We start from the raw sequence: 54,980 nt of genomic DNA, 5'->3' as shown, positions 1-54,980 counted from the left end.
CACCCTGGAGAGCTTCATGGCCTCCAAGCCCGGCGCCGAGGCCCAGAACCTGAACCTCGTGCTCAAGGCCGACGTGCAGGGCTCCCTGGAAGCCATCGTGGACGCCCTCAAGAAGCTGTCCACCGATGCCGTGAAGGTCAACGTCATCCACGGCGGGGCCGGGGCGATCACCGAGTCGGACATCCTGCTGGCGGCGGCCTCCGAGGCCATCGTCATCGGCTTCAACGTCCGGCCCACGGCCAAGATCAAGGAGGTCGCCGACCACGAGAATGTGGACGTGCGCTTCTACGACATCATCTACAAGCTGGTCAGCGACGTGAAGGACGCCATGACCGGCATGCTGGCCCCGGTGATCTCCGAGAAGTACCTGGGCCAGGCCGAGGTCCGCGAAACCTTCAGCATCCCCAAGGTCGGCACCATCGCGGGCTGCTACGTGGTGGACGGCGAGCTGCGCCGCAACTCCAAGGTCCGCCTGCTGCGCGACGGCGTGGTGGTCTACACGGGTACGCTGTCCTCCCTCAAGCGCTTCAAGGACGACGCCAAGGAAGTGCGCCGCGGCTACGAATGCGGCGCGGCCCTGGACAAGTTCAACGACGTGAAGGTCGGCGACGTCATCGAGGCCTTCGAAGAGGTGGAAACCGCCGCGACTTTGGATTAACCTGGACCTGACGGCCCCGGGCACGACGTCCGGGGCCGCCCGGCGGCCCCATGATCATCGGCGTGCTCAGCCTGACCTTCCGCCTGCACGGCAACCGCACCCTCAAGGGCAAGCGGCAGGTGGCGGCCAGCCTGAAGCAGAAGCTGCGCAACACCTTCAACGTCGCCGTGAGCGAGGTCGCCCGCCAGGACGACCCCGGCACCCTGGTCCTGGCCGTGGCCACCGTCGCGCCCGACTCGCGCACGGCCCAAAGCCGCCTGGACAAGGCCCTCATGCACGCCCAGGCCGCCACCGCCGAGGAACTGGCCGACTCGGCCATCGAACTGTTCTCCGCCGACGGCGCCGACGCCCCGGGCGAGGACTGGAACTGAATTTTCAGGAGCCTTCATGCACCCTTCCGGCTCACGCCGCGCCCACAGAATGGCCGACCAGATCATGCGCGAGGTCTCCGAAATGCTCGCCCTGGAGGTAGCCGACCCCCGGCTGGCCATGATCACCGTGAGCGGAGCGCGCATGAACAAGGACCTGTCCATAGCCGAGGTGCTCTACTCCGCCCCCGCCGGGGCGGACCTGGACGCCGTGCGCGCTGCCCTGGACAAGGCCGCGTCCTACCTGCGCGGCGGCCTGGGCAAGCGCCTGAAGACCAAGTTCATCCCCCGGCTGGTCTTCGTGCATGACGACTACCTCGAGGAAATGGTGTATGGAAAAGGCCCTCAAGCAGGTTAGCGCCGCGCTCACGGGTGGCGAAACCTTCCTGGTGGCCGCCCACACCGGGCCCGACGGCGACGCCATCGGCTCGACCTTCGCCCTGGGGCACCTGCTGGTGCGCCTGGGCAAGCAGGTGGCGCTGTACAACGCCAGCGGCCTGCCCGAGCAGTTCCACTGGCTCACGCCCCCCGCGCCGCTCACGGACCAGCTGCCCCAGGGCCCCTTCGACTGGACCATCGCCCTGGATTGCGGCGACCGCACGCGCTTGGGCGACGAGCTGGCCGGGCGCTTCGGCACCCAGGGCACCATCAACATCGACCACCACCTGGGCAACCCCGGCTACGCGCAGATCAACTGGGTGGACACGGGATTTGCCTCGGTGGGCGAGATGATCGCCCGGCTGGCCGCCGAGCTGGACGTGCCCCTGTCCGGCGCCCTGGGCGAGGCCGTGTACCTGGCCATGATCACCGACACGGGCTATTTCAGCTACGGCAACACCCACCCCGAGACCCTGGAGCTGGCCGCCGAAATCCTGCGCCAGGGCCTGGACCCCGAAGACTTCAACGCCAAGCTCCAGAACCAGTGGACCCTGGGCCGCGTCCAGCTCTGGGCCCGCGTGCTGGACACCGCCGAGCTGCATTTTGGCGGCGCCGTGGGCGTCATCCGCATCACGGGCGCCATGTTCGAGGCCACGGGCACCCAGAGCGCCGACACCGAGGGCGTGGTCAACTACATCCGGCGCATCAAGGGCGTGCGCGCCGCCGTGTGCCTGCGCGAAGACAGCCCGGAGCTGACCAAGGTCAGCCTGCGCTCGTGGGGCAACGTCAACGTGCAGGCCGTGGCCGCCGAGCTTGGCGGCGGCGGCCACCGCAACGCCGCCGGATGCGTGGTGGCCGCGCCCATGGCCGAGGCCCAGGCCCTGGTGCTCGAAGCCGCCGGGCGCGTTCTGGGGCTGGCCTAGGGTGGGACGCAGCAGGAAACGCGGCGCGGCCCAGCAGGACGGCGTGCTGGTGCTCGACAAGCCCGGCGGGCCGACCTCGGCGGGCTGCCTGAACACCATCCGCCGGGCGCTGGACCAGGGCAAGATCGGCCACGCCGGGACCCTGGACCCCATGGCCACCGGCGTGCTGCTCGTGCTGCTGGGCCACGGCACCAAGCTGGCGCCCTTCCTGACCGAGGGGCCCAAGACCTACGTGGGCGAACTGCGCCTGGGCGTGAGCACCGACAGCTACGACGCCCAGGGCGAGGTGGTCGCGGAAAAGCCGTTTGACCACCTGTCCCCTGCCGATGTAGAGTCGGCTGTTCTCGACTGGGAGGCGCTCACCACGCAGGACGTGCCCCCAGTTTCCGCGGCCAAGCATGAAGGCAGGCCGTTGTATGCTTTGGCGCGCGCGGGCAAGGACGTGCCCGTGAAGACCAAGGCCATTGAAATTTACCGCGTGCAGGTGCTGGAAACGGCTCTGCCGCTGGTGCGCTTCCGGGTGACGGTGAGCGCTGGCACCTATGTACGGTCCCTGGTCCACAGCTTGGGGATTCGACTTGGGTGCGGCGCGATGCTCACCGCCCTGACCCGGGAGCGATGCCATCCGTTCGGCCTCGACCAGGCCCACGGCCTGGACGACGTGGTCGGCAAGCCCGAGGAGTTCCCCGGGCGGGTCATCCCCCTGCGGGATGCCCTGCCGCACTGGCCCCTGGCGACCCTGACCGGGGAGCAGGCCGGGGCCGTGCGCAACGGGACCTGGCTCCCGGTGGCCCAGGCTCCCGCTCCGGGAGCCACGGGCGCCCCGGGCGAGCGCGTGATGCTCGCCGACCCCGACGGCACGCCCCTGGCCCTGGCCGAGGCGAAAGAGCGCGATGGCAGCGTGTACTGGTCCATCCTGCGGGGCCTCTGGTAGCCCCACCGCCGCTGACGGCACAAGAAAACGGAGGATAACGCTGTGGTCATGACCGCCGACGACAAGGCAAAAGTGATTGAGGAGTACAAGCTCGGGGACAAGGACACCGGCTCCCCCGAGGTCCAGGTGGCGCTGCTCACGCACCGCATCCAGTACCTCACCGAGCACTTCAAGGTGCACGCCAAGGACTTCCACTCGCGCACCGGCCTGCTCAAGCTGGTCGGCCAGCGCCGGAAGCTTCTGAACTACCTGAAGAAGAAGGACGTCCAGCGCTACCGCGACATCATCGCGCGCCTGGGCATCCGCAAGTAGCTGACCGAGGGGGCTTCCCGCCGGGGAAGCCCCCACCCCTTTGAAGGCGACCGCTGTGAGGTTGCGACGATGCGGCGTCCCGCGCCCGGACGCCCCACCCTCCCAACTTTGCAGCCATGGTCCTTCAAAGGGGACGACGCGGCAACGCGCCGCACGAACATCTTACCCAATGAGGTTTCCATGACGCTCGAATTCAACCCCATCCGCACCACCGCGACCATCGCGGGCCGCGAGATCACCTTCGAGACCGGCAAGCTGGCCAAGCAGGCCCACGGGGCCGTGTGGGTCCAGTGCGGCGGCACCGTGGTGCTGGTCACCGCCGTGACCCAGCTGCTGCCCGAGGACAAGGGCTTCTTCCCCCTGACCGTGGAGTACAAGGAGCTGGCCTACGCCGCCGGGCGCATCCCGGGCAGCTTCTTCCGCCGCGAGATCGGCCGCCCCAGCGAGCGCGAGATCCTGGTCTGCCGGCTCATCGACCGCCCGCACCGCCCGCTGTTCCCCGAAGGCTTCCGCGACGAGGTGCAGATCATCGCCCAGGTCCACAGCGCCGACGACGAGATCGATCCCGACGTTCTGGCCATCTGCGGCACCTCGGCGGCCCTGCACATCTCCAAGATCCCCTTCATGGGCCCCATCGCCGGCGCCCGCGTGGGCTACGTCAACAAGCAGTTCGTGTTCAACCCGACCTACGCCGAGGTGGAGGCCAGCGAGCTGAACATCGTGGTCGCGGGCACCAGGGACGCCGTGGTCATGGTCGAGGGCATGGCCAGCTTCGCCCCCGAGGCGCTCATCGCCGACGCCATCGAGTGGGGCCACCAGCAGATGCAGCCCCTGCTCGACGCCCAGGAGGCGCTGCGCGCCCAGTGCGGCGTGACCAAGCTCGAAACCGCCGCGCCCAAGGTGGACACCGAGCTGCTGGCCGCCGTGGAAGAGCTGGCCACCCCGGCCCTCAAGCAGGCCCTGGCCATCCGCACCAAGCTGGAGCGCTACGCCGCCAAGGACGAGGTCAAGGACAGCGTGAAGCAGGCCCTGGCCGAGCGCTTCGCCGAGGACGCCCCCGCGCGCCTGAAGCCCCTGGGCGACATGCTCAAGGACATCACCAAGCGCGTGGTGCGCGAGCGCATCCGCACCGAGCGCACCCGCATCGACGGGCGCGGGCTGGACCAGGTGCGCCCCCTGGGCATCGAGGTCGGCGTGCTGCCGCGCACCCACGGCTCGGCCCTGTTCAGCCGTGGCGAAACCCAGGCCCTGGTCACCACCACCCTGGGCTCCACGCGCGACGAGCAGCGCACCGACTCGCTCATGGGCGACGACGTGAAACGCTTCATGCTGCACTACAACTTCCCGCCCTACTGCGTGGGCGAGGTCAAGATGATGCGCGGGCCGTCGCGGCGCGACATCGGCCACGGCACCCTGGCCCTGCGCGCCATCACGCCCATCCTGCCCGACCAGGAGAAGTTCCCCTTCACCCTGCGCGTGGTGTCCGAGATCCTGGAGTCCAACGGCTCCTCGTCCATGGCCACCGTGTGCGGCGCCTCCCTCTCGCTGATGGATGCGGGCGTTCCGGTGTCTAACGCCATCGCGGGAGTGGCCATGGGCCTCATCAAGGAAGGCGACGAGTACCTGGTGCTCACGGACATCCTCGGCGACGAGGACGCCCTGGGCGACATGGACTTCAAGGTCGCGGGCTCCAAGGACGGCGTCACCGCCATCCAGATGGACATCAAGATCGCGGGCATCCCCCCGGAGGTGCTGCGCAGCGCCCTGGCCCAGGCCCGACAGGGCCGCCTGCACATCCTGGACGGCATGAACGCGATCATCGCCGCGCCGCGCCCCGAGCTCTCGCCCCTGGCGCCGCAGCTCGAGATCGTGCACGTCAACCCCGAGAAGATCCGCTCGGTCATCGGCCCCGGCGGCAAGAACATCAAGGCCATCACCGCCGCCACCGCCGCCTCCATCGACATCGACGACAGCGGCAGCGTGATGATCTTCGCGCCCAACTCCGAGTCCATGGCCCTGGCCAAGGAAATGGTGCTCTACCACGACCAGACCCCCGACGTGGGCCGCAACTACGACGGCCGGGTCACCAAGGTCATCGACTGCGGCGCGGTGGTGGAGATCCTGCCCGGCGTGGACGGGCTGGTGCACATCTCCCAGCTGGCCGAGGATCGCGTGGAGAACGTCACCGACGTGGTCAAGCTCGGCGACAACGTGCGCGTCAAGGTGCTGGAAGTGGAGCCCTCGGGCCGCGTGCGCCTGTCGCGCAAGGCCGTGCAGATGGAAGAGCGCGGCGTGGAGGTCGATCTGGCCGAGTTCGCCAAGTCCCCGGGCCGTCGGCCCGGCGGGGACCGCGACCGCGGCGGGCGCCGTGACGACCGCGGCGACCGTGGCGACCGCGGTGGCCGTGACCGCGGCGGGCGCGACCGCGACCGCGGCGGCAGACGCTAACGCGCACAGACCATGACCCATCCAAGGCGGGGGCTTCGGCCCCCGCCTTTTTTTGCGCGAAGCCGGGCGCCGGGCCGCGCCGCCCGGTGTGGCACCCGACGCCGCGTGCTGCCCCGCCGCCCCGGCTTCACCGCCCGCACCCCGCCCGCACGCACCCAGATGCACCCGGATGCGCTCAGAACGCACCCCGGAAGACGATCCCCCGCCCGCCCTCCGGCACCGCAGCACACCAGCCCATCGCGCGCCGCACACCCTCGCGGCCCTGTGCCCCGGCCCACCGCCACCCTCCTCCCCTTCGCCCCGCTCCTGTCCGGCTCCGCCCCCTCTGTTTCCATCCGCGCCCGCCCCGCCAGCCTTTCTGTCCTCCGGCCCGGGCCCGGTCCGGCCCCTCGTCTTTCCACCCGGCCCCGCCCCAGCCTGCCCGCCCCGCCCCGCCGCACGGCGCAAAAAAACGCCGCCCTCCCGAAGGAAGGCGGCGCGTTCGGCCCGGGGGCCGCGCTGGCCGCGCGGGCTACTTGGCCGGGGCCTGGGTCTGGGCGGCGGCGATGCGCATGGAATACGGCAGCACCTGCCCGTCCACGCGCACGATGACCTTGAGGGTTTCGATGCCGCGCCCGGCGGGCAGGTAGACGTAGCCCACGCGGGTGAAGTCGGGCGGGATGGGCTCCTCGTTCCAGCCGTACTGGCGCAGCTCGTCGCGGATGGTGCGCTTGAGGTCGGCCTCGGAGCTGGACATGGTGCCCGCCGCGCCGCCAGCCAGGGCGCCGACACCCGCGCCGATGGCCGCGCCCTTCCAGATGTTGTCGCCGCCGCCGATGGTGCCCGCCAGGGCGCCCAGGCCCGCGCCGAGGAAGGCGCCCAGGGCGCCGGTGCGCGAGGCGTTGGCCATGGTGGTGGAAAAAGCCTCGGAAGCGAAGACCAGCTTGGTGGCCTCCTCAAGGGTGAAGGCCAGGTACTCGCCGTCGGCGCCCACGCCGCGCACTTCCTCCACCTGCACCACCGGGGTTTGCAGGCTCTTGTTCTTGAAGACGAGGAACACGGGGTCGAGCCCCGCCTCGCGGTAGTCCATGCCCTGGCCGAAGTGCTCGTAGTGCACGGCGCCCAGGTCCCAGCGCTGGCTCTGCACCGAGCCGTCCACCTGGGACGGGTCGATGACGCGGCGGGGCTGCGGCAGGGGCTTGGTGGCCTGGCAGGACCAGACGAAGAGCAACATGACGGCCAGCAGGCCGAGGGCGACGGGATTGCGCAGGGAGGTTTTGGTCATGATCTCCACCTTGGATTCGGGTTTGTGGCTGGACGCATGGAAGATAAGGGCTTGCCCGCGCCCTGGCAAGGCCGGGCCCGGCCTCAGCGCACCAGGACCCCCGCGTAGCCCACCACGCGCGAGGCGTCGCCGCTGGCGGCGGCGGAGGTGGCGTAGGCCGCCAGCCGGGCCGAGGTGGCCCCCAGGGCCCTGGCCGCCAGCAGCCCCAGGGTCATGGGCAGCACCCCGCACATGCTGATGCCCTGGCTGCGCACGGTGTCGTAGAGGCCGCGCGGGTCCAGGGCCAGGACGGGCTCCAGGGCCCGGGCGTCCACGCGCCGGGCCTGGGAGTCGGGCAGAAAATGGCTCATGTCCGAGCTGACCACCAGCGACGCCGGGCGGCCCAGGGCGCCCAACACCCCGGCCAGGCTTGCGGCCACAGCCTCCAGTTCGGCGTAGCGGTGCTCGGCCACGGCCACGGGCACGATGGTCGTGCGCGGGTCCTTGCGCTCCAGGAAGGGCACGAGCACTTCCAGGGAATGTTCGCGCTGGTGGGCGCTGGTGTCGGCGGCCAGGCGCGGTTCGGCGCGCAACAGGGCCGAGGCCAGTTCGGCGTCCACCTCCAGCCCGCCCCCGGGCACGGCCCAGCGCCCCGAGGGCCACACGGCCAGGGGCTGGCCCAGGCCCGTATGGTTGGGCCCCAGCAGCACCACCAGCGGCGCCAGCCGGGCCTCGCCCAGGGTCCGCCCGGCCACGGGGCCGGAGAACACGTAGCCCGCGTGGGGCACCATGGCCAGCAGCGTGGGCGCGCTCTCGGGCTCTTCGGCCAGGGCCAGATAGCTGGCCACCTCCAGGCCCAGGGCGCGCGGGTCGGCGGTGTAGAACTGTCCGGCGACGACGGGGGGTCTGTCCATGGGGGGCCTCCTTGCGGGCGGCGGGCAGGACGGCGGCGCGCCCGCGCAACGCGGTTCCCTTGGGGCGCATGATGTTCGGGAATCAAAGCCTGTCATTCTCAACAACCCTGGAGCGGCTTCAAGGCACGGCGGCCAGCTAGAACGCCCCGGGCGGCGAGTAGCCCCGCGCGGCCTGCTCGATCTTTTCCAGTTGCAGGTCCGAGGCGGCCATGCGCCCGTAGAGGGAATCGGGCTGGCGCGCGGCCAGGTCGGCCAGCATCTCGCGCCAGGTGGGCAGGTCCGCCGCGCGGCGGTACAGCCCGGCCATGCGGTAGCGCAGGGCCGCCCAGGAGGGGTCGCCCTCGGGCAGCAGGGCTTCCAGCTCGGTGGCCCACTTGAGGGCTTCGCGGTAGCGCGCCGAACTTTCGGTAACGTCCATGAGAATGTTCAAGGTCTCGCGCAGCTTGGGTTCCTCGCCGCCCATGGTCACCAGCATTTCGTAGGCGTCCTGGGCGTATTCGTAGGCCTCGCGCAGGCGCTTGCCCGCCAGGGCCTCCTGGGCCAGGAAGAAGATGGCGTAGGCCCGCTGGGCCGGGGCCAGGCGCGAGTCGTTGCCCAGCTCGACCCACAGGGGCCGGCTTTCCTCGAAGCGGCCCAGGTTCTCCAGGGCCAGGGCGCGGGCGTAGAGCAGCTCGCGCTGGAAATCGGGCCGCAGCTCCCATTCGCGCACGACCTCGGCCACGCCGAGCACGTCCTCCCAGCGGGCGTTGTCGGCGTAGATGGACAGGGCCAGGCTCATGGCCACCTCGGAGTGCTCGGGCACCTGCTCCTCGTTGAGGAAGGGCCGGACCACGCCCAGGGCCTCTTCGGGCAGGCCGCGCTTCCACAGGCTCAGGCCCAGGGCGATCTTGGCCTGGGGGTCGAGGTCGGCGGCCATCTCGCGCACGAAGTCGTACTCCTGCCACAGCGAGACGATCTTGGGGTAGTTGCCGTCCACCACGAGCTGGGTGGCCAGCCCGCCGAAGGCCTTGAGGCCCACGTCGCGGGCGCGGGGCATGAGGGCGCTTTCGGGGAATTTCTTCTCGAAGTCGAGCACCGCCGCCAGGGCATCGACGTTCTTGTTGTTCCACAGCTGCCACATGGCCAGCTTGAGCTGGGCCAGGGGCGCCAGGGCGCTGTCGGGGTGCTTGGCGACGATGTGCTCGTAGGTCTGGGCCGGGGCGAGGTTCAGCGGCCTGTCGAAAACCGTGAACATCTGCTCCACGCTGGGCTCGTCGTAGATGCCCTCCTCGGCCAGGCGCATCTTGGAGATCAGCCCGCCCTCGCGGTCGGGGAAGTCGGCCACGGCCTTGTCGTACATCTCGCGGGCCGCGCCGGGGCGCTTGGTGCGCACGTAGATGTCGCCCAGACGCGCCAGGATAATGTCGGCCTCGTCGCCCTTGGGGTCGATGTTGTAATAGGTCCAGTAGTCGTTCTTGGCCTTTTCATAGTCTTCGACGGTGTAGGCAGCATCGCCCAACAGGCGCAGGAACGGGGGGAACTCGACGTAGAAGCGCGGCCAGCGCTTCTCGATGTAGTCCACGATCTGGAAGGCCTGCTTGTCGTAGCCCAGGTGGCGCAGGGCGCGGGCCAGCCCCAGGGACGCCTCGCGCACGAATTTGCTGTCCGGGTAGACCTGCACAAGATACTGGAATTCGTCGGCGGCCTTCTGGTAGTCGCCCTTGTTGAAGTAGTAGTCGCCCCAGTAGTAGTAGGTCAGCGGCACGTTGGGGTCGCCCTGGTAGCGCTCGCGCAGCAGGCGGAAGAAGGCGGCGGCCTCGGGCACGTTGCCGACCTTGAGGTTGAGTACGCCCCGGCGCAGCAGCGCCGCAGGCACCCGCCAGGACTCCAGGTTGTGGTTCACGGCGGCCTCGTAGGCCCCGTTGATCTCGTCGAAATGCCCGGCCAGGTCATCCTTGTACTTCACCGAGAGCACGTCGGCCTTGGTATACATGGCATCCTCGGCCATGTCCGGCGGCAGGTCGGGCTGGGCCAGCAGGGTGGCCAGCTCCTTGAGGGCGGTGTCGTGGTCGTCGTTGCCCTGGGCGGCGCGGGCGGCGAACATGATCTCGTCGAGCTGCTCCTGGCGGGCCCGGGCCCGCTCCTCGGCGGTGGCGTTCTGCGCGTCCGCCCCGGCTTCGGCCACGGCCCCGGGTTCGGCGGGCGCTTCGGAAGCCTCGGGGGCTTTGGAGGTTCCGGGGGCGGCAGGGGCCTCGGGGGCCGGGGGCTCGGGGACCGGGGGCGCGGCGGCGACCTCGGCGTCCGGCTGGGGCAGCGGCCCGCTGGCCGAGGGCGCGGGCATGGGCGGCCCGTCGCCCGGGCTGAAAACGCGGCCCCGGAACTGCGACGCAGGCCCCTCGGGGCCAAGCAGATTTTCGGTGATGCGCTCGACCACGTCGCGTTGCAGGGGCTGGCTGCCCTCGGGCGGCGGCGTGGGCCGGGGCCGCGCGGGCCGGCCCCCCTCCACCGCCGTCTCGGCTCCGGGAGCCGCGCCCACAGGCGCGACAGGCCGGGCCCCCACGGCGAATGTCCCGGGCTTGCCGGGCACGGGCACGGCGTCCTGAGCCACGGGGGGCAGGGCCTCCGGGGCGGCGGCGCCCGGCGCAGCGCCGGGTGCGGGGCTGGGCGCGGGGCCCGGTGCCGCGTCAGGCGCGGGGGCGGGCCCCGGCACGCGCTCGGCCTGGGCGGGCGCGGACTGGCCCGGGGGCGTCACCCGGCCCCGGAACACGTAGGGCACCTCGAACGCGGTGCGCATCCGCCCGTCCTGGGCGGCGGTATCCGGAGCGGGAACGGAACCTTCTGACGATGCGGCGGCATCCGGGGCGGAGGCAGAAGGCGGCACGGCGGCATCCGGGGTGACGGCTGGCGCCGGGGCGGGCGCGGCGGCGGCAGGCTGCGACGCCTCGGGCCCGGCGGCGGGCCGGGCCGGGGCCGCCGGGGGGGCGGCGGCCTGGGAAACAGCGTCGCCCTGGGCGGGCCGGGCCGCCGCTGGCGGCGCGGCGCCCTGGGCCTGCGGGGCGGGCGCGCCAGCCGTAGGCGCCGGGCCCGCGGGCGGGGCCGTACGGGGCGGGCCCGTGGGCTTCCAGCGCGCGCCCAGGGGGTCGCTGAACACGTCCACCACCAGCCGGGGCGGGTTGTCCAGGGTGAAGGCCACGAACCCGGCCTCGGCGGTGGACAGCTCGATGTCCAGCCCACCCGCCACCGCCCGCAGGCCGGACACCAGCCGGGCCCCGGTCAGGTCGGGCAGCTCGCCCGCCGCGCCGTCTGCGCCGGGCAGGCGCAGGGCCAGGGCCTGGGCCGCCTCGCGGGCCAGGGTGTACTGCGGCAGTCCGTCGGGGAACTGGAGGACCAGGCGCTCCTTGTCCGGGTGGCGCCCGAAGGAATAGACCACCCCCTGGGCCGGGGCGGCCAGGACGAGCGTCACGAGGCCCGTCAGGACAAAGAGGCAGGCGATCCTGCTGGCGGAACGTACGTTCACGGCGCAAACTGTGCAAAAACCGTGCAAGTCCGGGCGCATCCCGTGGCGCCCGGGGCCCGCGCGGGGTCAGCCGATCTGCTTCTTCTTCAGCTTCTCGATGAGCGTGGTGCGCTTGATGCCCAGAATCTCGGCGGCGCGGTTCTTCACGCCGTCGGCCATGTCCAGGGCCTCGCGCAGCAGCCGGTCTTCCAGTTCGTCCAGGAAGGTCTTGAGATCCATGCCCTTGTCGTCCAGGTCGCGCACCCGGGGCCAGGCGAAGCCCGCCGGAGCGGCCTGGGGCACGGGCCGGGCCTTTTCCTGGCCCAGGCTGGTCCAGATCTTGGCGGGCAGGTCGTCCGGAACGACGGTCTCGTTGTCGCACAGGATGGACAGCCGCTCCATGATGTTTTCCAGCTCGCGGACGTTGCCGGGCCAGGAATAGCGCAGGAGCATGTCGCGCGTCTCGGGCGACAGGCGCAGGGTCTTGCGCTCCTTGTCGCGGCAGAACCCGCGCAGGAAGGCGTCGGCCAGGAGCATGGCGTCGTCGCCGCGCTCGCGCAGGGGCGGCAGGTGGATGGGAATGACGTTCAGGCGGTAGAACAGGTCTTCGCGGAAGACCCCGCGCGCCACCTCGGCCTCCAGGTCGCGGTTGGTGGCCGCCACCACGCGCACGTCCACCTTCTTGGTGCCCGTGCCGCCCACGCGCTCGAATTCCTTCTCCTGGAGCACGCGCAGGATCTTGACCTGCAGCGAAAGGTCCAGCTCGCCGATCTCGTCCAGGAAGATGGTCCCGCCGTCGGCCAGCTCGAAGCGGCCCTGGCGCGAGCGGATGGCGTGGGTGAAGGCGCCCTTCTCGTGGCCGAAAAGCTCGGATTCCAGCAGCTCGCGGGGGATGGCCCCGCAGTTGATGGGCACGAAGGGCTTGTCGGCGCGCTTGCTGTTGGTGTGCAGGGCGCGCACCAGCAGCTCCTTGCCCGTGCCCGACTCGCCGGTGACCAGCACGGTGCTGTCCGTTGGCGCGACCTTGGCCAGGACCTTGAAGACTTCCAGCAGCGCGGGGCTCTGGCCGATGATGCCGCAGGTGTTCAGATCCATCTCCTCTCCCTTGGAAAACCCGGAACCGGGCCCAACGCGACCATGGAAAGCGTCTCTGCCGTCAATCTTCTGACATAAAGTCGAGAAAAGCTCTAGAACTATTTTGCGCCAGGGCGCTTCGCCCCGGCGGGGGCCAGCCCCCTGCCCGCCCGCGCGGCCCGCGGCGCAACCCCGCGCCGCGCACAGCCCCGCCCTGCCCTGCGGCAAAAAAAACGGCCCCCGTCCCGTTTCCGGTGCGGGGGCCGAAACAGCGGCGCGAATTTCAGACCACCTCGTCCAGCAGCGTGCCGAGCATGTCGTCGGCGGTGCGCACCACCGCAGCCGAGGCCTCCACGGCCCGCTCGTTGGCCATGGTCAGGACCATCTCGCGGGCCAGATCCGTCCCCGAGCCCTCCGCATAGCCCACCCCGGGCACGGCGGAAGGCACCATGGGCCCCTGCACGTCCAGCTGGCGGATCTCCTGCACGGCCACACCGCCCTGGTCGGGCCGGTCCTCCAGGGTCACCCGCGAGGGGTCGAAGCCTTCGGTGTTCATGTTGGCGACGTTGTGGGCGGACACGGCCTGGGCCGTGGAAAAGGCCATCATGGCCGAAGCCGCCGCGTCCAGGGCGCGGATGGGCATGGTCAACCTCCCGGGCGACCCGGGCGCGCGCCCGGGGAACTCCGCCCCTTGGGCCATTTTCTCACACATCGCCCCCGCTTTCAATGCTGGCGTAGGCGCTGTGGTTGTGGATGGACTCCATGCTCTCCACCTCCACGCGGTACCACGTCACCTGCGGATGGTGGGCCAGGCGCTGGGCCGTGGCGCGCACCACGTCCTCCACGAAGGCCGGATGGGCGAAGGCGTGGTCGGTGACGTGGCGCTCGTCCTCGCGCTTGAGCAGGGCGAACACCGGCGAGGAGCCCGCCTCCTCGGCGATGGTGATGAGGTCCTCCAGCCAGAGGAAGCCCGTGAACCGCGCGCGGATGCGCACCATGGCCCGCTGGCTGTGGGCCCCTCCGGCGCTGATGGCCAGGGAGCAGGGGCACACGGTCATCACCGGCACGTCCACCCCGAGCATGAAGGCCAGCCGCCCGCCCTCCAGCTCGCCCTGGAGCAGGCAGGCGTAGTTCATGAGCCCCGGGCTGCCCGACTCCGGCGCGCGGCGCTGGAGGAAGTACGGGAAGCGGAACAGGATGTGCGCGCGGCGCGCCGCCAGCCGGGTGCGCACGCTTTCCAGCAGGTTCTTGAAGCTGGCGTAGCCCAGGTCCTCGCCCCAGTCCTGCAGGGCCTCGATGAAGCGGCTCATGTGCGTGCCCTTGAACTCGGCGGGCAGGTCCACCGAGAGGTCCACCTCGGCCACGGTGTGCTGCACGGCGCCCTGCTGGTCGCGCGAGCGCACGCGCACGGGCAGTTGGAGATTCTTGACCCCGACGCGGTCGATGGGCATGGCCACGTCCGCCGGGCCGCTTTGTACGTCCTTCATCTAGACCAGATTCTCCCCGGTGGTGGTCAGGCACAGCTTGCCGTGCTTCACGCCCTTGGTGGAAATGAGCTTCTGCCCGAGCATGCGCACCTCGTCGCCCTTGCCCTTGAGCACCAGCACTTCCAGGCAGTTGTCGTGGTCCAGGTGCACGTGCAGCGAGGACAGGATGATGTCGTGGGCCTCGTGCTGCAATTCGGTCAGCCGCTGGGAGAGGTTGGACTGGTGGTGGTCGTAGACCATGGTCAGCGACCCGGCGATTTCCTTGTCCGTGTCTTCCCACTCGCGGCGCACCAGGTGGTTGCGGATCAGGTCGCGGATGGCCTCGGAGCGGGTCTGGTAGCTTTGCTCCTCGCAGAGCTGGTCGAACTTGTCCAGCAGGTCGGAATCCAGGGACACGCCAAAGCGGATGGTCTTGCCCATACGTCCTCCGGGGTTGGATGCGGCGCGCCTAGGGGCGGGCGCTGCCGGGTTTCACCAGTTCAAGGATGTGCACCGTCACGGGGTGGCCCTGGTGCTCGAAGCGTTCGGTGAGCGCGCGCGAGCACGAAAAGCCGCGCGCGGCGGCGTGTTCCATGAACGGCTCGCGGATGGAGCGGCCCGGCTCGGCGATCCAGGCCGTGCCGCCGGGGGCCAGCACGTGGTCCAGCAGCGCCGTGACCGGCTCCACGAAGCGCAACTCGTACATCACGTCGCCGCCCCAGGCGAACTCCGCCCGCCCGGGGGCCAGGGCCGGGGCGCGCCAGTCCATCTGCACCCACAGCGGCTGGGGCACGCCGTTCAGGGCCGCGCTGCGCCGCGCAAACGGCAGCGGGGCGAACTCGTAGTCAAAGGCGACCACCCGCGCCCCGAGCCCGGCGCCGATCATGGCCGAAAGCCCCAGGCCGCAGCCGATGTCCACGCAGAGCCGCCCGGCCAGGGCCGCGCCGCGCCCGGACAGCCAAGCCCCCAGCGCCAGGCTGGCCGGCCACAGCTCCACCCAGTAGGGCATGCGCTCGTCGGGGCCGAAATCCGCCTCGCCGAGCTGCTGCCACATGGCCTCCAGGTCGCCCCGGCGCTCCACGATCCAGCGCCGCCCGGCGACCACGGGCGTGAGCCGCTCCTGTGGCGGCGCGGCCTGGGCGGGGCGGGAATCGGCGTACATGGCGGCTCCTGGCGCGGCGCATCCCGGCTCGCGGCAGCCCCGGATGCCGGGGTGCGTGCCGATAAGACGCGCGTTCTGGCAGGAAAATACACGCGCAGTAACACGCGGTCAAATGAATTGGCCGGAAAGGCTTGCGAACGGCAGGAAAACCGGGCCCTGGCGCCCGGCACAGGCCGGGACCGCCGGGCTAGGGCCCGGCGGGGGCGACGTCGAGGGTCAGCGTCGTATCGAGCACGGGCAGGGCGTCCACCCCGCCGCAGCTCGACTTGGTGACCAGATGCACGCGCACGGCGAACCTGTGGCGCCCCGACGCGCGGGGCACGACCACGGTCACGGGAAACCCCGGCAGGATGCCCGGCCCCGGGCCCGCAGGCACCTCCAGCGGCGTGACCAGGGCGGTCACGAAATACCCGGCGGGCGGCAGCGGCGGGGTCAGGGTCATGGCCAGCTCCACCTCCTGGCCCACGACGCCGGACAGGCGGCTGGAATCCAGGCTCGCGGCGTAGCCCGCAGCCTCGCCCAGGCCCTGGGCGCGGCCCGGGGCCGCCGGAAGCAGAAGCAGCAGGGCCGCCAGGGCGACGGCCCGCAGGCGCCACGACGATGCGCGCGCAAGCGGCATGGGCACTCCTTGCGAAATGCAATCCCGGCGGGGGCGGCGCGCCGCCCCCGCCGGGCAGGGGTCAGTACAGCCCGCCCATGTTCGCGGCGGTGTGCATGGTTTCGCCAAAGAACACCAGCCGCCCGGCCAGCTCGCCCAGCAGCAGCAGTACGGGCAGCCAGGTGGGCACCGCGCCCTTGCGCCAGACCACGGCCAGGGGCAGGGCCAGGCCGAAGACGATGCGCGCCCAGTACAGCGGCGAGGCGATCCATGCCTTGCCGGTCAACTCCGTCACCGTGCCGCCCGAAAGCCACACGCAGGGGATGACCAGAGAGACCACCAGGGCCACCAGCAGGGCCGAGGCCAGCACCCGCGCCAGCAGGCGCTCCTGCTCACGGGAAACCAGCAGGCCGCCGAAGGCCGCGCCGAGGATGGCCGCCGTGAGCGTGAAGAACACGAAGGGCAGCACGTTGTTCACGGCGGGCAGGGCCGGGGGCGAATAGGTCATGCCCATGGCCAGGAGCGCCCCGGCGCCCACCAGGGCCGCCAGCCAGCCCAGGCCGGGGTTCAGGGTGTCGCGCATGGTCAGGGCGCCCACGACGATGAGCCCCAGCAGCGCGCCCGTGGCCAGCACCTCGCGCGAGAGCCAGGCCGTGGAGAGATGTTTCACGGCCATGGGCGCGCCCAAGGGGTGGCCCAGGTGGGCCAGGGAGGCCAGCAGCCCAACGCCCAGCAGCACCGCCGCCAGGCGCCATTGCCTGCGCGCCACGCCATCCGGGCCCCCGCCCGCCCGGGCCAGGACCAGACTCATGACCACGATGCCCACGGAGGCCTGCGCCAGGACCGTGAACACCACCAGGGGGAGTTCCATGGGTGCGATCATCGCTCGTTCCTCCTCACCACATGGGGCTGCTTGGGCGTCCGGAAGCGGACGGAGGGATTCAGCTTGGGGAAGCGCGGGAATCCGGGCGGGAAGCGCACGGTGCCCGTCTCGTCGAACTCGGCCAGGTCGATCAGTTGCAGCGCCTCCACCGGACAGCTCTGCACGCAGGCGGGCTTGAGCCCGGCGTCCAGGCGCTGCCAGCAGAAGCTGCACTTCTCGGCGCGCTTCTCCACGGGGTTGTACCGGGGCGCGCCGAAGGGACAGGAACGGATGCAGTTGCCGCAGCCGATGCACTTGTCCTGATCGTGGATGACCACGCCGTCCTCGTCGCGCTTGGTGTAGGCCTGCACGGGGCAGACTTCCAGGCATGTGGGGTGTTCGCAATGGTTGCAGGCCAGGGAAAGGAAGGCCCGCTCCCGGTGCGGATAGATCTGCTCGTCCAGGGGGTAGACCTGGCGCCAGATCACGCCGGGCTCCTGATGATACTGGTTCTTGCACGCCATGGCGCAGGAGAAGCATCCGATGCAGCGCTCGGCGTCAACCAGGAAGGCATAGTGTTTCTTCATGGTCTTTCCTCCTAGGCCCTGGCCACGTCGGCGAACTGGTCATGAATGGCGACGCCGGGGGCCCCGGTCTTGTACGCGCCCATGTCCGAGGACTCGTCGTCCACGAGGTACTGGCAGTTGAAGTCGTTGTTGCGGAACCACGCCTCGTACATCAGGACGCACCCGGCGGGCACGTTGTCCGTCAGCTTGGCCTCCAGGCGCACCTCGCCGGTCTTGTTGAACACGCGCACCATGTCGCCGCTGGCGATGCCGCGCTGGGCCGCCGTGGCGGGGTGCAGGTAGACGAAGGGCTTGGGGTTGAAGTCCTCCATCCAGTCCAGGTTCACGAACTGGGAGTGGATGGAGAACTTGGTGTGCGGGGTGAGCACGCGCAGCTTGTCGTAGGCCGGGCGCGGCGCCTTGTAGGCCGGCAGGGCCTGGTGGCCGTGCTCGGCGCACAGCTCGGACTGGAACTCGTACTTGCCCGAGGGCGTGGCGAACTTCAGGTCGTGCCACGCGGCGGGATGCATGCGCGCCTTGCGCGGGCCCTGGCGCAGATCCTCCCAGTCCTTGATGCCCAGCATGTCGTAGATGCCGGAGTTGAACTCCCTGGCCATCCAGTCCCTGGTGTCGATCTCGGTGGGGAAGGTGCAGGAGCCGGGCCTGCGCTCGTTCATGGCCTTGGACAGCGCGGCGGCGATCTCGATGTTCGACTTGGTTTCGTACATCGGCTGGATGGCCTGCTCGTTGATGCCCACCCAGTAGTGCCAGTACGAGGCGTTGATGGTCCATTCCTCGAACAGCGTGGTCACGGGCAACACGATGTCGGACTGCTTGACCGTCTCGTTGAAGAACTGGTCCACGGTGACAACCAGCTCCAGGGAGTCGAAGGCGCGCTGGAGCTTGGCGCGGTCGAAGTCCTGGCTCATGGGGTTCTTGCACGACACCCACAAGACGCGTACCGGCGGCTCCTTGGCGTCGAGGATCTCCTGGGCGATCTTGTTGATGTTCATGGAGCGGTCGGTGTACTCCACGGCGCCTTCGTCCCCGGCGAAGTGGAAGTCGCCCTTGAGGGCGCCGCCGCCCACGAAGCCCTTGGCGCCCTCGGGGCGCGGCTGGAGCAGGGCGTGGTAGTTGAAGCCCCAGGTTTGCAGATGGCCGTAGCGCGCGCCGCCGCCGACCTTGCCCACGTTGCCCGTCATGGCCACCAGGGCGTCGATGCTGCGCACGCTGGCCCCGCCGTTGACGTGGCGCTGCATGCCGTAGCCGATCCAGATGGTGGCGGGCTTGGCCTGGGCGAACTCCTCGGCCACCTCGGCGATCTGCTGCGCGGGGATGCCCGACTGCTGGGCGGCCCACTCCAGGCTGACCTCGCTGCGCAGGTAGTCGGCAAAGGCGTCGAAGCCCACGGAATTGGCGCGCACCCAGGGCTCGTCCACCAGGCCCTTGTCCAGGATATGCCGGGCCATGCCCAGGGCCAGGGCGCCGTCGGAAGAGGTCTCCACCTGCCAGAACACGTCGGCCTTGGCTGCGGTCTGGGTCAGGATGGGGTCGATGACCACGACCTTGGCCCCGCGCCGCCGGGCCTCGTAGATGTACTTCATGCTGTGCACGGAACACCACGCCGGGTTGCCGCCCCACAGGATGATGTAACGCGAGTCCACCATGTCCTCGGGATCGTTGCACCACATGTTGCCCATGTCGTAGTTCTGGGCGTCGATGCCTGCGGGCCAGCAGGGCGTGCCCATGAAGCGCGTGGTGTAGCCCAGGGAGGTCAGCATGCCCTCCACGCCGTAGTTGGTGATGCCGAAGTTGCCGGAGTATTTGGTCAGCCCCAGGCCGAGCATGGTGCCGTCCTTGTCCTGGATCTCAAGGAGCTTGTCGGCGATGCGCCCCATGGCTTCTTCCCAGGAAACGCGCTTCCAGTTGCCGCTGCCCCGGCCCTGCTGCACCATGGGGTATTTGATGCGGTCGGGGCTGTAGGGGCGGCGGGTGTAGCTGTAGCCCTTCACGCACAGCCCGCCGTGGGTGAAGGTCGATTCCGGCGCGCCCTCGACGAACTGGATCACGCCGTCCTTGACGTAGGTCTTGATGCTGCATGTGTCGTAGCAGTTGCGCGGGCAGGCGTTGCGGAAAACGTCGTAGTTGCCCTCGTAGGCGATGGTTTTGGCCGCTGCCGGTGCGGGCGCCAGCAGGCCGCAGGGCAGCGCCGCCGCCACGCCCGAGGCCAGCAGCCCCTGCAGGAACCGCCTGCGGTCCAGGGTCGGGCCGCAGGCCCGGTCCCGCTGTTGGGGGGTCTTGTACCTCATGCCATCCTCCAAGGTGAGAGGTTCATCCGGCGGCCACGGTGCCCGCAGCCGCCCTTTCGTCTTCCATCCAGTCCTGCAGCCGGCGCACGGCGTGGAGCACGCCCGGGGCGGCCTCGCCGCTGCGCTCCACCGCGCGCACCAGCCCGGGAATCCACGCCGCCATGTGCTCGGCCACCAGGAAGGCCCGCAGCCGGGCCAGCCCCTCGTCCGGGGTCGCGTCCAGGCTGGCGGCCATGGCCTCGGCGGCGTCCAGCTCCAGGCTCAGGTGGTCGTCGGGCAACGCCCCGCCCCAGGGCGAGGCCAGGCCCGCCGCCGCGTAGATGCGCCGCACAAGAAGCGTTGTCGGGCCCATGACCTGGGGCTCGGCGTCGAGATACACCGAGGCGAAGGGCGGCGCCTGGAGCGCGCCGGGGCCCACGAAGAGGCGGTTGAAGGCGAATTCCTCGCGCTCCCAGTCGTCCACGCGCGGCGCCGGGGCGCCGGGCACCGCGCCCAGGCGCGCGTAGGCCTGGCGCAGCGCCTCCCCGCCCGAGGCGAAGAAGAAGTCGCGCAGCGCCGTGGTCAGGGCCGTCCTGTCCTGTCGTGATTCCATGGGGCCTCCCTGCGTTGCGTCCCCCCTGCCGGGAAAGGGAGGACCATCCATGTTCCATTGGATACGCCAGGCGCACCCAGGGCAACAAGGTGAGGGAGCGGTGATAAAATGGGTATTCCTATCTACCCAATAGGAGAAAAGGCGGCGTCGATGGTCTGCAGGAAGGTGTAGAGGCTGACGCCCTGGCCCTGGAGCCCGAGCTTCTTGCGGATGTTCTTGCGGTGGGTCTGGACGGTGCCCGGGGAGAGGTGCATGGCCTCGGCGATGTCCTTGGTGGAGCTTCCGGCCTGCAGGAAGCGGCAGACCCGCAGCTCCGCCGGGGTGAGCTTGAGCAGGCGGGCGTCCTGCCCGCCGTCCGTGCCCGGGGCCAGGCGCACCATCTGGTCTTCCAGCACGTCCGCGTAGCCCTTGCGCACGGCGGGGTCGTCCTGGGCGCGGATGCGGGCCAGGGCGGGCAGCATGACGGTCTTCACCGTATGGGCCACGGCGCGCCCAAATTCCTCGCGCTCCTTCTCGATGGAGCCCAGGACGTGGCGCAGGGTGATGTTCATCTCTTCGAGCTGGGATTTCTCGCGCAACAGATCCTCGGTACGCTGGGAGACGACGCGTTCGAGGATGGCGCGCTGGGTGACGTGGGGCGTGATGTCGCTGAGCACCACCAGGGATTCCGTGGACGCGAGGCTCACGGTGCTGAGCGGCACGAATTTCATTTCCAGGAACCGCCCGTCCGCCATGGGAATCTCGTGGGACGACTCCACGGGGTAGAAGCGGCGCAGGTCGGCCATGCTGTGGCCTTCCAGGCCCAGGGCGTCCCACAGGGCCTCGCCCACGGGGTCGCGCCCCAGGCTGACCACGGCGGCCTCGTTGGCCTCGGCAATGACGCCCTGCTCCCCGACCACCAGCACCATGTCGGAGATGGCGGCCAGCATGTTTTCGAACTTGTTCTTGCCCAGGGTCAGTTCGCGGTTGGTGGCGTCCAGGCGCCTGCGGGTCTCGTGGCCGGACTTGGCGTCCCAGCCGTCCATGACGATGGCGGCGTAGGCGTCGCCATAGCGCCGCACGAGGTGCAGGGCGGCGGCACGCTCGGCGGCGGGGGCGTCCTGGGCCTCGATGATCTCCTCGATGGAATGCACCAGGGTCTGCAGGCAGCCCAGGAACATGCCCGCCGTCACGCCGCGCGAATGGTGGCGCCGTGCGGTCTCCACCAGGGGGTCGGCCCAGCCGTCGGCGTTGCGGATGAGCGTTTCAAAGCCCGGGGCGCTGCCGCCCTGGCGCAGGCGCTCCAGCAGCGGCTCCAGGAACCACTGGAAGGACAGGGTGCAGTCCTCCCGCTTGGCGGTGGTGAAGGCCAGATACCCGGCCAGCCCCATGCGCCGGGTCCAGATTTCCAGAAAGCTCTCCAGGTGCTCGGGCAGCGCCAGAACCAGCGCCACCCCGGGGGCGGGTGCGGCCATGCGGACTCCTTGTCCCCAAGGCTAGCGCATTTTGGCGGGCATGAGAAGCCGTGCGGCCATGGACACCCCCCGCCCGGGCGGGAGGGCACGGCCCCGCGCCGTCAGGGCAGGCCGCAGGCCAGGCGGCAGCGGCTGGCGGCCTCGGCCATGCCCGCCCCGGCGTCCACGGCGGCGGCGATGCAGGCCTCGCAGGCCGTGGGCAGCGGCGAGAGCCGCCCGGGGTCGGCGCGCAGCAGGCGGTAGCGCAGGGCAAACAGGTCCTGGTCCGCCGCGCGGGGGGCGGGCCCGCGCCAGGAGGCGCTGCGGGCCAGGGACGCGAAATCTCCGGGGCCCGAGGCGGAAACGGCGGAAGCGGAAGGGGCCAGGGCATCGGGGGCGGCGGGGGCCAGGGCGCCCAGGGCAGCGGGCAGGACCAGGGCCAGCGCCAGACCCAGGGCCGGGACAAGGCGCCACAGACAGCGCAGGGGCGAAATGCGGCAGGACATGCTTCCTCCGGGCCCCCCGCAGGGGAGGGGCGCTGGCCGGGCCTGGACGAAAACCCCGGGATGGGGCACCATCCGCTGGCCGACGCAGCCACCCTACTCCGGGCCGCGCCCGGCGATCCAACGAGAGTCTTCGAACCCCGCGTTCGGCCCAGCCGAACGCCCAGCCCGCGAGCCGAACATGGAACTCTATCAGCTGCGCACCTTCGTGGCCGTGGCCGAGGAAGGCCACCTGACCCGCGCCGCCGGGCGCGTCCACGCCAGCCAGTCCACCGTCAGCGCGCAGATCAAGGCCCTGGAGGATGAGCTGGGGCTGGCGCTGTTCGAGCGCACGCCCCGGGGCATGCGCCTGACCCCGGGCGGCCAGGAGCTGCTCGGGCGGGCCCGCGAGGCCCTGGCCAGCGCCCAGGGCCTGCTGGAAACCGCGCGCGCCCTGCGCGGCCAGCTCACGGGCACGGCGCATGTGGGGCTGAACACCTGCCCGGACCTGCTGCGCGGGGCCCGGCTCATGGCCGTGCTGCGCCGCGAGCACCCGGGGGTGCAGGTGCGCTTCAGCAACACCATGTCCCACCGCGTGCTGGCCGACGTGGCCGCCGGGGATCTGGACGCAGGCTATGTGTTCGGGACATTTTCCGGGGAGTTCGACGCGCTGACGGTCATGCGGACGCCCATGCGCGTGGTGGGGCCCGTGGCCTGGGCCGGGCGGCTGGCGGCCACGGCCTGCGACGGGCTGGCGGCCCTGCCCTGGGTCTGGACGCCGCCGGAATGCCCGTTCACCCAGGTGGCCGAGGCGCTGTTCCCCGAGCGGGACCGCTGCCCCGAGAAGGCCGCCGTGGCCGATGATGAATCCGTGGTGCTGGCGCTGGTGGAGGCCGGGCACGGGCTGGCACTGATGCGCGAACCCGAGGCCCTGGCCGCAGCGGCGCGGGGCGCCGTGGCCCTGCACCCCCACAGCCCGGGCACCATGGCCCTGAGCTTCGTCACCAGCTCCCGCCGGGCTGGCGAAGGGCTCGTGCGCGCCCTGGCCGGGGCCGTGCGCGAGGTCTGGGGCCTGCCCGCCGAGGCCGGGGCGGCCTAGCTGCGGACACGACAGGCTGACTGCTGAAAAATCCTCCCCAGGCCGTTCAAAAAAGGCGCGGCAGCGCGGAAAAATCCGGGCCCTCGCATGTCGAGACAGACGCGGGGGCCTGGTTTTTGAACAACGCGGCAGACCAGTATTTCGGGCAGCCTGCCGGGGCGTTTCGGCTGGTCAATCGCGGGCGATGCAGGCTTGGCGGCAGGCCCGGGCGGTTGGAAACGCGCTCTGGGGTTTTCCCCCGGGCCTGAAACGCTCCGGGGCCGCCCTCGCTGGCGAAGGCGGCCCCGGCAAGGCAGGCTGCAAGCCGAAACGCCCTAGAACTTCCGGGCGGCCTCGTCGTCTTCGTCGTTTTCTGCGGAGGCGGCAGGCTGCGTGGCAGGGGCGGGCTGCGCGACGGCCACGGGCTGCGGGTCGGCCCCGGGTTCAGGCTGGGCGGGGGCCTCGGGCTGGCCCTGGCCTTCCTCCTGTTCCGGCGCGTCCGGCATCTCCAGGGCCAGGGCCGGGGCGGCCTCGGGCGCGGCGAACACCGGGGCGGGCTCTGCGGGCCGGGGGTCGGCCTGGGGCGCATCGCCCACCACCAGCACGCCGTTTTGCACCGCAGGCTCGCCGAAGGCCGACGCGGGCGGGCGCGTGAACACGTTCCAGAAGCGCAGCGAGGCCCGGCGCCTGCGCTCCTCCCAGATCGCCCGGCCCAGCACCAGCAGGCCCACGGCCAGGATCACGCCGTCGCGGATCATGTCCGCCCGCATGGAAGCCCCGGCCTGGGGCGCCACGGTGAAGCAGCCACACTGCACGTCCAGCCCGCGCATGACGCTCACGCCCAGCGCCGCCAGGAAAACCACCAGCAGCGTGCACAGCACCAGGGCCGCGCCCCGCGTCCAGACCCCGGCCACCAGAGCCGCGCCGCAGGCGATCTCCACCCAGGGCAGCAGCAGGGCCACGGGGTTCACCAGGGCTTCGGGCAAAAGCTGATAATTGGCCACGATGGCCGCAAACTCCACGGGGTAGGCCGCCTTGGATACGGCGGCGGCCAGGAAGGTCAGCCCGAACAGTACGCGCAGGGTCGTGAAGAACGCGCTCATTGGGCCACCTCCACCGGGCCGCCCGCAGCGGTCCACTCGGCCATGCCCCCGGGGTACACGCTCAGGGCCTCGTAGCCCATGGAGTCCAGGAACAGGGCCAGCTCATGGGCCATGGGACAGGTGGGCGAGCTGCAATACAGCACCAGGGGCCGCGCAGGGTCCGGCGCTTCCAGCAGGGCCGCGATCTGGTCCTCGAACAGCCCGGGCGCCACGTTCAGTGCGCCGGGGATATGGCCCAGGGCGAAGTCCGCAGCGAAGCGGGCGTCCACGAAACGGGCCTGCCCGGCGGCGTGCAGGGCCAGGGCCTGGGCGGTGTCCACCTCGGGCACGGCGGGGGCGGCGGGGGCCGGGGCGGCCTCGCCCGGAGCGCCCGGAGCGGTGGCGGCCTCGGGCGCCGCGCCCATGGCGGCGGACGCGGCCGGGGCCTCGGGCAGCCCGCTGCCCAGCCAGGGCAAGGGTACGGGGCGCGACAGGTTGACCACCGCGGCCATGGCGGCGGCAAGCGCCAGCAGGGCCAGCGCTTCCAGGAGCAGGGTTCGCGACGCGGACAGGGGCGGCATGGACATCCTCCGGGGCCGTTGTGTGGCTTTGGTTCCCAGGGCTATACCCGCTTCGGCGCCACGGGGCAAACATGTTTTTGCCTGGAACCCGCGCCCGGAAAGGGCTAGAAGGAATCAACCGCCCCCGCGCGGCCCCACACCACCCCGCTCCACCCCGCCCTACCCCGGAGGACGCCCCATGCCACAGCACCGGACCATGGATGCCGACCAGGCCAGAAGCTGGCTCGCCGCGCGCAAGCCGCAGGACCACACCCTGCTCGACGTGCGCCAGGACTGGGAATACGCCGAGGCGCACCTGCCCGGCGCCCGGCACATCCCCCTGGGCGAACTGGCCGAGCGCGCGGGCGAGCTGGACCCCGGGCGGCCCACGGTGGTCTACTGCCGCACCGGGGGCCGCAGCGCGGCGGCGGCGGCCCTGCTCGCGGGCCGGGGCTTCGCCCAGGTCTTCAACCTTGCGGGGGGCATCACGGCCTGGAGCGGCGCGGCGGCGGCGGGCCCGCCCGACGCCGGGCTGCGCGCCCTGCCCGAGAACGGCGACCCGGCGCAGATCGTGCTGCGCGCCTGGGGCATGGAGGCCGCCCTGGGCGACTTCTACACCGCCATGGCCGGGCAGACCCGGGGCGAGGTGGCCGCCACGCTGACGCGCCTGGCGGGCTTCGAGGAGCGGCACAAGGCCCGGCTGCTGGAGACCTACCGGCGCATGACCGGGCGCGAGCCGGAGCCCGGGGCCGGGGGTTCGCCCGGCGAGGCCGCGCCCCTGGAGGGCGGGCTCAGCGCTGCCGAGTTCATCGCCCTGCACGGCCCGGACTTCACCGACCCGCGCGCGGTGGTGGAGACGGGCATGATGTTCGAGGCCCAGGCCATGGACCTCTACGCGCGCTGCGCCGCCCGCGCCGCAACCCCCGAAGCCCGCGACCTGCTCGCCACCCTGGCCCGCGAGGAACAGGCCCACCTGAAGGCCCTGGGCTCCGTGCTGGACCGGCTGGACCGGGACTGAGACCGCCCCCTACGCCCCCGGCTTCTCCAGGTACACGATGTACTCCTGGTTGCCCTTGGGGCCGGTGATGCGCGAGGGCACTTCGCCCAGGAAGGCCAGCCCCAGCTCGGCGGTGCAAAACGCCAGCACGCCGTCCACGGCGGCGCGCCGGGCGGCCTCGTCGCGGACCACGCCCTTGACCGTGCCCCCGGGCCCAACCTCGAACTGCGGCTTGACCAGCGCCGCCACCCGCCCCCCGGGCCGCAAAAAGCGCAGGCACGGCCCGAGCACCTTGGTCAGCGAAATGAACGACACATCGGCCACCACCAGGTCCACCGGCTCGGGAATCAGGCCGTCGGGGGCGATGCGCAGGTTCACGCGCTCCAGGTTCACCACCCGGGGGTCCTGGCGCAGGCTCTGGTCGAGCTGGCCGTAGCCCACGTCCACGGCGTAGACCCGCGTGGCCCCGTGTTGCAGCAGGCAGTCGGTGAACCCGCCCGTGGAGGCCCCGGCGTCCAGGCATACCATCCCGGCGGGGTCGATGCCGAAGTGCTCGATGGCCGTAAGCAGCTTGAAGGCCCCGCGCGACACGAAACGCCGCCCGCCCAGCACTTCCAGCACCGCGTCCTCGCGCAACTGGTGCCCGGGCTTGGGCACGGGCACCATGCGCCCGCCCTGCTCCATGCGCACCTGGCCCGCCATGATCAGGCTCTTGGCCTTCTCGCGGCTCTCGGCAAGGCCCTGCTGGAACAGGAGCTGGTCGGCACGGATCTTCGGGGGCATGGGCTCTCCGGGGCTGTGGGGTCGGGTCGCGCCGTGGGCGCTGCCCCGGTTCATGCCCCAAGGCCCGGGCCTTGGCAAGGGGCGCCCTGGCCGCCCGGAACGCACCATCGTGCGGTCCGGAAGCTGCCGTTCCTGGCGCTGAAAATCCCCATCGCCCCTTGACGGTTACTTTTTTTCATATTATCGACGTTTCGTGCTACGCATTTCAATTTAATCACCGCAACGCGCCACGACGTGGCGCTCACAAGGAGGTCTGCCTATGGCAGGTTGCAGGGCCCAGAGCCCACCCGTGGCCCCTGTGGATCTTTCTTCCATTCAACCAGTCAAGGAGGGAACGATGAGGGAGATCGAAGGCGTTTTCTACCAGAGCAACGCGCCCAAGGGCGTGGACCCGGCGAACATCTTCTTCGTCCAGGTCGACGCCACCAAGTGCGAGGCCTGCGGCACGTGCGAAGAGGTGTGCCCCACCGGCATCATCCAGTCCATCAACGACGACGGCATCCGTCAGGTGGTCAACACCGCCGCGTGCGTGAACTGCGGCCAGTGCCTGGTCAACTGCCCGTTCGGCGCCATCTACGAGGGTGTGTCCTACGTGGACGAGATCTTCGAGAAACTGCGCGACCCGAACACCATCGTCGTCTCCATGCCCGCTCCCGCCGTGCGCTACGGCCTGGGCGAGTGCTTCGGCAACCCCACGGGCGCCTACGTGGGCGGCAAGATGCACGCGGCCCTCAAGGCCATGGGCTTCGACTACGTCTGGGACAACGAGTTCACCGCCGACGTGACCATCATGGAAGAAGGCACCGAGCTCATCCAGCGCGTGCAGGAGCAGGGCAAGAAGGGCGCGCGGCCCCTGCCGCAGTTCACGTCCTGCTGCCCGGGCTGGGTCAAGTTCGCCGAGAGCTTCTACCCGGACCTGTTGCCCAACATGTCCAGCTGCAAGTCGCCCATCGGGATGCTCGGCCCGCTGGCCAAGACCTACGGCGCCCACGAGATCCACGCCGAGGGCAAGAAGATCTATACCGTGTCCATCATGCCCTGCATCGCCAAGAAGTTCGAAGGTTTGCGCCCCGAGTTGGCCGACAGCGGCTTCCGCGACATCGACGCGACCATCGACACCCGCGAGCTGGCCTACATGATCAAGACCGCAGGCATCGACTTCAACAACCTGCCCGACATCCAGCCCGACCCGGTGCTGGGCATGTCCACCGGCGCGGCCACCATCTTCGGCAACTCCGGCGGCGTCATGGAAGCGGCCCTGCGCCTGGCCTACGAGGTGCTTTCGGGCAAGAAGCTGGGCGACCCGGACATCAAGATCGTGCGCACCCACGAGGGCATCAACACCGCCGACGTGGACGTGCCGGGTTTCGGTACGGTCAAGGTGGCCGTGGCCAGCGGCCTGCAGAACGCGGCCAAGCTGTGCGACGAAGTGCGCGCGGGCACCTCGCCCTACCACTTCATCGAGATCATGACCTGCCCCGGCGGGTGCGTGAACGGCGGCGGACAGCCCATCGACCCGTCCCTGCGCGCGTCCCTGTTCCAGAACGCCGTGGCCCGCATCACCAAGCGCTTCGAGCACCGCACCGCCTAACCTGCCAGGAGGACGAACAATGAGCGGCATTGCCACCATGTCCCGACGCGGCTTCCTCAAGGCCGCCGCCATCGTGACCGGATACACCATCGTCGGCCTGCGCTTCGCGGGCTCGGCCATCGCCAGCATGGGCGGCTACGTCGGCCTGCGCCAGCAGTCCGTGTACGACACCGACGCCAAGGTCTACAAGATCCGCAAGTCCCAGGACAACCCCATGGTCCAGAAGCTGTACGACCACAAGGACGGCTTCCTGCACGACGGCCCCTGCGGCCACATGTCCCACCACCTGCTGCACACCCACTACGACGACCGCAGCGCCCGCATCGCGGCCCTCAAGGCCAAGGGCGTGAAGCTGGCCCTGTAGCCCCAAGGTCAATGCGGCCTGAGTGCAGGACGCCCGCAAGGCGTCTGACCCAAGGGCCCGCATCCTCCCCAGCGTCTGCGCTGCGCCCGCGCCTCGCCTGCCCCTGCGCTCCCGCTCCGGCCTGCCCCTCGCGCCGCCTCCGCGCCCGCCTGCCCCTGCGCTCCCGCTCCGGCCCTTTGGCCCGCGCCTTGGGCCCAGCCTGCGCCGCCCCTGTTCCCCGCGCCCGCCCCTGCCTCACGCCCTGCCCCCCTACGCCAACCCCAGCACCTGGCGGACTATGTAGCACGATTTCAAATTTTTTATCTGATTTCCGCCCGTGCCGCTTGACACGCTTTCTAAAATAGTACACATCTTGATCGCCACGATGGAACATTCGTGACACCTCATCAACCTGGTTTGGGAATCTGCCTGCGGCGAGGAAGCATCTGACCTTCAGGGCGGGGTTCTCCGTAAGGACGACCGCCCGCGCCGCGCCTTCGGACCACCCCTCCCCGTCCCGGACGCCCCCTTCCCCGCCAGGCGGACCCCCCGGCTGCAACATCTGCGGAGTGTCCGTCATGGAAAAGCGCATCGGCGTCATCGGCCTCATCGTCGGCAACAGGACCCAGGCCGCGCCCAAGGTCAACGAGGTGCTGACCCACTTCGGCGAGCTCATCGTGGCCCGCATCGGGCTGCCCTACAAGGAACGCAACGTCAGCGTCATCAGTCTCATCGTCGAGGCCACCACCGACGAACTCGGTGCCCTGACCGGCAAGCTCGGGATGCTCCCGGGCGTGCAGGTCAAGTCCCTGATGGTCTAGCCATGCGCCGCCGCACCCTCATCCGCACCCTGTTTGCGTCGGCCCTGGCCCTGGCCTGCGCCCTGCCCGCGCCCCTGCACGCCCAACAGGGCGGCCAGGCCCAGAACGCCACCGCCCCCACGGTTCTGGACGAAATGATCGTCACCGCGCGCGGCATGGCCAGCTCCCTGTCCAACACCCCCGGCGGCGTGGGCGTGGCCACCGAAACCGATGTGCTCCTCGCGCCCAAGGGCAGCCTGGCCTACGCCGCCGCGCGCATTCCCGGCGTGTTCCACGGCGGCGACTCGCCCTGGGGCCAGGCCATCAACATCCGCGGCCTGTCCGGCTCGTCGGTGATCTTCCTCATCGACGGCAAGCGCGTGAACACGGCCACGGAAATCAACGCCCAGATGGGCTTTGTCCAGCCGCGCGACGTGGAGCGCATCGAGGTGCTCAAGGGCCCGGCGAGCGCGCTCTACGGCTCGGGCTCCCTGGGCGGGGTCATCAACGTCATCACCAAGAAGGGCCGCTTCAGCCAAGAGCCCAGGCTCACGGGCGAAATTTCCCAGGGCTTTTCCAGCAACACCGAGGGAGTGGACAGCTATGGCCGCGCGGCCTTCGAGGACGAGAACCTCTGGGTCCAGCTCTCGGGCGGCCTGCGCGACCACGACGACTACCGCGGCGGCGACGCCACCACCATGACCAACAGCGGCTACGCCGACAACCAGGGCCGCCTGGCCGCCGGGCTGCGCTGGGGCCAGGGCCTGACCACCGAGTTCCAGGCCCTGGTCCTGGAAGCCAACGAGGTCGGCATCCCCGGCGGCTCGTCCACCATGCCCGCCAACGCCCCCGTGACCTACCCGCGCACCAGCAACGCCATGCTCAGCCTGGACACCACCTGGGACGTGGACGCGGGCTGGCTCAAGGCCCTGGAGCTGGACACCTACTACATGAAGAACGACCGGCGCACGCGCATCGAACGGCCCAACGCCGCCGTGCGCGAGATTCGCCCCGTGGGCTCCCACGAAACCGTGGGCGCCAAGCTGCAATCCATCTCCGAGGCGGGCGCACACACCCTGGTGGCCGGGGCCGACGCCTGGCGCTGGCGCATGACTTCCGACCGCACCTACTACCGCACCAACGGCACCATCACCTTCGACGATCCCACGCCCAACGCCACCATGACCTCCATGGGCGTGTTCGCCGAGGACGACTGGGCCCTGCACCCCGACTGGACCCTGAACCTGGGCGCGCGCCTGGACCGCGTGGGCATGGACAACGACGACTCCAGCGGCCGCACCGAGGGCTCGCGCGCCAACACGGGCACCAACGCCCACGCCGGGCTGACCTGGCGCTTCGCCCCGGGCTGGTCGCACAGCCTGCTGGCCGCCGCCAGCTACCGCGCGCCCGACATCATGGAGCGCTTCAAGTCCATCAACCTGGGCGGCGGCGTGACCCTGACCGGCAACCCCGACCTGGACCCCGAGAAATCGCGCTGCCTGGAATACACCCTGCGCTACGCCCAGGGGAGCTTTACGGCCTCGGCCAACGCCTTCGCCAACTGGGTGGACGACCTGATCACCGAGCACCGCGTCTCGGCCACGAACATCACCATGGAGAACGTGGGCAAGGCGCGCATCGTGGGCACCGAGGCCCAGGCCGAATGGCGCTTCGCCCCGCGCTACACGCTCTACGGCAACGTCGCCTGGCTGAGCGGCAAGGACACCAGCGCCGACGAGCCCCTGCCCAACATCGCCCCGCTCATGGGCACCGCCGGGCTGCGCTACGACCGGGGCAACGGCTTCTGGGCCCTGGGCGAAATCGAGTGCGCGGCGGACAGGACCACCGGCCCCGACGACGTGGAAGACCTGCCCGGCTGGGGCACGGCCAACCTCGCGGCGGGCTACGGCGCGGACTCCGGACGCCTGCACCACGACATCGCCCTGCATCTGCGCAACCTGCTCGACCGGCGTTACGTCAATACCCTGGCCAACTCGCGGGGCATGACTGTGCTGGAGCCGGGGTTCAACGCCGAGGTGCTCTACACGGTGTCCTTCTAGATGCGCAGCCCGGTCCGGCTCATCACCCTGATCCTCGCCGTGCTGGGGGCGGCGCTGCTGGCCCAGAGCTGGCAGCCCGCCCCCCACGCCGGGGCCGCCCCGCCGTTGCGTTTCCACACCTCCGGCCAGGCCACCACGCCGCAGATGCCCCTGTGGTCCGCCATTAAGCGCGGCACCCTGCCGGAGCTGGCGGACATGGAGGTGCGCCACTGGAAGAACCTGGACGACCTGCGCGCCAGCCTGCTGGCGGGCCAGGGCGACATCTGGCTCGGGCACCTGGAGGGCTTCGCCCAGGCCGCCCTGCGCGGGGCACCCGTGCGCTTGGTGGCCGTCACCGGCTGGCGCAAGTTCTCGGTGTTGACCACGCGGAAGGACGCCCGGGAGCTGGCCGACCTGGCCGGGCCCGACGGAGTGGTCCGCCTGGCGGTGACGCCCCGGGAGAGCCCGGCCATGGCCGTGCTGCGCGAGGTCGAGCGCCGGGGCGGGCCGCCCATGGCCTTCACCCTGGCCGAGCCGCGCCAGTTGCTGCTGGACGCCACGCGCGGCGAGGTATGCGACATGGTCGTGCCCGAACCGCTGACCACCGTACTGCTGGACAAGGTGCCCGGGCTGCGCGTGCTGGCGGCGGTGGAAGACCTCTACACCCAGGCGGCGGGCGGCGACGGCACCCTGCCCCTGGCCGGGCTGGCCGTCAGCGCCCGGCTGTGCGCAGAGCGCCCCGAGCTGGTGGCCCGCCTGCTGCGGGCCATGGGCGACGAGGCCGTGGCCCTGGCCCAGGACCCCGAGCGGGCCGTGGCCGTGCTGCCCGCCGAGTTCGCCGCCTTCATCGACCCGGCCACGGTGCGCCGCTCCCTGGAGCGCGACCCCATTCAGGTCCGCCCGGCGGCGGATTGCCGCGAGGCCGTGCGCGCCTATCTGGCCCTGGTGCTGCCTGAGAGCGGGGGGCCGGACGGCGCCTCGCGCCTGCCCGAGGGATTCTTTTGGCCATGACCCGCGTGGCCCGCATCGCACCGCTGGCGGTGTCCCTGGGGTTGCTGCTGGGGGGCTGGAGTCTGGCCGGGATGTGGCTGTCGCCCGAACTGGTGCCGCCGCCGTGGCGGGTGCTGCCCGTGCTGGGCGGGCTGGCTGCGGGGGCGGACTTCTGGCACGCCCTGGGGCTGACCGCCGCCCGGGGCGCCCTGGGGTTGGGCCTGGGCCTGAGCGCGGCCCTGGCCCTGGGCATCCCCGCCGGGCTGCACCGCACCGTCGTGGCCCTGCTGGGCCCGCTGGTGGCGGCGCTGCAATCCTGCCCGCCCGTGCTGTGGACCAGCCTGGTCATGGTCTGGGCGGGCACGGGCTCGGCCATGCCTGTGCTGGTGGTCTTCGCCGGGGTCTTCCCGCCGCTGTTCGCCAACGTGGCCCAGGGCTGCGCGGCCCTGGACCCGCGCTACGCGGCCATGGCCCGGCTCTACCGCGTGCCCTGGCCCCGGCGGCTGGCCCGCGAGGTGCTGCCGGGCATCGCCCCGGCGGTGCTGGCCGGGCTGTCCTACGCCATGGCGGCGGCCTGGAAGATCACCGCCGTGGCCGAATACCTGGGCGCCGAGGATGGCTTGGGGGCGCGCATGTACTGGGCCTACCGGATGCTCGATGTGCCCGCGCTGTTCGCCTGGGCCCTGGTGCTCATGCTGGCCGGGGTGGGCCTGGAAATCGGGCTGGTGGCGCGGTTGCGCCGCGCGGCCCTGCGCTACACCAGCCGCGCCCGGGGGACGCAATGAGCGCCCCGGGAGAAGTTCGGAGGGAGGCGCCCCGGGCCGCTGGCGCGGCGCGTGAAGCCGGGCCCGCCACCGCGCCCATGATCGCCCTGGACGGCGTGGCCAAGGCCGCCGGGGGGCGGCTGGTGGTGGGCCGGGCCAGCCTGGGCGTGGCCCCGGGGCGCGGGCTGTGCCTGGCCGGACCCTCGGGCTGCGGCAAGACCACCCTGCTGGAACTGGCGGCGGGCCTGAGCAGGCCCGATGCGGGCAGCGTGCGCCTGGGCACCGCGCGCCTGGGCTGCATGTTCCAGGACGATGTGCTCCTGCCCTGGCTCAGTTGCCGCGACACCGTGGCCTACGTCCTGCGCGGGCCCCTGGCCGCGCGCCGGGAGCGCGCCCGGCCCTGGCTGGAGCGCCTGGGCCTGCCCCAGGGCGCCCTGCCCACGGAGCTTTCGGGTGGCATGCGCCGCCGCCTGAATCTGGCCCGGGCCCTGGCCGTCCGCCCCGAAGCCCTGTTCCTGGACGAACCCTTCGCCTTCCTTGACGCGGCCTGGACGGTCTCGGTGGCCGCCCTGCTCGCCGAAGCCCTGGACGCGGGCACGGCCCTCTTCATGACCAGCCACCAGACCCCCGCCACCCTGGACCCGCGCATCGGCGTGGTCCACGTCGGCGACGCCCCGGGGCCGTTGGTTTTGGACGCGCCGCCGCACACACACCCCACGGTTTGCGAGCCAGCCGCAGGCCCTGGCGCGGATTGCGCCCGCCGCGCCGGGGAACGCCCCTGAGCCGCCGTCCTAGCGCGAGTACCGTTCTTCCTTCCACGGGTCGGCGGAGTTGCTGTAGCCGCGCGTTTCCCAGAAGCCCAACTCGTCGCGCGAGGTCACCTTCAGCCCTTCCACCCACTTGGCGCTTTTATAGAAGTACAGGTCCGGAACCACGGCCCGCACGGGGCCGCCGTTGGGTCCGGGCAGGGGGTAGCCCGACAGGGTGTGCCCCAGAAACACGTTTTCCTTCCGGGCTTCGGCAAGGGGGATGCTCGTGGTGTACCCGTGGGCGGCCTGGATGACGAGAAACCCCGCGCCCTGCACGGGGCGCGCCCTGTCCAACAGGGCGGAAAGCAGCACCCCGCGCCAGGAAGAATCGAGCAGGGTCCACCCGGTCACGCAGTGCACATCGCAGACGAAGTCCGTCTGCCCGAATTCCATGAGCTCCTGGAAGTTGATCTCGTAGGGATTCTCGACTTCCCCGTGGACCCGGAGCCGGAAATCCTGGGGGTCGGGCGAACCGGGCATGCCGCCCATGTTCTCAAGCTCCTCGATCGCAACCTGGCCCGGAGGGAGCCGGGGCCGCCCATCCCTGCGCAACTCCCCGGCCAGACTCCGCTGCCGGGCTTCCGAAACCGTGGCGAACAGGCCGGGCAACCCAATGGCGACCGCAGTTCCCGCCGCAGCAGTCAGAAAAGCACGCCTGGAAAACCGGGGATCATTTCCCATAAGAGACCTCCCTGAACATGGAGCCACGGGGCGGCGGGCACCGGCCCGCCTCGCTTCCCTCGCGGGCCCGGTGCCCAGGCCGCATGCTGGCCCGATGCTTTAAGATATACTGTCGCAAAGAGCGACGGGAAGCACAAGGGCGGAGCATCGGCCTGTTCCCGAAGCCGGACGCCCTGCTCACGGCAGGCGCACAAAATCAAGGGCGCACCGACCGCGCGCCTCCTGGATGGCAATCAGGTTTTCCCCGGTCCGGATAATTGGCCGAGGGTGCGCGGGGGCGTCCAGGCTTCCCCCGGTCCGGCGCGAAGCGTGGCGTTGGCCTCCGCGAACGCGGAGGCGATGAGACCACCCGAGGCGCCGCAAAGGTCGCGGGCAGCGACAGGGTGCAAGCACACGGCCCCGGCCCGCGCTTGCGGGCCGGGGCCGTGTGCCGTGAATCTTTGGAATGCCGGACGCCGGGTCCGGCCCGGGGGCCCTACCGGGCCTTGAGGCCCAGGCGCTCGACCACGGCCTGGGCGGCTTCGGCGGTGTAGTCGGCTGCGGACAGGGCCGCCTTGCGCGCGGGGTCGATGACCAGTTGCGGGCGGTTGGCGTATTCGGGCCGGGGCGTGATGCCGTACTCCGGCGGGAAGGCGTTCTCGTAGTACATATCCTGGAAGCCGATGAACTTGAGCATGTGCGCCGTGGCGTCGAGGATGGCCAGCTCGTCGCGGTCGATGAGCCCCAGCTCGCGGGCGCGCACCAGCCCCGCGAAGCATTCGCCGCCCTGGGTGCAGGCGATGTGCCCGTGGCGGTTGGCGTCGAGCATGCCCTCGACAATGGCCTGCTCCGTGACCTGGACCACCTGGAAGGCCCCGGGACCCCCGGCGGCGAGGTAGCGCTCGGCAAAATGGCGCACGCGCGGAAACGACACCGGGTTGCCGATCATGGCCGCCTGGGCCACGCTGGGCGTCACGGCCACGGGGCGGAACTCCCGCGCGCCCTCGGGCTGGTCGTAGTAGCGCCACACGGGGTCGGCGTGGTGCGACTGCACGCCGAACACGCGCGGCAGGGTCGCGATGACGCCCAGGTCGTAGAGCTTCAGGAACCCGCCCATGATGGCGGTGATATTGCCCGCGTTGCCGATGGGCACGAACACGCACTTGCCCGCCAGATCCCAGTCGTACCACTGGGCGACCTCGAAGGCGTAGGACTCCTGGCCCAGGATGCGCCAGGCGTTCTTGGAGTTCAACAGGGCCACCTGATAGTTGTCCGCCAGGTGTTCCACGACCTTCATGCAGTCGTCGAACACGCCCGGCACCTCCAGGACCACGGCCCCGCTGCCCAGGGGCTGGGCCAGCTGCTGCGGGGTGACCTTGCCCTGGGGCAGGATCACCGCGCTCTTCACGCCGCCGCCCACATAGGCCGCGTACAGCGCCGCCGCCGCCGAGGTGTCGCCCGTGCTGGCGCACACGGCCAGGATGTCGTCCGCGCCCGTGGTGCGGATGAGCTGGCGCAGGAAGCTGAAGGCGCAGGCCATGCCCCGGTCCTTGAAGCTGGCGCTGGGGTTCTGGCCGTCGTTCTTGAAGGCCATCCGCTGGCCGCCCAGGCGCGCCGACAGCGCGGGAGCGGACTCCACGATGGGCGTCTGGCCCTCGCCGAGGTAGACGATGTCGCCCTCCTCCAGCACCGGGGCCATCAGCTCATAGAAGCGGAACACCCCGCGCAGGGCGCTGCGCTTGGCGCCCATGCGCGCGTCGAAGACCTCGCGCCACGCCGCGCCGGAGGTCTGTTTCAGCGCGTCGAAGGCCGTGTCGCGCAGCAGGAAAACCCCGCCGCAGGTCGGGCAGGTGTAGTGCAGCTCGCCGATGCCGTAGGTGGCGCCGCAGCCCAGGCAGACGTATTCCATCCGGCCCCGGTGGGCCGGGAACTCGCAGTGACGCATAACGCTCCTTTGCGCCCGCGCGGGCGCGTCCCCCGGCGCCGCAGCGCCGCAGGGTTCAGCCGCCCCAGACGGGCGGCACGGCCAGGGACAGGATCACCGCCCCGAAGCCGATCTTGACGGTCATGCCGAAGAACTTGCCCCACATGGCGCCCATGGCCGCGCGCCTGGCCTCGGCCCAGTCGCGCCCGTTCATGCGCTCCACGATCAGGCAGCCGCCCCAGGCGCCAAACAGCGCCCCGGGCAGCGCCCCCAGCCCCAGCAGCAGCCCGGCCCCGAGGATGGCCCCGGCGATGGCGCCGATGATGCCGCCCACGTTGCCGCGCCCGGTGGCGCCGTATTTCTGCGCGCCCTTCAACTGGATGACGAATTCCAGCACCTCGGCCACGCCGGCCAGGGCCGCAAGGCCCAGGAAGAACCACCAGCTCATGTCCATGGCCGGGTGCGTGACCTTCCACAGCGCCAGCAGGGCCAGCACGATCCAGTTGGCAGGCAGGGACAGCACGTGCAGGCCCATGACGGCGATGCACAAAAGGATGAACAGCCCCGGGACGATCTGCGTCAGCTCCACCTAGCCCTCCCCGCGCTCGTCCAGGACGCGCTGGGCCTTGCCCTGGCTCTTGGGCAGGCTGTCGCTCTGCACCAGGTCCACCCGGGGCGTGACCAGCAACTCGTCGCGCAGCCGGGTCTGGATGCGCTTTTGCAGGCCGGAGAGCACGCGCATGTCTTCCACGAAATGCTCCTGGCGGATCTCCACCTTGACCCGGATCTGGTCGATGAAGCCTTCCTTCTCCAGGACGATCAGGTAGTTCTCGCCCACCTCGGGCATGGCCATGAGCACCTGCTCGATCTGCATCGGGTAGATGTTCACGCCCTTGATGATGATCATGTCATCGGCGCGGCCCTTGATGCGGTCCAGGCGCCGGTGGACGCGCCCGCAGGCGCAGGGCCCGGGCACGAAGCGGCTCAGGTCGCGCGTGCGGTAGCGCAGGATGGGCATGCCCTCGCGGGTCAGCGTGGTCATGACGATCTCGCCGACCTCGCCGTCGGGCACGGGCTCCAGGGTTTCGGGGTCCACGATCTCCACCAGGAAGGCGTCCTCCCAGACGTGCATCCCGCACTGGTGCGGGCATTCGAAGGCCACGCCCGGGCCGTTCATCTCCGACAGGCCGTAGGAGTTGAAGGCCCGCAGGTGCAGCATCTCCTCTATCTTGCGGCGGACCTCCTCGGTGTGCGGCTCGGCGCCGATCATGGCGACGCGCACGGGCCAGCGGGCCTTGTCCGCCGGGTCGATGCCCATCTGCTCCAGGGCCCCGGCAAAATACAGGGCGTAGGACGGGATGATATGCAGCACCGTGACGCCCATGTCGGTAATGAGCTTGATCTGGCGCGCGGTGTTGCCCGCCCCGGCGGGGATGGTCAGGCAGCCCAGGCGCTCGGAGCCGTAGTGGAACCCGAGCCCGCCGGTGAACAGCCCGTAGCCGGACATGTTCTGGAAGCGGTCGCCGGGGCGGACCCCGGCCATGTGCATGCAGCGGGCCATGAGCCCGGCCCAGGTGTCCACGTCGTTCTGGGTGTAGAAAATGACCGTGGGGTTGCCCGTGGTGCCGCTGGAGGCGTGCAGGCGCACCATGCGGTCCACCGGCTCGGTGAGCAGCCCGTAGGGATAGTTGTCGCGCAGGTCCTGCTTTGTGGTCAGCGGCAGGCGGCGCACGTCGGCCAGGGTGCGGATGGAGTCGGGGGTGACGCCCGCCAGGGCGCGGGCGTAGTGCGGGGAGCGGCGGGCGCGCTCCACGGCGCTGCGCAGGCGCACGAGCTGCACGGCGTCCAGCTCCTCGCGCGAGAGCCGTTCCGCCCGGTCGAAGACTTCCACGGTGTGCTCCGGTGTTGAAGGTTGCAAGGCCGGGGCAGGCTACTCCGCGCGGGGCTCGCGGGTCAAGTTGCGGAAGGCGGTGTACTCGTTGTCGAAGAACAGTTCCACCACGCCCGTGGGGCCGTTGCGGTGCTTGCCGACGATGACCTCGGCGATGTGGCGCTTGGGGTTGTCCTCGGCGGTGTTGTACACCGCGTCGCGGTACAGGAACATGATCAGGTCGGCGTCCTGCTCGATGGCTCCGGATTCGCGCAGGTCCGAGAGCTTGGGGCGCTTGTCCGTGCGCTCCTCGACTTTGCGGTTGAGCTGCGACAGGGCCATGACCGGCACGTGCAGCTCCTTGGCCAGGGCCTTCAAGGTCCGCGAAATTTCAGAAATTTCCTGCTCGCGCGAGTCGATGCGCCGCCCGGGGCGCATGAGCTGGAGGTAGTCCACGATGACCAACCCCAGGTCGTGCTCGGCCTTGAGGCGCCGGCAGCGCGCGCGCAGCTCCATGGTGGTGATGGCCGGGGTGTCGTCGATGAACAGCGGCGCGCGGGAGAGGTAGTCCCCGGCGTCGTAGAGCCGGGCCCAGTCCTCGTCGTCGAGGTAGCCGCGGCGCAGGCTGGCCAGGTTGACCCGGGCCCGGGTGCAGAGCATGCGCATCATGAGCTGCTCCATGCCCATTTCCAGGGAGAACACGGCGGTGGTCACGCCGTAGTCGGCGGCGGCGTTCAGGCCCACGTTGAGGGCAAACGAGGTCTTGCCCATGGCCGGGCGGCCCGCGACGATGATCAGGTCCGTGGGCTGGAGCCCGGCGGTGATCTCGTTCAGGTCGTAGAAGCCCGTGGGCACGCCGGTGACCTGCTCCTTGCGGTTGTACAGCTCGGTCAGCTTGTCGAAGACGTGCTGCAAGAGCTGCTTGGAGCCCATGAAGCCCTTGGTGGAGCGCTTCTCGGTGATGTCGAAGATGGCCTGCTCGGAGCGGTCGAGCAGTTCCTCCATGTCCAGGTGGCCCTCGAAGCAGGAGGCGATGATGTCCGAAGCGGTGGAGATGAGCTGGCGCTGCACGGACTTGTCACGCACGATGCGCGCGTGGTGCACGGCGTTGGAGGCCGCCACGGTGCTGCCCGCCAGTTCGGCGAGATACACCGCGCCGCCGACCTCGTCCAGGCGCCCGGCCTTTTCCAGCTCGTCCTGGGCGGTGAGCAGGTCCATGGGCCGGCTCTTGCGGAAGAGCTCGGAAAACGTCTCGAAGATGATCTGGTGGACGGGGGAGTAGAAATCGTCGGGGCCGAGGATGTCCACGAGGTCGTGGAACACCTCGTTCTTGAGGAAGACCCCCCCCAGAACCGCCTGTTCGGCTTCGAGGTTGTGGGGGGGGACCTTGCGCAGCAGGTCCGACGAGACCCGTTCCAGGGTCGCGCCGGAGTCGGCGGCGCCGCCCCCTTGGGGGCGGCGCGACCGTCTGTCGTTATTCAGCGGCCTGTTCCTCGGGCTGTCCTGCGTCATCGCTGGCGGCCTTTTCCTCGGCCCGGGCGGCGGCAGCAGCCTGGGCCTCCTCGGGGGTGATGGGCTGGCCCGGGACCCAGTCGTGGCTCACAACCGCCACGGACAGCACGGTCTCCACGTCGGGGTGCAGCTTCACGTCCAGGGAGTATTCGCCCAGGGCGCGGATGGGCTCGCCCAGCACGATCTTGCGGCGGTCCAGCTCGACGCCGCGCTCGGCCAGGGCCTCGACGATGCTCGCGGTGGACACGGAGCCGTACAGGCGCCCGCCCTCGCCAACGCGCACGCGCACGATGACGCGCTCGGCGGTCAGCTTGTCGGACAGCTCCTGGGCGGCGGCGCGCACGGAGTCCATCTTGGCCTGGAGCTTCTTGCGCTCCAGCTCGAAGGCCCGCAGGTTGCCCTCGGTGGCGGGCATGGCCAGGCCCTGGGGCACCAGGTAGTTGCGGCCAAAGCCGGGCTTGACGGTGACGACTTCGCCCAGGCGGCCAAGGTTATCCACATCGGCGCGGAGGATGAGTTTCATGGTCGACACCTCCTAGATGGTCCGCTTGCGCACGGCAGAGCTGTGGGTCGCGGTGTAGTAGAGCAGGGCCATCTGGCGGGCGAGCTTGATCGCCGAGGTCAGCGCGCGCTGGTGCTTGGCGCAGGTCCCGGTGATGCGCCGGGGGATGATCTTGCCGCGCTCGGCGATGAAGTCGCGCAGGATGTCCGGGCGCTTGTAGTCGATGGGCAGTTCCTTGTCGGCACAAAAACGGCAGAACTTGCGCCGGGGGGTGAATTTCTTGCGGAAAGCCATGCTACGCGACCTCCTCGACGTTCTCATCCAGCTTCACGGTGACGAACTTGAAGATGCCGTCGGCGATGCGGATGTTGCGCTCCAGCTCGGCGATCAGGGCGGCGGGGGCGTTGTACACCAGGCGGACGTAGTGCCCGCGGTCCATCTTGCGCACCGGGTAGGCCAGGTCGCGCATGCCCCAGTCGTCGGTCTCCACCAGCGTGCCGCCCTCGCGGGCGATGACGCCGGTCAGGGCGTCGAGCAGGCCCTGGCGCTCCTCCGCCGGAAGTTCCGGCGAGAGCAGCAGCAACGTTTCGAATTTCCTCATTGTCCTCTCCTTGCGGTCGTATGGCCCGCGCCCACCTGGGCACGAGCAAGGCGAAGCGGGGTTGTTATTCGTTTTCCCCCGGGCTGTCAAGGATGTATTCCCGGCGGTTCATGCCCAGCAGGCAGAGCACCTCGTAGCTGATGGTGCCCCACCACTGGGCCAGCTCCTCGCTGCGGATGGCGTTCGGCCCGGGGCCGCCCAGCAGCCAGACCCGGTCGCCCGCGCGGGCCTGGGGCACGTCGGTCACGTCCACGGCGGTCATCTGCATGCAGACCCGCCCCACCACCGGCGCGCGCAGCCCGTGCAGCAGCACCTGCCCCCGGTTGGACAGCGCGCGCGACCACGCGTCGGCGTAGCCCGCGCCGATGATGGCCACGCGCATGTCGCGCCCGGCGGTGAAGGTCCGCCCGTAGCTGATGGTCTCGCCCTTCTTGAGGTCATGGACCTGGTAGACGCGGGTCATGGTCTCCATGGCGGGCATAAGCGCCGCGCCCAGCTCCTGGCGCGCGGTGCCCCAGAAAGGGTTGGCGCCGTATAGGGCGATGCCCGGGCGCTGGAGGTCCAGGTGCAGCTCGGGGTAGGCCAGGATGGCCGCCGAGTTGGCCAGGGTGGCCTGCACGCGCAGCCCGCCCGCCCGCAGCACGGACACGGCGGCGGCGAACCGCGCGGCCTGCTCGCGCACGAAGGGCTCCTGCTGCGGCTCGTCGGCCACGGCCAGATGCGAGGCGGCCATGACCGCCTCGATGCCCGGCAGGCCAAGGACCGTTTCCAGCACGCGCCCGGCCTCGTCGGGCAAAAAGCCCAGGCGGCGCATGCCGGTGTCGAACTTCAGGGCCACGGGCACGCGCACGCCCGCGCGGCGCCCGGCCTCGGAAAGCTTCTCCAGCTGCTCACGCCGGGCGCAGAAGCAGACCACGCCCTTGCGCGCGGCGGCCTCGTAGTCCTCGGGCAGCTGCGGGCCCAGCAGCGCGATGACCCGCCCGGTGAACGAGGTGCGCCCCAGGTCCAGAGCCTCGCCCACGGTGCCCACGGCCAGGGTCCGCGCCCCGGCCCCGGCCAGGGCCTCGGCCACCACGGCCAGCCCGTGCCCGTAGGCGTCGGACTTGATCACCGCGCAGCCGTTGCCGCCCAGGGCGTTCATGACATTGAAGTTGTGGACGACCGCGCCGGGCCGCACCCGCGTGACGATATGATTGTATCCGATGGTCATGGCCGTGCTCCTTTGCCGCCGCCTGGCGGCGCAACGCGGCAAGATATACGGATTTTCCGCCGGGTCTTCCACTGTTCTTTTCGGCCCGGCTGTGGTAAGCAGGGCGGCATCGCCACACCGGCCACGCCGGTCCACGTCAGGAACCGAAGGCAGAGCATGACCGAACAGCATCCGCCCCGTCGCCAGAAATGCCCGGCGGCCTTTTGTTTTGCGGGCTTGGCCCTGGTGGCCGCCGTCCTGGCCCTGCTGGCCTGCACCTCCGCCCGCGCCGAAGGCGACGTGCTCGCCGAGCACCTCGAAGCCGAAGCCACGCAGGACACGCCCTGGCAGATCAGGGCCGACACCCTGGCCGCCCAGCACGACACCGAGGTGCTCCAGGCCGACGGCAACGTGCTGCTGACCCAGGGCGAAAACACCCTCAAGGCCGACCACGCCACCTACTACCGGGCCACGGGCTGGGTCCACCTCGTGGGCAACGTGGAAATCGACTGGTCCATGGACCGCCTGCGCGCCCAGGAGGCCGAGTTCGACCTCAAGAACAAGGTCGGCTGGCTGAAGAACGGCGAAATCTTCGTGGCCGAACCGCACCTCTACTTCAAGGGGGAGCGCATCGAAAAGCACGAGGGCGACCGCTACACCTTCGAGAACGCCCGCGTTTCGGCCTGCGACGAGCCCGGCGAGGCGTGGTCCATCGCCATGGAAGAGGGCGAGATCACCCTGGAGGGCTACGCCTGGCTGTGGCACCCCAAGTTCCTGGTGCGCGACCAGGCAACCTTCTATTCGCCCGTGGCCATCCTGCCCGTGAAAAGCAAACGCCAGTCCGGCCTGCTGCTGCCCGAATGGGGCCACAGCTCGCGCCACGGCGCCATGTACAATCAGCCCATCTACTGGGCCATCAGCGACGAGGCCGACGCAACCTTCTACGAGAACTGGATGAGCGAGCGCGGGCTGATGCAGGGCCTGGAGTTCCGCCACACGCCCAACACCGGCACCAAGGGCCTGTGGCGCATCGACTACCTGCACGACGCCATCCGCGAGCCCACCGAGGCCCAGGAGGACGGCCAGTTCAACGACGACGGGCTGGTGCGCCCCAATGCCGACCGCTACTGGATCCGCAGCAAGATCGACACGCACCTGCTCGACCCGCGCTGGAAGGCCAAGCTGGACATCGACTGGGTCTCGGACCAGAACTACCTGCGCGAATTCAAGGTCGGCAAGAGCGGCTTCACCCAGAGCCGCGAAGACTTCCTCAAGGAATTCTCGCGCGACATCGCCAACGCCGACGCCCTGGAGCGCGAGTCCGCCCTGATGCTGTCGCGCTCGTGGGACGCGGGCGGCGTGGTCGCCAAGACGGCCTGGACCCAGAACCTGGAATACCAGGGCGGCAACCGCGACCGTGACAGGAACCCCACGGCCCAGACCCTGCCCGAGTTGCACGCCTACCTGTGGAAGGACCGCGTGTTCTCCGGGCCCCTGGAATTCGAGGCCGAGGCGGGCACCACCCACTTCTGGCGCCAGTACGGCACCCAGGGCACCCGCATGGAGCTGCACCCCAAGGTCAGCCTGCCCGTGCAGGCGGGGAACGTGTCGGTCATCCCGACCCTGGGCATGCGCGAGACGGCCTACTTCGTGAGCAAATACGAGAACCATCCCGCGCCCAGCCACGACGACAGCCTCGCCACGCGCAACATGCCGACCATGAACGTCACGGCGTTCACCGAATACTACAAGGTCTTCGACCTGGCCGCCTCGCCCGAGGTTCCCGCCGCAGGCTCCGTTGCCCTGCTGCCCGGCGACAAGGGCGAGCCCGCCAAGGACAACAGCCGCTGGACCAAGATCCGCCACGCGGTGCAGCCCCGGGTGGACTACGACTGGGCGCCCTATGTCTCCCAGGCCAACAAGCCCTTCTTCGATGAGCTGGACCGCCTCGGCCCCCAGAACGAAATCACCTACTCGCTGACCAACATCCTGGACCGCAGGCGCGAGCGCATCGCCATGCGCCAGCTGCCCGACGCCCCGCTGGGCGAGGACGGCAAACCCCAGGGCGAGCCCTTCCTTGCCGTGGACTACCGCGAATTCCTGCGCCTGCGCCTGGAGCAGGGCTTCGACCTGCGCGAGGCCTCGCGCATCGAAGGCCGCAGGCAGTACCCGCGCCGCCCCTTCTCCGATGCCCTGGGCGAGCTGACCCTCTCGCCCGACGACTGGATTTCGCTGGTCAACCGCTCCTACTGGTCGCCCTACTCCGGCGACATCACCCGCCACGAGCACTTCGTGCGCGGCATCTGGCAGGACATGGCCATCGCCGAATTCGGCCTGGACTTCCAGGACGCCGTGGACACCTACAAGGACCGCAACCGCGCGCGCATCCGCCAGATCCGCTTCGGGCTGGACATCATCGCCTCGCGGCGCTGGTCCACGGGCTTCACCTACCGGGCGGACATGACCACCAACACCGACCTGGAGCAGACCTACTACGTCACCTACACCCACCAGTGCTGGGACATCACGGTCTACTACACCCACACCCCCTTCGAGGACCGCTTCGAGGCCCGGGTCCAGCTCCTGGGGCTGACCTTCTAGCCACGCCCGGCCCGGCTGCGGCGCGCGCCGCAGCCGGGGGCGCACGGGTCCGCCTTCCACCCCGGGACCCCGGCGCCCCCTGGCGCCCGCCCCGGCTTTGGGCTAGACTGGGCCCATGCCGCACCAGCCCGCCGCGCCCCGCCGCCCCATCCAGGTCCTGCCCCCCGAACTGCAAAACCAGATCGCCGCCGGCGAGGTGGTGGAGCGCCCGGCCTCCGTGCTCAAGGAGCTGGTGGAAAACAGCCTCGACGCCTGGGCCACCCAGGTGGACGTGAGCATCGACCAGGGCGGCCAGGGGTCCATCACCGTCACCGACGACGGCTTCGGCATGGACCCCGCCGAAATGGCCCTGGCCCTGACCCGCCACGCCACCAGCAAGATCGCGGACGTGCGCGAGCTGGAGTCCATCGCCAGCTTCGGCTTCCGGGGCGAGGCCCTGCCGTCCATCGCCTCGGTGTCGCGCCTGACGCTGACCTCCATCCCGCGCGGGGCCGCCGAGGGCTTCTGCATCGAGGTGGACTCCGGGCGCGAGGTGGCGCGCGGCCCGGCGGCGCTGCGCGCGGGCACGCGCATCGAGGTCCGCGACCTGTTCGTCAGCGTCCCGGCGCGGCTCAAATTCCTCAAATCCCCGGCCACCGAGGCCCGCCGCTGCCAGGACGCCCTGTTCCGCCTGGCCCTGGCCCGGCTGGACGTGGGCCTGCGGCTGGCCAGCGGCGGGCGCGAGGTCTTCGCCCTGCGCCCGGGGCAGACCCTGGCCGAGCGGCTGGCCGTGGCCTGGCCCCCGGCGGTGACGGCGGCGCTGCTGCCCTTCGATTTCGCGCGCGACGACTGCCGGGCCCACGGGCTGGCGGGCGACCCCCAGGCCGCCCAGGGCCGGGCCGACCGCATCCTGCTCTACGTCAATGGCCGCGCCGTGCAGGACCGGCTCATGCTGCGCGCCGTGCGCGAGGCGTACTCCGGGCGGCTGCTCGCGCGCGAGTACCCGCAGGCCGTGGTCTTCCTGGAGCTGCCCCCGGGCGCCACCGACGTCAACGTCCACCCCGCCAAGACCGAGGTCCGCTTCCGCGACGAATCCCTGGTCTTTTCCGTGGTCCGCCGGGCCATCGCCAGCGCCCTGGAGCGGCATATGGACGGCGCCCCGGGCTCCGGCACCGGGGTGCGCGAGGCCCTGCGCGGCGGGGCGGGCGCCCCGGACGCCCACGACGCCCTGCCCCCGCGTGCGGACGCCCGCCCGGGCTTCGACACCTGGCGCGAATACACGCGCACCGTGGCCCGCGAGGAGCGCCTGGGCTTCGGGCTGCCCCCGCGCCCGGCCCCGGCGGCCCCGGCGGCCGCCCGCGACTTCGCCGCCCCGGGCCGCCTGGCCGAACCCGGCCCGGGCCCGCGCCCGGGCGCCCCGGACCCCGCCCCGGCCCCGGCCCTGGACGACCTGGGCGGCGGCCCGGCCACCTACCTCGGGCAGCTGGCCGACACCTATCTCATCCTGCGCCACCACGACGGCACCCTCTCGCTGGTGGACCAGCACGCGGCCCACGAGCGCGTGCTCTACCACAGCTTCGAGCGGGCCCAGACGCGCGGCGACGCCCAGCCCCTGGCCGTGCCGCTGGATCTGCCCCTGCACCCCGCCGAGGCCGCGCGGCTGGACGAGCTGTGGGAGGGCCTGCGGACCCTGGGCTTCGGCCTGGAACGCCCGGCGCCGGAGCTGTTGCGCGTGGCGGCCATCCCGCCGCTGCTCACCGTGGCCCGCGCCAAGGACTACCTGCGCGCGGCGGTCAGCGGCCAGTCGCGCGACGTGCGCGACCTGTGGGCGCTCATGTCCTGCAAGGCGGCCATCAAGGCCGGGCAGGCCCTGGCGCGCGACGAGGCCCTGGCCCTGCTGGAGGCCTGGCGCGCCGTGCCCGGGCGCGACTACTGCCCCCATGGCCGCCCGGTGCGCATCGCCTGGACCCCCGCCGACCTGGAGCGGCTCTTCAAGCGCAAGGCCTAGGGGCGCGCAACAACGCGGCCCGGCCCCGCGCCCCGGGTTTTGCTTGCGCCAAAGCCGCGCCCGGGGCTATCATCGCCCGAAACCGGGAGGCCCATCCCCCCGCCACGAAAGGAGTTCCCCGTGCAGCTCAGCATCGAGATCGCAGGCTACAAGAACGAGGTGGTCGTCTCCGCCGTGCCGCGCACCTTCTTGTCCCGCGTGGCGCGCCACTGCTACGGCAAGAACAACACCCCCTACTTCGCGCACAACTGCTTCAAGGGCGTGCTCTATTTCGACGAGGAGCTGGCGCGCAAGTTCGCCCGCCAGGTGGGCTACGACTGGAACGGCTGGTGGGAGGAATGCAAGTTCCACCACCGCGCGGCCTACGTGTTCGAGGCCGGGATGCGCATCGTGGTGCGCGCGGGCGGGCAGGAGCAGACCGTCTACCCCTCGCAGGTCACCCACGCCGAGACGCCCGTGTCGCAGCACGCCCTGCTGCACAAGCTGGCCGAGGGCGAGGTGCTCATGTTCATGGGCTCCATCGACAGGGGCGCCCAGACCTTCCTGCTGGACGGCTTCGAGGGCGAGTTCGACCCCGCGCAGCTGATGGTGGCCATGGAAAGCTTCGCGGAGTTCGGCCACGAGGACAAGCTCATCACCGGCCTGACCTACGCAGGCCGCCCCCTGACCCCCGGCCACGATGACAGCAAGGGCAAGCGCATGATCGTCCCCGCCATGTTCGCCCCGGACGGCGCGGAAGTGGAGCTGGACGACCTGGTGGGCGAGGGTTGGGAGGAGCAGGAAAAGCTCTAGCACCGGCGCGCGGGCGGGTTCGGCAGCAAGGGCCGAGACAGAACCCCCACCCGGAATCCATGGCCTACGGGCCGCACCACGCTGCTCCAGCCCCCCAAAGGGGGGACACGCAAGCACGCAGCCCACGCCTGGGAGGAAAAAGCCATGCAACAAGCCAAGTTATTCCAAAAAGGGCAAAGCCAGGCGGTGCAACTGCCCAAGGATTTCCACTTCGAGGGCGACAGCGTGTCCATCAAGCGCATCGGACGGGCTGTGGTCCTCTTGCCCCGCGACAAGCCGTGGGAAACCCTCTTCGACTCCCTGGCCCAATTCTCGCCGGACTTCATGGACAAGCGCAACCAGCCGCACCCCGATATCCGTGAGGAATTCGAATGAAGGTCCTCCTGGATACGAATATCTGCATCTACATGATAAAGAACAGGCCGCCGGAAGTCCGCAAGCACTTTGAACAATTCGCTCCAGGGGATATTGCCATCTCCTCAATCACCGTTGCTGAACTGCACTACGGCGTCGAAAAGAGTGCCGCCAGGGAAAGGAACGCATCAGCTCTGGAAGCCTTCCTCCTGCCCTTGGAAATTGTGCCCTTTGATCTTGATTCCGCCCTTGCATACGGCAAGATCCGCGCCGACCTCGAAAAACGAGGGCGGCCCATCGGCGGAATGGACATGCTGCTCGCCGCCCAGGCCATGGCGCAGGGGTTCACGCTTATCACCCACAACCTGAAAGAGTTCACGCGAATCCCCGATTTGAAATGCGAAACATGGGTTGACTAGGCACGCAATCACTCAGCAATCCACGCCTCAACGCCCACCCAGGCCACAAAAAAGGCTCCCCCGCGCGGGGGAGCCTTTTTTGCGGCCTGGGCCTCGTGAGCCCCCCCCTACAAATACCGCTCCTCCCGCGCCAGATAGCCCTGCACGTAGTCCTTCGCGGCGTCTTCCAGGCTCGTGAACTGCACGGGGCAGCCGGTGGCGGCCAGTTTGGTCATTTCGGCCTGGGTGTAGTACTGGTACTTGCCGCGCAGTTGCTCGGGCATGTCGATGTATTCGATGGCCTCGGGCAGGCCCATGGCGGCGAAGACGCTGCGGGCGAGGTCGTTCCAGCTGCGGGCCCGGCCGGTGCCCACGTTGAACACGCCGCCGACCTCCGGGTGCATGAGCAGCCACCACATCACGTCCACGCAGTCCTTCACATAGACGAAATCGCGCATCTGGCCGCCGTCGGGGTAGTCGGGATGGTAGCTCTTGAAGAGCTTGAGCTTCCCGGTCTGGCCGATCTGCGTGTGCGCCTTGCAGATGACGCTCATCATGTCGCCCTTGTGGTACTCGTTTGGCCCGAAAACGTTGAAGAATTTGAGGCTGGCCAGGGAGCCGAGCACGCCCTCGCGCTGGGCCCAGAGGTCGAAGAGCTGCTTGGAATAGCCGTACATGTTCAGCGGGCGCAGCTCGCCCAGGCGGGCTTCATCGTCGGAGAAGCCGCGCGAGCCGTCGCCATAGGTCGCCGCCGATGAGGCGTTGATGAAGCGCGCGCCGTGCTCCAGGCACCACGCGGCCAGGGTCACGCTGTAGCGGTAGTTGTTCTCCATCAGGTAGTCGGCGTCCTGCTCGGTGGTCGAGGAGCAGGCGCCCATGTGCGTCACGCTGTCCACGCCAAAGGGCAGCTCGTCGTGCAGCACCATGTCCAGGAAGGTGTCCTTGTGCAGGTAGTCCGCATAGCGCAGGCTGACCAGGTTCTTCCAGCTCTCGGACGTGCCCAGCTCGTCCACGACCACGATGTCCGTGATGCCCATCTGGTTCAGTTTCCAGACAAAAGCGCTGCCGATGAACCCGGCGCCGCCGGTGACGATATGCATGGTGCGTTCCTTTGCGCGCGGGGCGCGGGGGTTGCGGGTTGGGGGGCGCGGGGCGGGCGGGGCCCGGGCCACGCCGGTGGGCCTGTCTTACCCTCCCCGGACGCGCAGGGCAAGCCAGCGCGGACCGCGCAAAGCCCCGGCGTGGGGTTTTGGCAAATTTGGCGAAACGCCCCACCCGCCCCTTGTCTTGGCGGCGGATATTTACTATTGCGCGAAGGCTGTACCCGGGCGGGTGCGCACGGCCCCGCCCCACCGCAACGGAGAACCGCACATGCTCGCCATCCTCGACTACAAGGCTGGAAACCAGACCTCGGTGCGCCGCGCCCTGGACTCCCTGGGCATCGCCTGCGAAATCACGGCGGACCCGCAACGCATCCGCGCCGCCTCGGGCCTCATCTTCCCCGGGGTGGGCGCCGCCGGGCAGGCCATGGGCCAGCTGCGCTCCAGCGGGCTGGACCACGCCCTGGCCGGGCATATCGCGGCGGGCAAGCCGCTCCTGGGCATCTGCGTGGGCTGCCAGATCATGCTCGACTACTGCCAGGAGAACGACACCGCCACCCTGGGCATCGTGCCCGGCGAGTGCCGCATGTTCAACCCCTCCTGGGCCGACGAGGACGGCGTGCCCATCCGCGTGCCGCACATGGGCTGGAACCGCGTGACCCTCAAGAACCCCGCCGAGCCGCTCTTCGCGGGCATCGACCCGGCTGCGGAGTTCTACTTCGTGCACAGCTACTACCCGGCCCCGGCGCCGCAGTACGTCCTGGGCACCACCAGCTACGGCATCGACTTCTGCTCGGTCCATGGCCGCGAAGGCCTGTGGGCCGTGCAGTTCCACCCCGAGAAGAGCGGCGGCCCGGGCCTGGCCCTGCTGGCCAACTTCGCCGCCTACTGCAAGGAGGCCGTCCGTGCTCAGTAAGCGCGTCATCCCCTGCCTGGACGTCCGCGACGGGCGCCTGACCAAGGGCATCAAGTTCAAGGACAACATCGACATCGGCGACCCCGTGGCCACGGCGCGCACCTACTACGAGGAGGGCGCCGACGAGCTGGTGTTCTACGACATCACCGCCTCCCACGAGGGCCGGGGCATCATGCTCAAGGTCGTGGAGCGCGTGGCCGAGCAGATCTTCATCCCCTTCTCCGTGGGCGGGGGCATCGGCACGGTGGAGCAAATGCGCGACGTGCTGCTGGCGGGCGCCGAGAAGGTCTCCATCAACTCCCCGGCGGTGAAGGACCCGGACCTCATCAGCCGGGGCGCGGCGGCCTTCGGCTCGCAGTGCATCGTGGTCGGCATGGACGTGCTGGCCGTGCCGCCTTCGGACACCTGCCCCTCGGGCTACGAGATCGTCATCCACGGCGGGCGCCAGCGCATGGGCCTGGACGCCGTCCAGTGGGCCAAGACCGCCGAGGCCCTGGGCGCGGGCGAGCTGTGCGTCAACTCCATCGACGCCGACGGCACCAAGGAAGGCTACGAGCTGAAGCTCACGCGCATGATCTGCGACGCGGTGTCCATCCCGGTCATCGCTTCGGGCGGCGCAGGCACCCCCGAGCACATGGCCGCCGCCTGCCAGCAGGGCCGCGCCAGCGCCGCGCTCATCGCCAGCATCGTCCACTACGGCGAATACTCCATCCGCGACTGCAAGAACGTCATGAAAGCCCACGGCGTCAAGGTCCGCGAGGTCTGGTAGGGTCGCGGGAGGGCGGCAGGGACGGGAGAAGGCGGGGCGACTGGAGGGGCGGAAAACCAGGCACCCCAGTGGTGCAACAGACCGCACCCCAAGCGCCCCCGCACAACGCGACGACACACAACAAGAGCCCCCGGAACCGAAGTTCCGGGGGCTCTTGTTGTGCTGTGGGGTGAGGCGGTGGGAGGTCAACGTCGCGGCCACAACGTTTGTGAGGAATGCGCCGCCCCGCCGCCATCCCGCCCCCCCCTACCTTGTGCCCAAGCGTGCGCAAGCCTTTTGGGCTTGAAGTTGACTAAAGTGGTAGGGTATAGTCCTGGAAAACGCGGCGCCAGGGGGCGGCGCGGCACCATCCAGAACCGGCGGGAGGCAGACACATGGGCACCATTCACGCGGTGTGCGTCAGTACGGTCAAGCACCAGCGCAAGGAGGAGGTCGGCAGCGTGGAGCTGCGCGAGGATTACGGGGTGGCGGGCGACGCCCACGGCGGCGGGGAGCGCCAGGTCAGCCTGCTGGCCATCGAGGGCATCCGCCGGATGCAGGAGAAGATGCCCTCCCTCGTGCCCGGCGACTTCGCCGAGAACCTGACCACCGAGGGCATCGCCGTGGAGCTGCTGCCCGTGGGCACGCGCCTAGCCGTGGGCGGCGCGGCGCTCCTCGAAATCACCCAGATCGGCAAGAAATGCCACAACAAATGCAACATCCACAAGACCGTGGGCGACTGCATCATGCCCCGCGAGGGCGTGTTCGCGCGGGTGCTGCGCGGCGGGGTGGTGCGCAAGGGCGACCCCATCCATGTCGTCAGCTAGCGCGCTGGCCACGGCCCGGCCCGGGCAGGCCGTGGGCCTGCATCCGACCCTCAAGCGCAGGAGCGGCGAGGTCTTCGCCTGCGACGACGAGCTGACCGTGGAGGAGCCGCTGGAAATCCATGTGGACGCCATGCCCTACGCCGTGACCATGCGCACGCCCGGCGACGACCTGGCCCTGGTGGCGGGGTTCTGCCTCGGCGAGGGCCTGGCGCGCCACGCGGGCGACCTGTTGCGCCTGGAGCACTGCCCCGCCGGGCACGACCGCGTGCTGGTGGACCTGCACCCCCAGGCCCGCACCCGCGCGCCGGGCAGCCGGGCGCGGCGCGATTTCGTGGCCCGCTCCAGCTGCGGGCTGTGCGGCAAGCAGAAAATGGACGACATCCACGCCGACCTGCCCCCGGTGCCGCCGGGCGGCAGCCTGCCCATGGACGCCCTGCTGCGCCTGGAAGCCGATTTCCGCACGCGCAGGCCGGTCTTCGCGCGCACCGGCTCCACGCATCAGGCGGCGGTGTATGACCGCCACGGCGCCTGCCTGGCCGCCGCCGAGGACGTGGGCCGCCACAACGCCCTGGACAAGGCCGCCGGGCGCGTGCTGCTGGACGGCACCCGGGAGCGCGCCTTCGCCGTGCTGGTCTCGTCGCGGCTGTCCTTCGAGATGGTCCTCAAGGCCGTGGCCCTGGGCGCGCGGGTGCTGGCGGGGGTCAGCGCCGCCACGACCCTGGCTGTGGACTTCGCCCAGGCCCGCAACCTGACCCTGGTGGGCTTCCTGCGCCCCGGCGGGATGAACGTCTACACCCACCGGGAGCGCGTGGCGCCCTGAGCCGCGCGCCCCGGCGCCAGCGCCCCGCCCCCGCCATGCGAAAAGCCCCCGCAGCGCAGTGCTGCGGGGGCTTTCGCATCGGCGCGGGGCCGGGGTCAGCGCCCGGGGGCGTCGTAGGTGCCGCTCCTGCCGCCGCTCTTGTGCAGCAGGCGGCAGTCGGTGATCACGATGTCCTTCTGCACGGCCTTGCACATGTCGTAGATGGTCAGCGCGGCGACCTGGGCGGCCACCAGGGCTTCCATCTCCACGCCCGTGGGGCCCGTGGTGCGCGCCTCGGCCTCGATGTGGATGGCCGCCTCGTCCTGCGCGGGCGTGAAGCGCACGTCCACATAGGACAGGGCCAGGGGGTGGCACATGGGGATGAGCGCGTGGGTCTGCTTGGCGGCCAGGATGCCCGCGACCTTGGCCGTGGCCAGGGCGTCGCCCTTGGGCAGGGCGTTTTCCTGAAGCAGGGCGAAGGTCGCCGCAGACAGGCGCACCGTGGTGCCCGCCAGGGCCACCCGGCGGGTATCGGCCTTGTGGCCCACGTCCACCATGCGCGCGTCGCCCGAGCCGTCGATATGCGTCAGACCGCCGCCGCGTCCGTTCCCGTGCTGTCCGCCCACGGCCTCACCCGCCCATGGCCTTGTCCACGGCCTTCTTGAAGAGGTTCTTCATCTTTTTGCCCACCTTGCCTTCCTCGATCTCGGCGAACTCGCGCAGCAGCTCTTCCTGGCGGCGCGACAGGCCCGTGGGCGTGGTCACGACGACCTCCACCAGCAGGTCGCCCATGCCGCCCCGGTTCACGAAGGGCAGGCCCAGGCCGCGCAGACGGAACACCGCCCCGCTCTGCGTGCCCTTGGGCACGGTCAGCTTCTCGGGCTCGTCCAGGGTGGGGATTTCCACGCTGGTGCCCAGGGCGGCGGACACCATGTCCACCTGGATGGTGTGCACCAGGTCCTGACCCTGGCGGCGGAAGGTCTTGTCCTCCTCCACGTAGAGCACCACGTAGAGGTCGCCGGGGGGGCCGCCGTGGATGCCGGGCTCGCCCTCGCCGCGCAGGCGCAGGCGCGAGCCGTTGTCCACCCCGGCGGGGATGTTCACCGCCAGTTCGCGGACCTGCTGCACGATGCCCGCGCCGCGGCACTCCGGGCACGGCTCGGCAATGACCTGGCCCTTGCCCCGGCACGAGGGGCACGGCGCGGCCACGCGGAAAAAGCCCTGGGACTGCACGATCTGCCCCGAGCCGCCGCAGTGGCGGCAGGTCTCGGGGCGGGTGCCCGGGGCGGCGCCGCTGCCGTTGCACTCGTGGCAGGGCACGTTGCGCGGCACCTTGATGGTCACGCTGTCGCCCTTGGCAGCCTGCCGGAAGGAGATGCGCAGGTTGTAGCGCAGGTCGGAGCCCTGGGTCGGGCGCGGCCCGCGCGAGGCGGCGCCGAAGCCGAACAGGTCGCCGAAGATGTCGGAAAAGGAGCTGAAAATGTCGTCGGCGTTGGAAAAGCCGTGGTACCCGTTGCCGCCCAGCCCTTCGTGCCCGAAGCGGTCATAGCGCGCGCGCTTGTCGGGGTCGCGCAGTACGTCGTAGGCTTCGGCGGCCTCCTTGAAGCGGGCCTCGGCCTCGGGGTCGTCAGGGTTGCGGTCGGGGTGGAACTCGAAGGCCTTCTTGCGATAGGCCCGCTTGACCTCGTCGTCCGAGGCGCCCCGCTCGACGCCCAGCACCTCGTAGTAGTCTGCCTTGGCCATGACCTACCCGATGCTCGAGGCGACACCGATCTCGCTGAGATCCTCCGAGGGCAGCACCTTTCCGGCGGCGATCTCGCGCAGGGAGGACACCACTTCCTTGTTCTTGCACGGCACCAGCGAATCGTAGCCCTCGCGGTACTGCTTCACGCGCTTGATGCCCATCTGCACGATGAGGAAGCGGTTGTTGACCTTCTCAAGACAATCTTCGACCGTGATTCTGGCCATGTGTGTCTCCCTTGAAAGCACTGCGGGCCCGGTGGTCCCGGGCGCCCTGGTTCGAGCCCGCCCCCGGCTGCGGGGGCAAGAGGCCCTTGAGATCTTTGTAGAACTGATCCGGGATGCGGTAGAACCCCTGCTGCGCCCCGTGCGACACCCAGCACCGCCCCGCGGGCAGGGCCGGGTCGATGTGAAACACGAACTCCCG

The 54,980-nt window shown here is 70.4% G+C and carries 57 protein-coding genes (2 of these 57 cut by a window edge); 25 read left to right on the top strand and 32 right to left on the bottom strand.

Annotated features, from left to right (window positions below; all coding sequences use genetic code 11):
* The 7 genes from infB to pnp form a co-directional block, all read left to right on the top strand.
* Positions 1–658: the 3' end of a translation initiation factor IF-2 gene (gene infB, locus G495_RS0104785; protein WP_028586866.1), read on the top strand. The gene continues 2,339 nt to the left of window position 1, outside the view; only the last 658 of its 2,997 coding nucleotides appear in the window; the start codon falls outside the window, past its left edge; its stop codon occupies positions 656–658.
* A 50-nt stretch (positions 659–708) separates the two neighbouring features.
* A complete protein-coding gene (locus G495_RS0104780) occupies positions 709–1,029 on the top strand; it encodes a DUF503 domain-containing protein (protein ID WP_028586865.1) in 321 nt (106 codons plus the stop codon).
* Between the two features lie 16 nt (positions 1,030–1,045).
* Positions 1,046–1,384 carry a 30S ribosome-binding factor RbfA gene (rbfA, locus tag G495_RS0104775; protein WP_028586864.1) on the top strand — a complete coding sequence of 113 codons (339 nt, stop codon included), beginning with the start codon at positions 1,046–1,048 and terminating at the stop codon, positions 1,382–1,384.
* Positions 1,359–2,327, top strand: coding sequence for a DHH family phosphoesterase (locus tag G495_RS0104770; RefSeq protein ID WP_028586863.1), 969 nt, complete (start codon positions 1,359–1,361; stop codon positions 2,325–2,327). The genes rbfA and G495_RS0104770 overlap by 26 nt, the downstream gene beginning before the upstream one ends.
* A 1-nt stretch (position 2,328) precedes the next feature.
* Positions 2,329–3,261, top strand: coding sequence for a tRNA pseudouridine(55) synthase TruB (truB, locus tag G495_RS0104765; protein ID WP_028586862.1), 933 nt, complete (start codon positions 2,329–2,331; stop codon positions 3,259–3,261).
* A gap of 42 nt (positions 3,262–3,303) precedes the next feature.
* Positions 3,304–3,573, top strand: coding sequence for a 30S ribosomal protein S15 (gene rpsO / locus G495_RS0104760; protein ID WP_028586861.1), 270 nt, complete (start codon positions 3,304–3,306; stop codon positions 3,571–3,573).
* Between the two features lie 180 nt (positions 3,574–3,753).
* The gene (pnp, locus tag G495_RS0104755) at positions 3,754–6,021 is read left to right on the top strand and encodes a polyribonucleotide nucleotidyltransferase (protein WP_028586860.1); all 2,268 of its coding nucleotides are present in this window, start codon (positions 3,754–3,756) and stop codon (positions 6,019–6,021) included.
* A gap of 511 nt (positions 6,022–6,532) precedes the next feature.
* On the opposite strand, the gene G495_RS17695 is transcribed toward pnp, so the two are convergent.
* The 15 genes from G495_RS17695 to G495_RS0104680 all read right to left on the bottom strand — a co-directional run bounded on the left by G495_RS17695 (position 6,533) and on the right by G495_RS0104680 (position 22,221).
* A complete protein-coding gene (locus tag G495_RS17695; RefSeq protein WP_051445072.1) occupies positions 6,533–7,285 on the bottom strand; it encodes a hypothetical protein in 753 nt (250 codons plus the stop codon).
* An 83-nt stretch (positions 7,286–7,368) separates the two neighbouring features.
* Complete coding sequence (amrB, locus tag G495_RS0104745) at positions 7,369–8,178, bottom strand: AmmeMemoRadiSam system protein B (protein ID WP_028586859.1); 810 nt, start codon at positions 8,176–8,178, stop codon at positions 7,369–7,371.
* A gap of 136 nt (positions 8,179–8,314) precedes the next feature.
* Positions 8,315–11,674 carry a tetratricopeptide repeat protein gene (locus tag G495_RS22750; RefSeq protein ID WP_156939579.1) on the bottom strand — a complete coding sequence of 1,120 codons (3,360 nt, stop codon included), beginning with the start codon at positions 11,672–11,674 and terminating at the stop codon, positions 8,315–8,317.
* Between the two features lie 66 nt (positions 11,675–11,740).
* Positions 11,741–12,748, bottom strand: coding sequence for a sigma-54 interaction domain-containing protein (locus tag G495_RS0104735; RefSeq protein WP_028586858.1), 1,008 nt, complete (start codon positions 12,746–12,748; stop codon positions 11,741–11,743).
* A 262-nt stretch (positions 12,749–13,010) separates the two neighbouring features.
* On the bottom strand, positions 13,011–13,370 hold the full coding sequence (locus G495_RS0104730; RefSeq protein WP_028586857.1) for a flagellar basal body rod C-terminal domain-containing protein: 360 nt from the start codon (positions 13,368–13,370) through the stop codon (positions 13,011–13,013).
* Between the two features lie 61 nt (positions 13,371–13,431).
* On the bottom strand, positions 13,432–14,214 hold the full coding sequence (gene folE2 / locus G495_RS0104725; protein ID WP_028586856.1) for a GTP cyclohydrolase FolE2: 783 nt from the start codon (positions 14,212–14,214) through the stop codon (positions 13,432–13,434).
* Positions 14,215–14,634, bottom strand: coding sequence for a nickel-responsive transcriptional regulator NikR (gene nikR, locus G495_RS0104720; protein WP_028586855.1), 420 nt, complete (start codon positions 14,632–14,634; stop codon positions 14,215–14,217).
* 28 nt (positions 14,635–14,662) lie between these two features.
* On the bottom strand, positions 14,663–15,355 hold the full coding sequence (locus G495_RS0104715) for a class I SAM-dependent methyltransferase (protein ID WP_028586854.1): 693 nt from the start codon (positions 15,353–15,355) through the stop codon (positions 14,663–14,665).
* A 187-nt stretch (positions 15,356–15,542) separates the two neighbouring features.
* Positions 15,543–15,974, bottom strand: coding sequence for a hypothetical protein (locus G495_RS0104710; RefSeq protein WP_028586853.1), 432 nt, complete (start codon positions 15,972–15,974; stop codon positions 15,543–15,545).
* Between the two features lie 61 nt (positions 15,975–16,035).
* The gene (locus tag G495_RS0104705; protein WP_028586852.1) at positions 16,036–16,836 is read right to left on the bottom strand and encodes a DmsC/YnfH family molybdoenzyme membrane anchor subunit; all 801 of its coding nucleotides are present in this window, start codon (positions 16,834–16,836) and stop codon (positions 16,036–16,038) included.
* Complete coding sequence (locus tag G495_RS0104700) at positions 16,833–17,402, bottom strand: 4Fe-4S dicluster domain-containing protein (protein WP_028586851.1); 570 nt, start codon at positions 17,400–17,402, stop codon at positions 16,833–16,835. Before G495_RS0104700 ends, G495_RS0104705 begins: the two co-directional genes overlap by 4 nt.
* Positions 17,403–17,413: 11 nt before the next feature.
* Positions 17,414–19,690, bottom strand: coding sequence for a molybdopterin-dependent oxidoreductase (locus G495_RS0104695; protein ID WP_156939578.1), 2,277 nt, complete (start codon positions 19,688–19,690; stop codon positions 17,414–17,416).
* 22 nt (positions 19,691–19,712) lie between these two features.
* Positions 19,713–20,282, bottom strand: a complete 570-nt coding sequence (locus G495_RS20190; protein WP_051445070.1) for a TorD/DmsD family molecular chaperone — start codon at positions 20,280–20,282, stop codon at positions 19,713–19,715.
* A 122-nt stretch (positions 20,283–20,404) separates the two neighbouring features.
* A complete protein-coding gene (locus tag G495_RS0104685) occupies positions 20,405–21,736 on the bottom strand; it encodes a helix-turn-helix domain-containing protein (RefSeq protein WP_028586849.1) in 1,332 nt (443 codons plus the stop codon).
* Between the two features lie 101 nt (positions 21,737–21,837).
* A complete protein-coding gene (locus tag G495_RS0104680) occupies positions 21,838–22,221 on the bottom strand; it encodes a hypothetical protein (RefSeq protein ID WP_028586848.1) in 384 nt (127 codons plus the stop codon).
* Positions 22,222–22,399: 178 nt separating this feature from the next.
* On the opposite strand from G495_RS0104680, the gene G495_RS0104675 reads away from it, so the two are divergent.
* A complete protein-coding gene (locus tag G495_RS0104675; protein ID WP_028586847.1) occupies positions 22,400–23,296 on the top strand; it encodes a LysR family transcriptional regulator in 897 nt (298 codons plus the stop codon).
* A gap of 314 nt (positions 23,297–23,610) precedes the next feature.
* Here the strand turns inward: G495_RS0104675 and G495_RS20185 are convergent, their stop codons facing one another.
* Positions 23,611–24,378 carry a MauE/DoxX family redox-associated membrane protein gene (locus G495_RS20185; RefSeq protein ID WP_051445069.1) on the bottom strand — a complete coding sequence of 256 codons (768 nt, stop codon included), beginning with the start codon at positions 24,376–24,378 and terminating at the stop codon, positions 23,611–23,613.
* Complete coding sequence (locus G495_RS20180) at positions 24,375–24,938, bottom strand: rhodanese-like domain-containing protein (protein ID WP_028586846.1); 564 nt, start codon at positions 24,936–24,938, stop codon at positions 24,375–24,377. The genes G495_RS20185 and G495_RS20180 overlap by 4 nt, the downstream gene beginning before the upstream one ends.
* 178 nt (positions 24,939–25,116) lie before the next feature.
* Between G495_RS20180 and G495_RS0104660 the strand changes: the two genes are divergently transcribed.
* Positions 25,117–25,935, top strand: coding sequence for a rhodanese-like domain-containing protein (locus G495_RS0104660; protein ID WP_028586845.1), 819 nt, complete (start codon positions 25,117–25,119; stop codon positions 25,933–25,935).
* A gap of 9 nt (positions 25,936–25,944) precedes the next feature.
* On the opposite strand, the gene G495_RS0104655 is transcribed toward G495_RS0104660, so the two are convergent.
* Positions 25,945–26,697 carry a TlyA family RNA methyltransferase gene (locus tag G495_RS0104655; RefSeq protein WP_028586844.1) on the bottom strand — a complete coding sequence of 251 codons (753 nt, stop codon included), beginning with the start codon at positions 26,695–26,697 and terminating at the stop codon, positions 25,945–25,947.
* Between the two features lie 259 nt (positions 26,698–26,956).
* On the opposite strand from G495_RS0104655, the gene G495_RS0104650 reads away from it, so the two are divergent.
* From G495_RS0104650 to G495_RS17665, 7 genes are all read left to right on the top strand, one after another.
* Positions 26,957–28,288 carry a [FeFe] hydrogenase, group A gene (locus G495_RS0104650; RefSeq protein ID WP_028586843.1) on the top strand — a complete coding sequence of 444 codons (1,332 nt, stop codon included), beginning with the start codon at positions 26,957–26,959 and terminating at the stop codon, positions 28,286–28,288.
* A 19-nt stretch (positions 28,289–28,307) separates the two neighbouring features.
* Entirely contained in the window at positions 28,308–28,652 is a 345-nt protein-coding gene (locus tag G495_RS0104645) for an iron hydrogenase small subunit (RefSeq protein ID WP_028586842.1), read from the top strand.
* Positions 28,653–29,209: 557 nt separating this feature from the next.
* The gene (locus tag G495_RS0104640) at positions 29,210–29,452 is read left to right on the top strand and encodes a TM1266 family iron-only hydrogenase system putative regulator (RefSeq protein ID WP_028586841.1); all 243 of its coding nucleotides are present in this window, start codon (positions 29,210–29,212) and stop codon (positions 29,450–29,452) included.
* A gap of 2 nt (positions 29,453–29,454) precedes the next feature.
* Positions 29,455–31,491 carry a TonB-dependent receptor gene (locus tag G495_RS0104635; protein WP_028586840.1) on the top strand — a complete coding sequence of 679 codons (2,037 nt, stop codon included), beginning with the start codon at positions 29,455–29,457 and terminating at the stop codon, positions 31,489–31,491.
* Positions 31,492–32,481, top strand: a complete 990-nt coding sequence (locus G495_RS0104630; protein ID WP_028586839.1) for an ABC transporter substrate-binding protein — start codon at positions 31,492–31,494, stop codon at positions 32,479–32,481.
* A complete protein-coding gene (locus G495_RS0104625) occupies positions 32,478–33,245 on the top strand; it encodes an ABC transporter permease (protein WP_035250914.1) in 768 nt (255 codons plus the stop codon). The genes G495_RS0104630 and G495_RS0104625 overlap by 4 nt, the downstream gene beginning before the upstream one ends.
* Positions 33,242–34,006, top strand: coding sequence for an ATP-binding cassette domain-containing protein (locus tag G495_RS17665; protein WP_084457846.1), 765 nt, complete (start codon positions 33,242–33,244; stop codon positions 34,004–34,006). The genes G495_RS0104625 and G495_RS17665 overlap by 4 nt, the downstream gene beginning before the upstream one ends.
* Before the next feature lie 9 nt (positions 34,007–34,015).
* On the opposite strand, the gene G495_RS0104615 is transcribed toward G495_RS17665, so the two are convergent.
* From G495_RS0104615 to alr, 9 genes are all read right to left on the bottom strand, one after another.
* The gene (locus G495_RS0104615) at positions 34,016–34,522 is read right to left on the bottom strand and encodes a molybdopterin-dependent oxidoreductase (protein ID WP_169734351.1); all 507 of its coding nucleotides are present in this window, start codon (positions 34,520–34,522) and stop codon (positions 34,016–34,018) included.
* 667 nt (positions 34,523–35,189) lie between these two features.
* Entirely contained in the window at positions 35,190–36,638 is a 1,449-nt protein-coding gene (thrC, locus tag G495_RS0104610; RefSeq protein WP_028586836.1) for a threonine synthase, read from the bottom strand.
* 55 nt (positions 36,639–36,693) lie between these two features.
* Positions 36,694–37,206, bottom strand: coding sequence for a DUF456 domain-containing protein (locus G495_RS0104605; RefSeq protein WP_425387595.1), 513 nt, complete (start codon positions 37,204–37,206; stop codon positions 36,694–36,696).
* Positions 37,207–38,508: a phenylacetate--CoA ligase family protein gene (locus tag G495_RS0104600; RefSeq protein ID WP_028586834.1), complete on the bottom strand. Its 1,302-nt coding sequence runs from the start codon at positions 38,506–38,508 to the stop codon at positions 37,207–37,209.
* A 39-nt stretch (positions 38,509–38,547) separates the two neighbouring features.
* The gene (dnaB, locus tag G495_RS0104595; protein WP_156939576.1) at positions 38,548–39,999 is read right to left on the bottom strand and encodes a replicative DNA helicase; all 1,452 of its coding nucleotides are present in this window, start codon (positions 39,997–39,999) and stop codon (positions 38,548–38,550) included.
* The gene (gene rplI / locus G495_RS0104590) at positions 39,962–40,522 is read right to left on the bottom strand and encodes a 50S ribosomal protein L9 (RefSeq protein ID WP_028586832.1); all 561 of its coding nucleotides are present in this window, start codon (positions 40,520–40,522) and stop codon (positions 39,962–39,964) included. Before rplI ends, dnaB begins: the two co-directional genes overlap by 38 nt.
* A gap of 12 nt (positions 40,523–40,534) precedes the next feature.
* Positions 40,535–40,795, bottom strand: coding sequence for a 30S ribosomal protein S18 (gene rpsR / locus G495_RS0104585; RefSeq protein WP_028586831.1), 261 nt, complete (start codon positions 40,793–40,795; stop codon positions 40,535–40,537).
* A 1-nt stretch (position 40,796) separates the two neighbouring features.
* A complete protein-coding gene (gene rpsF, locus G495_RS0104580; RefSeq protein WP_028586830.1) occupies positions 40,797–41,102 on the bottom strand; it encodes a 30S ribosomal protein S6 in 306 nt (101 codons plus the stop codon).
* 64 nt (positions 41,103–41,166) lie between these two features.
* Positions 41,167–42,312 carry an alanine racemase gene (gene alr, locus G495_RS0104575; protein WP_028586829.1) on the bottom strand — a complete coding sequence of 382 codons (1,146 nt, stop codon included), beginning with the start codon at positions 42,310–42,312 and terminating at the stop codon, positions 41,167–41,169.
* Positions 42,313–42,468: 156 nt separating this feature from the next.
* Between alr and G495_RS17660 the strand changes: the two genes are divergently transcribed.
* The 5 genes from G495_RS17660 to vapC all read left to right on the top strand — a co-directional run bounded on the left by G495_RS17660 (position 42,469) and on the right by vapC (position 48,444).
* Positions 42,469–44,892 (top strand): LPS-assembly protein LptD, encoded by a 2,424-nt coding sequence (locus G495_RS17660; RefSeq protein ID WP_051445066.1) that lies wholly within the window; start codon positions 42,469–42,471, stop codon positions 44,890–44,892.
* 115 nt (positions 44,893–45,007) lie between these two features.
* Positions 45,008–46,879 carry a DNA mismatch repair endonuclease MutL gene (gene mutL, locus G495_RS0104565; RefSeq protein ID WP_028586828.1) on the top strand — a complete coding sequence of 624 codons (1,872 nt, stop codon included), beginning with the start codon at positions 45,008–45,010 and terminating at the stop codon, positions 46,877–46,879.
* 120 nt (positions 46,880–46,999) lie between these two features.
* Positions 47,000–47,671 (top strand): hypothetical protein, encoded by a 672-nt coding sequence (locus G495_RS17655; RefSeq protein WP_051445065.1) that lies wholly within the window; start codon positions 47,000–47,002, stop codon positions 47,669–47,671.
* Positions 47,672–47,815: 144 nt separating this feature from the next.
* Positions 47,816–48,046: an antitoxin gene (locus G495_RS0104555; RefSeq protein ID WP_028586827.1), complete on the top strand. Its 231-nt coding sequence runs from the start codon at positions 47,816–47,818 to the stop codon at positions 48,044–48,046.
* Entirely contained in the window at positions 48,043–48,444 is a 402-nt protein-coding gene (gene vapC / locus G495_RS0104550) for a type II toxin-antitoxin system tRNA(fMet)-specific endonuclease VapC (RefSeq protein WP_028586826.1), read from the top strand. Before G495_RS0104555 ends, vapC begins: the two co-directional genes overlap by 4 nt.
* Positions 48,445–48,551: 107 nt before the next feature.
* Here the strand turns inward: vapC and rfaD are convergent, their stop codons facing one another.
* Entirely contained in the window at positions 48,552–49,523 is a 972-nt protein-coding gene (gene rfaD, locus G495_RS0104545) for an ADP-glyceromanno-heptose 6-epimerase (protein ID WP_028586825.1), read from the bottom strand.
* A gap of 271 nt (positions 49,524–49,794) precedes the next feature.
* Here rfaD and hisH point away from each other — a divergent pair, with 271 nt between their 5' ends.
* From hisH to fdhD, 4 genes are all read left to right on the top strand, one after another.
* Entirely contained in the window at positions 49,795–50,439 is a 645-nt protein-coding gene (gene hisH, locus G495_RS0104540; RefSeq protein ID WP_028586824.1) for an imidazole glycerol phosphate synthase subunit HisH, read from the top strand.
* Positions 50,429–51,208, top strand: a complete 780-nt coding sequence (gene hisF / locus G495_RS0104535; RefSeq protein WP_028586823.1) for an imidazole glycerol phosphate synthase subunit HisF — start codon at positions 50,429–50,431, stop codon at positions 51,206–51,208. Before hisH ends, hisF begins: the two co-directional genes overlap by 11 nt.
* Positions 51,209–51,582: 374 nt before the next feature.
* Complete coding sequence (locus G495_RS0104530) at positions 51,583–52,014, top strand: MOSC domain-containing protein (protein WP_028586822.1); 432 nt, start codon at positions 51,583–51,585, stop codon at positions 52,012–52,014.
* Positions 52,001–52,834, top strand: coding sequence for a formate dehydrogenase accessory sulfurtransferase FdhD (gene fdhD, locus G495_RS0104525; protein WP_084457845.1), 834 nt, complete (start codon positions 52,001–52,003; stop codon positions 52,832–52,834). The genes G495_RS0104530 and fdhD overlap by 14 nt, the downstream gene beginning before the upstream one ends.
* 95 nt (positions 52,835–52,929) lie before the next feature.
* On the opposite strand, the gene moaC is transcribed toward fdhD, so the two are convergent.
* The 4 genes in view from moaC to G495_RS0104505 are tightly spaced (at most 4 nt apart) and all read right to left on the bottom strand, a layout consistent with a single transcriptional unit that may run on beyond the window.
* Positions 52,930–53,439: a cyclic pyranopterin monophosphate synthase MoaC gene (moaC, locus tag G495_RS0104520; protein WP_281171687.1), complete on the bottom strand. Its 510-nt coding sequence runs from the start codon at positions 53,437–53,439 to the stop codon at positions 52,930–52,932.
* Positions 53,440–53,443: 4 nt separating this feature from the next.
* Positions 53,444–54,556 (bottom strand): molecular chaperone DnaJ, encoded by a 1,113-nt coding sequence (dnaJ, locus tag G495_RS0104515; protein ID WP_028586819.1) that lies wholly within the window; start codon positions 54,554–54,556, stop codon positions 53,444–53,446.
* Positions 54,557–54,559: 3 nt separating this feature from the next.
* A complete protein-coding gene (gene rpoZ, locus G495_RS0104510) occupies positions 54,560–54,781 on the bottom strand; it encodes a DNA-directed RNA polymerase subunit omega (protein WP_028586818.1) in 222 nt (73 codons plus the stop codon).
* Positions 54,750–54,980: the 3' portion of a DUF4340 domain-containing protein gene (locus G495_RS0104505; RefSeq protein ID WP_028586817.1), read on the bottom strand. It continues 1,134 nt past the right edge of the window; only the last 231 of its 1,365 coding nucleotides appear in the window; its start codon lies beyond the right edge, outside the window; its stop codon occupies positions 54,750–54,752. The genes rpoZ and G495_RS0104505 overlap by 32 nt, the downstream gene beginning before the upstream one ends.

It is taken from the genome of Desulfocurvus vexinensis DSM 17965 (assembly GCF_000519125.1).
Classification (GTDB): Bacteria; Desulfobacterota; Desulfovibrionia; order Desulfovibrionales; family Desulfovibrionaceae; genus Desulfocurvus; species Desulfocurvus vexinensis.
This window is presented reverse-complemented; position numbering and strand designations above follow the sequence as displayed.

Bases quoted from the DNA above. Each gene is read 5' to 3' on its own strand.
- G495_RS0104780 (WP_028586865.1), top strand. From the start codon at position 709: ATGATCATCGGCGTGCTCAGCCTGACCTTCCGCCTGCACGGCAACCGC.
- rbfA (WP_028586864.1), top strand. From the start codon at position 1,046: ATGCACCCTTCCGGCTCACGCCGCGCCCACAGAATGGCCGACCAGATC.
- G495_RS0104770 (WP_028586863.1), top strand. From the start codon at position 1,359: ATGGAAAAGGCCCTCAAGCAGGTTAGCGCCGCGCTCACGGGTGGCGAA.
- pnp (WP_028586860.1), top strand. From the start codon at position 3,754: ATGACGCTCGAATTCAACCCCATCCGCACCACCGCGACCATCGCGGGC.
- G495_RS17695 (WP_051445072.1), bottom strand. From the start codon at position 7,285: ATGACCAAAACCTCCCTGCGCAATCCCGTCGCCCTCGGCCTGCTGGCC.
- amrB (WP_028586859.1), bottom strand. From the start codon at position 8,178: ATGGACAGACCCCCCGTCGTCGCCGGACAGTTCTACACCGCCGACCCG.
- G495_RS0104735 (WP_028586858.1), bottom strand. From the start codon at position 12,748: ATGGATCTGAACACCTGCGGCATCATCGGCCAGAGCCCCGCGCTGCTG.
- G495_RS0104730 (WP_028586857.1), bottom strand. From the start codon at position 13,370: ATGCCCATCCGCGCCCTGGACGCGGCGGCTTCGGCCATGATGGCCTTT.
- folE2 (WP_028586856.1), bottom strand. From the start codon at position 14,214: ATGAAGGACGTACAAAGCGGCCCGGCGGACGTGGCCATGCCCATCGAC.
- nikR (WP_028586855.1), bottom strand. From the start codon at position 14,634: ATGGGCAAGACCATCCGCTTTGGCGTGTCCCTGGATTCCGACCTGCTG.
- G495_RS0104715 (WP_028586854.1), bottom strand. From the start codon at position 15,355: ATGTACGCCGATTCCCGCCCCGCCCAGGCCGCGCCGCCACAGGAGCGG.
- G495_RS0104710 (WP_028586853.1), bottom strand. From the start codon at position 15,974: ATGCCGCTTGCGCGCGCATCGTCGTGGCGCCTGCGGGCCGTCGCCCTG.
- G495_RS0104705 (WP_028586852.1), bottom strand. From the start codon at position 16,836: ATGATCGCACCCATGGAACTCCCCCTGGTGGTGTTCACGGTCCTGGCG.
- G495_RS0104700 (WP_028586851.1), bottom strand. From the start codon at position 17,402: ATGAAGAAACACTATGCCTTCCTGGTTGACGCCGAGCGCTGCATCGGA.
- G495_RS0104695 (WP_156939578.1), bottom strand. From the start codon at position 19,690: ATGAGGTACAAGACCCCCCAACAGCGGGACCGGGCCTGCGGCCCGACC.
- G495_RS20190 (WP_051445070.1), bottom strand. From the start codon at position 20,282: ATGGAATCACGACAGGACAGGACGGCCCTGACCACGGCGCTGCGCGAC.
- G495_RS0104685 (WP_028586849.1), bottom strand. From the start codon at position 21,736: ATGGCCGCACCCGCCCCCGGGGTGGCGCTGGTTCTGGCGCTGCCCGAG.
- G495_RS0104680 (WP_028586848.1), bottom strand. From the start codon at position 22,221: ATGTCCTGCCGCATTTCGCCCCTGCGCTGTCTGTGGCGCCTTGTCCCG.
- G495_RS0104675 (WP_028586847.1), top strand. From the start codon at position 22,400: ATGGAACTCTATCAGCTGCGCACCTTCGTGGCCGTGGCCGAGGAAGGC.
- G495_RS20185 (WP_051445069.1), bottom strand. From the start codon at position 24,378: ATGAGCGCGTTCTTCACGACCCTGCGCGTACTGTTCGGGCTGACCTTC.
- G495_RS20180 (WP_028586846.1), bottom strand. From the start codon at position 24,938: ATGCCGCCCCTGTCCGCGTCGCGAACCCTGCTCCTGGAAGCGCTGGCC.
- G495_RS0104660 (WP_028586845.1), top strand. From the start codon at position 25,117: ATGCCACAGCACCGGACCATGGATGCCGACCAGGCCAGAAGCTGGCTC.
- G495_RS0104655 (WP_028586844.1), bottom strand. From the start codon at position 26,697: ATGCCCCCGAAGATCCGTGCCGACCAGCTCCTGTTCCAGCAGGGCCTT.
- G495_RS0104650 (WP_028586843.1), top strand. From the start codon at position 26,957: ATGGCAGGTTGCAGGGCCCAGAGCCCACCCGTGGCCCCTGTGGATCTT.
- G495_RS0104645 (WP_028586842.1), top strand. From the start codon at position 28,308: ATGAGCGGCATTGCCACCATGTCCCGACGCGGCTTCCTCAAGGCCGCC.
- G495_RS0104640 (WP_028586841.1), top strand. From the start codon at position 29,210: ATGGAAAAGCGCATCGGCGTCATCGGCCTCATCGTCGGCAACAGGACC.
- G495_RS0104635 (WP_028586840.1), top strand. From the start codon at position 29,455: ATGCGCCGCCGCACCCTCATCCGCACCCTGTTTGCGTCGGCCCTGGCC.
- G495_RS0104630 (WP_028586839.1), top strand. From the start codon at position 31,492: ATGCGCAGCCCGGTCCGGCTCATCACCCTGATCCTCGCCGTGCTGGGG.
- G495_RS0104625 (WP_035250914.1), top strand. From the start codon at position 32,478: ATGACCCGCGTGGCCCGCATCGCACCGCTGGCGGTGTCCCTGGGGTTG.
- G495_RS17665 (WP_084457846.1), top strand. From the start codon at position 33,242: ATGAGCGCCCCGGGAGAAGTTCGGAGGGAGGCGCCCCGGGCCGCTGGC.
- G495_RS0104615 (WP_169734351.1), bottom strand. From the start codon at position 34,522: ATGGGCGGCATGCCCGGTTCGCCCGACCCCCAGGATTTCCGGCTCCGG.
- thrC (WP_028586836.1), bottom strand. From the start codon at position 36,638: ATGCGTCACTGCGAGTTCCCGGCCCACCGGGGCCGGATGGAATACGTC.
- dnaB (WP_156939576.1), bottom strand. From the start codon at position 39,999: ATGACGCAGGACAGCCCGAGGAACAGGCCGCTGAATAACGACAGACGG.
- rplI (WP_028586832.1), bottom strand. From the start codon at position 40,522: ATGAAACTCATCCTCCGCGCCGATGTGGATAACCTTGGCCGCCTGGGC.
- rpsR (WP_028586831.1), bottom strand. From the start codon at position 40,795: ATGGCTTTCCGCAAGAAATTCACCCCCCGGCGCAAGTTCTGCCGTTTT.
- rpsF (WP_028586830.1), bottom strand. From the start codon at position 41,102: ATGAGGAAATTCGAAACGTTGCTGCTGCTCTCGCCGGAACTTCCGGCG.
- alr (WP_028586829.1), bottom strand. From the start codon at position 42,312: ATGACCATCGGATACAATCATATCGTCACGCGGGTGCGGCCCGGCGCG.
- G495_RS17660 (WP_051445066.1), top strand. From the start codon at position 42,469: ATGACCGAACAGCATCCGCCCCGTCGCCAGAAATGCCCGGCGGCCTTT.
- mutL (WP_028586828.1), top strand. From the start codon at position 45,008: ATGCCGCACCAGCCCGCCGCGCCCCGCCGCCCCATCCAGGTCCTGCCC.
- G495_RS0104555 (WP_028586827.1), top strand. From the start codon at position 47,816: ATGCAACAAGCCAAGTTATTCCAAAAAGGGCAAAGCCAGGCGGTGCAA.
- vapC (WP_028586826.1), top strand. From the start codon at position 48,043: ATGAAGGTCCTCCTGGATACGAATATCTGCATCTACATGATAAAGAAC.
- rfaD (WP_028586825.1), bottom strand. From the start codon at position 49,523: ATGCATATCGTCACCGGCGGCGCCGGGTTCATCGGCAGCGCTTTTGTC.
- hisH (WP_028586824.1), top strand. From the start codon at position 49,795: ATGCTCGCCATCCTCGACTACAAGGCTGGAAACCAGACCTCGGTGCGC.
- G495_RS0104530 (WP_028586822.1), top strand. From the start codon at position 51,583: ATGGGCACCATTCACGCGGTGTGCGTCAGTACGGTCAAGCACCAGCGC.
- fdhD (WP_084457845.1), top strand. From the start codon at position 52,001: ATGTCGTCAGCTAGCGCGCTGGCCACGGCCCGGCCCGGGCAGGCCGTG.
- dnaJ (WP_028586819.1), bottom strand. From the start codon at position 54,556: ATGGCCAAGGCAGACTACTACGAGGTGCTGGGCGTCGAGCGGGGCGCC.
- rpoZ (WP_028586818.1), bottom strand. From the start codon at position 54,781: ATGGCCAGAATCACGGTCGAAGATTGTCTTGAGAAGGTCAACAACCGC.